General features: G+C 33.3%; 46 protein-coding genes and 1 tRNA gene (2 of these 47 cut by a window edge). 17 read left to right on the top strand and 30 right to left on the bottom strand.

Going from position 1 to position 57,671, the window contains the following annotated elements; genetic code table 11:
- From C3L50_RS16465 to C3L50_RS07080, 4 genes are all read left to right on the top strand, one after another.
- Positions 1-337: the 3' portion of a rod shape-determining protein MreD gene (locus tag C3L50_RS16465; RefSeq protein WP_103805464.1), read on the top strand. 170 nt of this gene lie to the left of the window's left edge; the window shows 337 of its 507 coding nt (coding positions 171-507); the start codon falls outside the window, past its left edge; the stop codon is at positions 335-337.
- Positions 334-2,268, top strand: coding sequence for a penicillin-binding protein 2 (mrdA, locus tag C3L50_RS07090; RefSeq protein ID WP_103805463.1), 1,935 nt, complete (start codon positions 334-336; stop codon positions 2,266-2,268). Before C3L50_RS16465 ends, mrdA begins: the two co-directional genes overlap by 4 nt.
- A gap of 14 nt (positions 2,269-2,282) precedes the next feature.
- Positions 2,283-3,518 (top strand): rod shape-determining protein RodA, encoded by a 1,236-nt coding sequence (gene rodA, locus C3L50_RS07085; RefSeq protein WP_103805462.1) that lies wholly within the window; start codon positions 2,283-2,285, stop codon positions 3,516-3,518.
- Between the two features lie 319 nt (positions 3,519-3,837).
- A complete protein-coding gene (locus C3L50_RS07080) occupies positions 3,838-4,221 on the top strand; it encodes a hypothetical protein (RefSeq protein ID WP_133158858.1) in 384 nt (127 codons plus the stop codon).
- A 123-nt stretch (positions 4,222-4,344) separates the two neighbouring features.
- Here C3L50_RS07080 and C3L50_RS07075 read toward each other — a convergent pair whose 3' ends face one another.
- Both C3L50_RS07075 and C3L50_RS07070 read right to left on the bottom strand, forming a co-directional pair.
- Positions 4,345-5,127, bottom strand: a complete 783-nt coding sequence (locus C3L50_RS07075; protein WP_243400350.1) for a DNA/RNA non-specific endonuclease — start codon at positions 5,125-5,127, stop codon at positions 4,345-4,347.
- Between the two features lie 56 nt (positions 5,128-5,183).
- Entirely contained in the window at positions 5,184-7,445 is a 2,262-nt protein-coding gene (locus C3L50_RS07070) for a carboxy terminal-processing peptidase (protein WP_103805459.1), read from the bottom strand.
- A gap of 196 nt (positions 7,446-7,641) precedes the next feature.
- Here C3L50_RS07070 and surE point away from each other — a divergent pair, with 196 nt between their 5' ends.
- The 3 genes from surE to lpxB are packed head-to-tail and all read left to right on the top strand — an operon-like array spanning position 7,642 to position 9,811.
- Positions 7,642-8,421 carry a 5'/3'-nucleotidase SurE gene (gene surE, locus C3L50_RS07065; RefSeq protein ID WP_103805458.1) on the top strand — a complete coding sequence of 260 codons (780 nt, stop codon included), beginning with the start codon at positions 7,642-7,644 and terminating at the stop codon, positions 8,419-8,421.
- On the top strand, positions 8,414-8,686 hold the full coding sequence (locus tag C3L50_RS07060; protein WP_103805457.1) for a hypothetical protein: 273 nt from the start codon (positions 8,414-8,416) through the stop codon (positions 8,684-8,686). The genes surE and C3L50_RS07060 overlap by 8 nt, the downstream gene beginning before the upstream one ends.
- A gap of 12 nt (positions 8,687-8,698) precedes the next feature.
- Positions 8,699-9,811, top strand: coding sequence for a lipid-A-disaccharide synthase (gene lpxB, locus C3L50_RS07055; RefSeq protein WP_103805456.1), 1,113 nt, complete (start codon positions 8,699-8,701; stop codon positions 9,809-9,811).
- Between the two features lie 40 nt (positions 9,812-9,851).
- On the opposite strand, the gene C3L50_RS07050 is transcribed toward lpxB, so the two are convergent.
- The 4 genes from C3L50_RS07050 to C3L50_RS07035 form a co-directional block, all read right to left on the bottom strand.
- Complete coding sequence (locus C3L50_RS07050) at positions 9,852-12,695, bottom strand: type I restriction endonuclease subunit R (protein ID WP_103805455.1); 2,844 nt, start codon at positions 12,693-12,695, stop codon at positions 9,852-9,854.
- Between the two features lie 41 nt (positions 12,696-12,736).
- Positions 12,737-14,041: a Fic family protein gene (locus tag C3L50_RS07045; RefSeq protein WP_243400349.1), complete on the bottom strand. Its 1,305-nt coding sequence runs from the start codon at positions 14,039-14,041 to the stop codon at positions 12,737-12,739.
- 68 nt (positions 14,042-14,109) lie between these two features.
- Entirely contained in the window at positions 14,110-15,333 is a 1,224-nt protein-coding gene (locus C3L50_RS07040; protein ID WP_103805453.1) for a restriction endonuclease subunit S, read from the bottom strand.
- A 1-nt stretch (position 15,334) separates the two neighbouring features.
- Complete coding sequence (locus C3L50_RS07035) at positions 15,335-16,927, bottom strand: type I restriction-modification system subunit M (RefSeq protein ID WP_103805452.1); 1,593 nt, start codon at positions 16,925-16,927, stop codon at positions 15,335-15,337.
- 98 nt (positions 16,928-17,025) lie between these two features.
- Between C3L50_RS07035 and C3L50_RS07030 the strand changes: the two genes are divergently transcribed.
- Positions 17,026-19,062, top strand: a complete 2,037-nt coding sequence (locus C3L50_RS07030; RefSeq protein WP_103805559.1) for a ComEC/Rec2 family competence protein — start codon at positions 17,026-17,028, stop codon at positions 19,060-19,062.
- A gap of 2 nt (positions 19,063-19,064) precedes the next feature.
- Here the strand turns inward: C3L50_RS07030 and C3L50_RS07025 are convergent, their stop codons facing one another.
- The 4 genes from C3L50_RS07025 to C3L50_RS07010 form a co-directional block, all read right to left on the bottom strand.
- On the bottom strand, positions 19,065-19,529 hold the full coding sequence (locus tag C3L50_RS07025; protein WP_103805451.1) for a thioredoxin family protein: 465 nt from the start codon (positions 19,527-19,529) through the stop codon (positions 19,065-19,067).
- A gap of 43 nt (positions 19,530-19,572) precedes the next feature.
- Positions 19,573-21,378, bottom strand: coding sequence for a peptide MFS transporter (locus C3L50_RS07020; RefSeq protein ID WP_103805450.1), 1,806 nt, complete (start codon positions 21,376-21,378; stop codon positions 19,573-19,575).
- Positions 21,379-21,441: 63 nt separating this feature from the next.
- The gene (locus tag C3L50_RS07015) at positions 21,442-23,118 is read right to left on the bottom strand and encodes a peptide MFS transporter (protein ID WP_103805449.1); all 1,677 of its coding nucleotides are present in this window, start codon (positions 23,116-23,118) and stop codon (positions 21,442-21,444) included.
- 26 nt (positions 23,119-23,144) lie between these two features.
- Positions 23,145-25,319, bottom strand: a complete 2,175-nt coding sequence (locus tag C3L50_RS07010; protein ID WP_103805448.1) for a S9 family peptidase — start codon at positions 25,317-25,319, stop codon at positions 23,145-23,147.
- 123 nt (positions 25,320-25,442) lie between these two features.
- On the opposite strand from C3L50_RS07010, the gene C3L50_RS07005 reads away from it, so the two are divergent.
- The gene (locus C3L50_RS07005; RefSeq protein ID WP_262496683.1) at positions 25,443-26,831 is read left to right on the top strand and encodes a hydroxymethylglutaryl-CoA reductase, degradative; all 1,389 of its coding nucleotides are present in this window, start codon (positions 25,443-25,445) and stop codon (positions 26,829-26,831) included.
- Between the two features lie 54 nt (positions 26,832-26,885).
- Positions 26,886-27,803 carry a GYDIA family GHMP kinase gene (locus C3L50_RS07000; protein ID WP_103805446.1) on the top strand — a complete coding sequence of 306 codons (918 nt, stop codon included), beginning with the start codon at positions 26,886-26,888 and terminating at the stop codon, positions 27,801-27,803.
- A 90-nt stretch (positions 27,804-27,893) separates the two neighbouring features.
- Here C3L50_RS07000 and C3L50_RS06995 read toward each other — a convergent pair whose 3' ends face one another.
- The 6 genes from C3L50_RS06995 to C3L50_RS06970 form a co-directional block, all read right to left on the bottom strand.
- Positions 27,894-29,993 carry a peptidylprolyl isomerase gene (locus tag C3L50_RS06995; protein WP_103805445.1) on the bottom strand — a complete coding sequence of 700 codons (2,100 nt, stop codon included), beginning with the start codon at positions 29,991-29,993 and terminating at the stop codon, positions 27,894-27,896.
- Between the two features lie 109 nt (positions 29,994-30,102).
- The gene (locus C3L50_RS06990; protein WP_103805444.1) at positions 30,103-31,362 is read right to left on the bottom strand and encodes a hemolysin family protein; all 1,260 of its coding nucleotides are present in this window, start codon (positions 31,360-31,362) and stop codon (positions 30,103-30,105) included.
- A gap of 2 nt (positions 31,363-31,364) precedes the next feature.
- On the bottom strand, positions 31,365-31,559 hold the full coding sequence (locus tag C3L50_RS06985; RefSeq protein WP_103805443.1) for a hypothetical protein: 195 nt from the start codon (positions 31,557-31,559) through the stop codon (positions 31,365-31,367).
- An 11-nt stretch (positions 31,560-31,570) separates the two neighbouring features.
- Positions 31,571-32,095 carry an LPS export ABC transporter periplasmic protein LptC gene (gene lptC, locus C3L50_RS06980; protein WP_243400348.1) on the bottom strand — a complete coding sequence of 175 codons (525 nt, stop codon included), beginning with the start codon at positions 32,093-32,095 and terminating at the stop codon, positions 31,571-31,573.
- Between the two features lie 81 nt (positions 32,096-32,176).
- Entirely contained in the window at positions 32,177-33,427 is a 1,251-nt protein-coding gene (locus C3L50_RS06975; protein WP_103805441.1) for a hypothetical protein, read from the bottom strand.
- Positions 33,420-34,154: a type III pantothenate kinase gene (locus C3L50_RS06970; protein WP_103805440.1), complete on the bottom strand. Its 735-nt coding sequence runs from the start codon at positions 34,152-34,154 to the stop codon at positions 33,420-33,422. The genes C3L50_RS06975 and C3L50_RS06970 overlap by 8 nt, the downstream gene beginning before the upstream one ends.
- Positions 34,155-34,251: 97 nt before the next feature.
- On the opposite strand from C3L50_RS06970, the gene C3L50_RS06965 reads away from it, so the two are divergent.
- Positions 34,252-34,324 (top strand) — tRNA-Phe (locus C3L50_RS06965).
- Positions 34,325-34,678: 354 nt separating this feature from the next.
- Here C3L50_RS06965 and C3L50_RS16305 read toward each other — a convergent pair.
- From C3L50_RS16305 to C3L50_RS06945, 6 genes are all read right to left on the bottom strand, one after another.
- Positions 34,679-34,840 carry a hypothetical protein gene (locus tag C3L50_RS16305; protein ID WP_165783984.1) on the bottom strand — a complete coding sequence of 54 codons (162 nt, stop codon included), beginning with the start codon at positions 34,838-34,840 and terminating at the stop codon, positions 34,679-34,681.
- A complete protein-coding gene (locus tag C3L50_RS16300; RefSeq protein ID WP_165783983.1) occupies positions 34,815-34,958 on the bottom strand; it encodes a hypothetical protein in 144 nt (47 codons plus the stop codon). Before C3L50_RS16300 ends, C3L50_RS16305 begins: the two co-directional genes overlap by 26 nt.
- Entirely contained in the window at positions 34,955-35,962 is a 1,008-nt protein-coding gene (locus C3L50_RS06960; RefSeq protein WP_103805439.1) for a CFI-box-CTERM domain-containing protein, read from the bottom strand. Before C3L50_RS06960 ends, C3L50_RS16300 begins: the two co-directional genes overlap by 4 nt.
- Before the next feature lie 123 nt (positions 35,963-36,085).
- Complete coding sequence (locus C3L50_RS06955; protein ID WP_103805438.1) at positions 36,086-36,808, bottom strand: hypothetical protein; 723 nt, start codon at positions 36,806-36,808, stop codon at positions 36,086-36,088.
- 29 nt (positions 36,809-36,837) lie between these two features.
- On the bottom strand, positions 36,838-37,086 hold the full coding sequence (locus tag C3L50_RS06950; RefSeq protein WP_133158857.1) for a hypothetical protein: 249 nt from the start codon (positions 37,084-37,086) through the stop codon (positions 36,838-36,840).
- Between the two features lie 128 nt (positions 37,087-37,214).
- The gene (locus C3L50_RS06945) at positions 37,215-37,628 is read right to left on the bottom strand and encodes a hypothetical protein (protein WP_103805436.1); all 414 of its coding nucleotides are present in this window, start codon (positions 37,626-37,628) and stop codon (positions 37,215-37,217) included.
- 161 nt (positions 37,629-37,789) lie between these two features.
- Between C3L50_RS06945 and C3L50_RS06940 the strand changes: the two genes are divergently transcribed.
- Positions 37,790-38,008, top strand: coding sequence for a helix-turn-helix domain-containing protein (locus C3L50_RS06940; protein ID WP_207764311.1), 219 nt, complete (start codon positions 37,790-37,792; stop codon positions 38,006-38,008).
- A 3-nt stretch (positions 38,009-38,011) separates the two neighbouring features.
- Here C3L50_RS06940 and C3L50_RS06935 read toward each other — a convergent pair whose 3' ends face one another.
- The 3 genes from C3L50_RS06935 to ppdK all read right to left on the bottom strand — a co-directional run bounded on the left by C3L50_RS06935 (position 38,012) and on the right by ppdK (position 42,396).
- A complete protein-coding gene (locus tag C3L50_RS06935; protein WP_103805435.1) occupies positions 38,012-38,323 on the bottom strand; it encodes a hypothetical protein in 312 nt (103 codons plus the stop codon).
- Between the two features lie 119 nt (positions 38,324-38,442).
- Positions 38,443-39,414 carry a tetratricopeptide repeat protein gene (locus tag C3L50_RS06930; RefSeq protein WP_103805434.1) on the bottom strand — a complete coding sequence of 324 codons (972 nt, stop codon included), beginning with the start codon at positions 39,412-39,414 and terminating at the stop codon, positions 38,443-38,445.
- Positions 39,415-39,642: 228 nt separating this feature from the next.
- Positions 39,643-42,396: a pyruvate, phosphate dikinase gene (gene ppdK, locus C3L50_RS06925; RefSeq protein WP_103805433.1), complete on the bottom strand. Its 2,754-nt coding sequence runs from the start codon at positions 42,394-42,396 to the stop codon at positions 39,643-39,645.
- 389 nt (positions 42,397-42,785) lie between these two features.
- On the opposite strand from ppdK, the gene C3L50_RS06920 reads away from it, so the two are divergent.
- Entirely contained in the window at positions 42,786-43,349 is a 564-nt protein-coding gene (locus C3L50_RS06920; protein WP_103805432.1) for an acetate uptake transporter, read from the top strand.
- Positions 43,350-43,470: 121 nt separating this feature from the next.
- The gene (gene acs / locus C3L50_RS06915; RefSeq protein ID WP_103805431.1) at positions 43,471-45,378 is read left to right on the top strand and encodes an acetate--CoA ligase; all 1,908 of its coding nucleotides are present in this window, start codon (positions 43,471-43,473) and stop codon (positions 45,376-45,378) included.
- A 73-nt stretch (positions 45,379-45,451) separates the two neighbouring features.
- Here the strand turns inward: acs and C3L50_RS06910 are convergent, their stop codons facing one another.
- From C3L50_RS06910 to C3L50_RS06890, 5 genes are read right to left on the bottom strand one after another with little or no spacing between them, the layout of a single operon-like run.
- Positions 45,452-48,322: an alpha-amylase family glycosyl hydrolase gene (locus tag C3L50_RS06910; protein WP_103805430.1), complete on the bottom strand. Its 2,871-nt coding sequence runs from the start codon at positions 48,320-48,322 to the stop codon at positions 45,452-45,454.
- Between the two features lie 60 nt (positions 48,323-48,382).
- Positions 48,383-49,132 carry a SusE domain-containing protein gene (locus tag C3L50_RS06905; RefSeq protein WP_103805429.1) on the bottom strand — a complete coding sequence of 250 codons (750 nt, stop codon included), beginning with the start codon at positions 49,130-49,132 and terminating at the stop codon, positions 48,383-48,385.
- A gap of 11 nt (positions 49,133-49,143) precedes the next feature.
- Positions 49,144-50,145: a SusE domain-containing protein gene (locus C3L50_RS06900; RefSeq protein ID WP_103805428.1), complete on the bottom strand. Its 1,002-nt coding sequence runs from the start codon at positions 50,143-50,145 to the stop codon at positions 49,144-49,146.
- A 21-nt stretch (positions 50,146-50,166) separates the two neighbouring features.
- The gene (locus tag C3L50_RS06895) at positions 50,167-51,762 is read right to left on the bottom strand and encodes a RagB/SusD family nutrient uptake outer membrane protein (protein ID WP_103805427.1); all 1,596 of its coding nucleotides are present in this window, start codon (positions 51,760-51,762) and stop codon (positions 50,167-50,169) included.
- Positions 51,763-51,779: 17 nt separating this feature from the next.
- Complete coding sequence (locus tag C3L50_RS06890; RefSeq protein ID WP_103805426.1) at positions 51,780-54,725, bottom strand: SusC/RagA family TonB-linked outer membrane protein; 2,946 nt, start codon at positions 54,723-54,725, stop codon at positions 51,780-51,782.
- A gap of 226 nt (positions 54,726-54,951) precedes the next feature.
- On the opposite strand from C3L50_RS06890, the gene C3L50_RS06885 reads away from it, so the two are divergent.
- From C3L50_RS06885 to pgmB, 3 genes are all read left to right on the top strand, one after another.
- Positions 54,952-55,986 (top strand): LacI family DNA-binding transcriptional regulator, encoded by a 1,035-nt coding sequence (locus tag C3L50_RS06885; protein WP_103805425.1) that lies wholly within the window; start codon positions 54,952-54,954, stop codon positions 55,984-55,986.
- 262 nt (positions 55,987-56,248) lie between these two features.
- Complete coding sequence (locus tag C3L50_RS06880) at positions 56,249-57,580, top strand: MFS transporter (RefSeq protein ID WP_207764310.1); 1,332 nt, start codon at positions 56,249-56,251, stop codon at positions 57,578-57,580.
- Positions 57,581-57,592: 12 nt separating this feature from the next.
- Positions 57,593-57,671 carry the 5' portion of a beta-phosphoglucomutase gene (gene pgmB / locus C3L50_RS06875; protein WP_103805424.1) on the top strand. The gene runs 575 nt beyond the window's last position, so 79 of the gene's 654 nt are visible here — the first part of the coding sequence; the start codon lies at positions 57,593-57,595; its stop codon lies beyond the right edge, outside the window.

Here is a 57,671-nt window from a genome sequence, read left to right as displayed (position 1 = left end):
TTTTCTTCTAGGGTTGATGATGGATTTATTCAGTAATTCGGGAGGATTTAACACCGCAGCTTGTGTCATTTTGGCCTATTACAGACCGTATCTTTTTAAGTTTTCGTTCGGATTAAGCTATGAATACCAAACTATTAAGCTAAATGATGTTCTAACACCCGAAAGATTTTCTTTTCTATTATTATCCGTATTAATTCATCATTTAATTCTCTTTACTCTAGAAGCGTTTAAATTTACTTTACTATTAGATATTTTATTACGAACCGTACTAAGCACAATCTTTACATTATTAATTTGCATCATTATAATCTATCTTACAAAGCCAAATAGACGATGAGAAAAGTATTGCTCCCTTCAATGATTATTATTGCAGCGTCTTTACTGGTATTACGCCTTTTCTATTTGCAAGTTATCAATGATTCCTTTAAATTAAAATCAGACAATAATGCTATCAAAATACAATATGACTATCCCGAAAGAGGTTATATTTATGATAGAAACGGCAAATTGCTAGTAGCCAACCAGCCGTCTTATGACATTATGGTCATTCCAAGAGATATAAAAAATTTAGACACCTTAGAATTTTGCCAATTATTAGCTATTTCAAAAGAAGATTTTTTAGAAAAAATTGCTAAAGCAAAAGTATATAGTCCTCGATTGCCGTCTGTTTTTTTAGCACAACTGAACAAAAGTGAATTTGCAGCTTTTCAAGAAAAAATTAGAAAATTTGAAGGATTCTATTTTCAAAAACGTTCCTTAAGAGACTATCAAGTTAATTTTGGAGCGAATATTTTTGGTTTTATTACACAGGTTAGCGAAAATTTAATAGCAAAAAATCCATACTACAATAGCGGTGATTTAATTGGAAAACAAGGGGTTGAAGAAAGCTATGAAGAAGTTTTGCGCGGAATTAAAGGGGTGAAATACATTCAAAAGGACAAATACAATCGCGAAATTGGTTCGTTCAAAGAAGGAAAATATGACACAATCGCCGTTCAAGGAGAAGACATTAACCTAACCATTGATATGGAACTTCAAAAGTATGGCGAGGAATTAATGATAAACAAGAGAGGTGGAATTGTGGCTATTGAGCCAAAAACAGGTGAAATATTAGCCTTGGTGACCGCACCAAATTATGATCCAGCAATCTTAGTAGGTCGCCAACGATCTAAAAACTATACGATGTTGTATCGTGATTCTATCGCAAATCCACTTTTTGATAGAGGACTACTGGCACAATACCCTCCTGGCTCACCGTTTAAAATATTGACAGGGCTTGTTGGTCTTCAAGAAAATGTGATTGACACCCACTCTACATTTATGTGCAACCACGGTTTTGCTTATGCTCCAGGACGATTCCAAAGGTGCCATTGTGGTGGTGGCTCGAGAGATCTTAATGTTGGCATCTATAAATCTTGTAACGCTTATTTTTCTAATGTGTATTTACGAACCATTGGCAAATACAAAAGTACCCCTTACGCTGTAGATGTTTGGAGTAATCATGTCAAAAGTTTTGGTCTCGGACAATTTATGGGCTATGATTTGCCAACAGGAAAAAAAGGCAAAATACCCAATTCAAAAACATATAAAAGAATATATCCTGGTTGGGGATATAGTGGAAAAACCATCATATCCAATGCCATTGGTCAAGGAGAAGTTTTGTTGACTCCAATTCAATTGGCCAATATGATGTCGGCCGTTGCTAACGAAGGCTATTATTATACACCTCATATCATCAAGAAAATTGAAGGTGAAAAAATCGATAAAAAATTCACCACTAAACACGTTACAACCATTGACAAAAGCCATTTCAAACCTATGATTCAAGGTTTGTTTGATGTATATAATTTTGGTACAGCAGCGGGTTTACGTGTAGAAGGCATTGATATTTGCGGAAAAACAGGAACAGCCGAGAATTTTGCAAAAATAAATGGCAAAAGAACTCAACTAGAAGATCACTCCATTTTTGTTGCTTTTGCTCCGAAAGATAACCCTAAGATTGCTATCGCCATATTGGTAGAAAATGGAGGATTTGGATCAGTAATTGCAGGACCAATTGCCAGTTTAATGATTGAAAAATACCTTAAAGGAAAAATCACAAGAACCGATTTAGAAAAAAGAACATTAGAAAGAAGTTTGCAAGATCAATATGCCAAGTTGGGTGGACTTTCGGAAGTGGTAAAAAAAGAAATGAGAAAAAAGGATTCTATCTTAAAAAGCAAAATTGTTGTCCCAAAAGTAAAAATAGATACTACTAAAAAACCCTAAAAGATTCATACCAAATGAAAAACCAAAGTTTAACCAATAATATCGACTGGATTTGCATTGCTATTTATATAGTTTTGGTTATCCTGGGTTGGTTGAACATCTACTCTTCCTCCTTGTCTTCTATGGAAGGAACAGCCGAAAAACAGTTTATTTTTATCATATTAACTATTCCATTAATTTTTATTATTCTATATGCTGATGGAAAATTCTATGAAAAATATGCTAGTATCATTTATGGAATCGCATTATTATTATTGTTAGGCTTATTTCCCTTAGGAAAAACCATCGCTGGCCAACGCTGTTGGTATGGTATTGGAAGCTTCACAATTCAACCCTCGGAGTTTGCAAAAGCGGCAACAGCACTAGCTTTAGCAAAATATTTAAGCGATTCACAAATTAATTTGAAAGATGTAAATCGACAAATTCAGGCATTAGCAATCGTATTTCTACCTGTAATGCTCATTTTACCTCAACCCGATCCAGGAAGCGCATTAATTTATAGTATCTTTTTTATCGTTTTATTTCGCGAAGGCTTACCTGCTTGGTATTTATTGACAGGATTTTGCTCTATTCTTCTATTTGTATTAACGCTCATTTTAGAACCCCAATATGTAATTCTTTTGGCATTATTAGTCATAGTAATTATCTATTTTAAATCCAGATTAGGAGATAGAAACATTGTATTTAGCAGCATCCTTTTTGTTTTAATTTCTGGATTTGTTCTATCTGTAAATTATGTATTTACCCATGTATTCAAGCAACATCACCGAGATCGTTTCAATATTTTACTTGGCAAATCAGTCGATATGAAAGGTATTGGATACAATACAAACCAATCAGAAATTGCCGTAGGTTCGGGTGGTTGGATTGGAAAAGGGTTTCTTGAAGGAACACAAACAAAAGGTGGATTTGTACCCGAACAACATACGGATTACATTTTCACAACGGTTGGAGAAGAATGGGGATTTATAGGTTCATTGATTGTAGTCGGTTTGTTTGTTGGTTTGTTTCTTAGAATAATTTACCTAGCCGAAAGACAAAAAACAAAATTTAGTCGTGTTTATGGCTATTGCGTAGCAGCTATTTTATTCACACATTTTTTTGTAAATATAGCAATGGTATTAGGTGTTTTTCCAACCATTGGAGTGCCATTGCCTTTCTTTTCTTATGGAGGTTCTGGACTTTGGGGCTTCACTATTTTGCTCTTTATTTTTATAAAAATGGATGCCAATAAGGTGAATGAGTGGTAGTGTTTCTTTAAAAACCCCACTTGTCCGAGCATTATATTAAGTTCATTTTTGATTGTGGGTACGAGCTTGAAGCTCGCACTAGCCTTTAATTTACTAATGCTCGGACTAGCTGGGGCTTCACTATTTTGCTCTTTATTTTTATAAAAATGGATGCCAATAAGGTAAATGAGTGGTAAGGTTTAAAACCTTGTTTATATGGCTCTCTTTGGCGGCTAGTTTATGGATTAACTTTATGGGCACAGATTAGAAATTTGCGCTTTCCAAACAAGGGCTATTTTAGATCTCCGATCGATCGGGATAACAATACAAAAAAGAGATTATGTCAACAAACCTTTTTAAATACAGTAGATTAGCGTGTTTGTTTTTAATGATAAATTGCTCTAATATAAAATTAGAAGAGAATAGATTGGTTGGACATTGGACTGGAAAGATTCCTGAGACTTCGGCCGAATTATATTTTAATAAAGATGGTAGAGGCTCAATATTTTACTCAAATTTTAAAAGCACAATTTACTTTAAGTACATCATAAAGCATGATTCGATTTTATCTTTAGGTCGAGGAATTTCAAAATCTGAACATTATTTTAAAATTAAGGGTGCAGAATTGCAATTAAGACCCATAAAATCAGATGAAGAAACTACAGACATAATAAATGAATTTACATTCTCGAAAGTGCTTTCTAACAGTGCAAGCAATAAGTAACACTAGACTCCCCCAGCTGGTCCGAGCAGAAATAAGTTCAACGGCTAGCGCGATGCCTCAGGCTCGTGCCCACTTCAAAATGGAGATACCAAAAAATAAATGAATTAAATTTTTTCAAAAACTTCAAGCCTTGTAATCGCTATTTTTCTCTAAACTATTTTCGGTTTTATCATCTAGTTTTGGAAAGAAATCAATTCCTGTCATTTTTTCGATGCTATCTACAGAAACCACAAATTCATATAAAGGTTTGTCACTTTTGGAGTTTGGTATCAAAAAAGCAATCATTTTATATTGCCCATTAGAATTGTCCAACAAAATTTTATAAAAATAATTGGGAACCAAAACTTCTTCTTGACCAATAGTTTTTAGATTAGGTTGTAAGACTCCCGCCGTAATGACATAAACTCCATCATATTTAGTAGCCCAATAACGCACTTTTTGTTCTAATCGGTTCCAAACTCCACCATTGAAATCGTGTGTTTGCGGAGAAATATTCGAAGTAAAAAAAGTATCATTATAAGCATTGATAGCAAATTCCATATCACCCGCTGGACAAAGATGGCCTTTGTCATATCCTGATTTTTTATAATTTCGCCAATCAGCCGAACCTGTTTTTACCTTTGGGTCTTCAATGAAATAAGGTCTATTAAAATTACTATTCTTCACATACGCTTTTTTCAATTCATACGCTACCCATTCGGCTTGTTCGTATTTTTCATTATAAGACAACGTAAAATAATTGTGTTTTATGATTTGATTTGTCGTTGATGTTGGCAAATAATCAAACGGATATTTTTGGCTTTTACTAGCTGTTGTTTCTAGACTTTTATAAAAACCGAAAGCTGAAAAAATTCCAAAAACAAATACTACTAAACTACAAAAACGAACAATGCCCCAAAAACTCATATTCTTTTTTTGGAGCATTGATACACTAAACGAATTTAATTTTATCATTTAAATTCTTATGATTTTACTAATTTTTTATTTTTAGCCGTTTCTGAAATTTCTTTTTTAACAACAGGTTTTGATTGCAAATCATCCAAGATATTCAAGGCCTCTTCTACATAAATATCTTTTGATAAACTTTCGTGCCATCTTTCTCTTTTTTCTTTAAGAGAAACATCTGTTTTCATCGCTTCGGCCTCTTTTGGTAAAGAAGTAAACTTCAAATTGTAATTATAATCAGCAATTGATTTGAATTTTTTATTAGTATCCTCAATTAATTTTTGATTCTTTTTAAAGTTTTCTAATTTCAAACTATAATTATTTTCTTTGCTTCTTTCATCAATCCATTTAGCGTTTTCTTCAATTAATTTGAACTGTGGATTCTGAGCAATTCTATTTTTGCTATCAGCAATTACTTTGCTAAATTTAGAATTATTGGTCCAAACATTGTATTGTGCAGGATCAATTTTATCCCACGGCATTGCGTTATCCACATCGCGTTCCCCCATTTTCAAATAGGCATAACGGTCTGGCATAACAACATCACTTGCCACTCCTTCAAGCTGTGTAGAACCTCCATTTATTCTATAAAATTTTTGTGTGGTAGTTTTCAAAGCTCCTAAATCGCCTTTGTCACTACTTCTCACAAACTGATTCAAATCAATTACGTTTTGAACCGTTCCTTTTCCGTAGGTTTGTTTGCTACCAATGATAATTCCTCTCTTATAATCCTGAATAGCTGCTGCCAAAATCTCAGAAGCCGAAGCCGAAAAACTATTCACCATAATTACTAAAGGTCCATCCCATTCTATTTTTTTATCTCTATCAAACAAAACTTCTTTTTGTCTTCCAGCCGATTTTATTTGTACAATTGGCCCTTGCTCGATAAATAATCCTGCAATATCAACCACTGTCGAAAGCGACCCTCCTCCATCATCACGAACATCAAGTACAATTCCGTTGACTCCTGCTTTTTTCAAAGATTCAACTTCAGCAGCAACATCTTTCCCTGCATCACGACCATCTTTATTTTCAAAATCAATATAAAATTTAGGCAAATAAATAACACCGTATTTCACACCATTTCTTTCTACAACACTCGATTTAGCATAGGTTTCTTCAATTTCGACAATATCTCTAATAATTGATATTGTTTTTATCGAACCATCTACTTTCTTTACAGTCAAACGAACTTCAGAACCTTTTGGGCCTTTTATTTTTTTGACAACATCATCCAAACGCATTCCAACGATATCTACTGGCTCGCTTTTTCCTTGGGCAACTTTCATAATAACATCACCTGCTTCTAATAGTTTCCCTCTCCAAGCTGGTCCACCTGAGATAAGTTCAGTGATTTCGGTAAAATCATTTTTCTTTTGAAGACGAGCTCCAATTCCTTCGAATTTTCCACTAATGCTAACATCAAATCTTTCTTTCTCCTCAGCTGGAAAATAATTTGTGTGTGGGTCAAACCTAGCAGTTATCGAATTTATATAAACCGAAAACCAATCGTCACGGGTTAAATCCTTCATAAAACCAAAATATTCATCTAAAGATTTCAATGAACTTTCACGAGTGATTTTCTCTAATTCTTCGAATGTTTTTGGCTTACCATCAGATGCATTATCTTTTTCTGTATTGGCTGAGTTATCAATCATTTCTCCTGATTTTAAATCAGAATCGCTTTTTTCTACTTTTTCTACAATCCCTTTTTCTTTGTTTTCCTGAATTTTCAAACGATCAGTCAATGAAGAAAGTGTAGATAACTTAAGTTGCTTACGCCATTTTTCTTTCAATTCTTGTGAATTTTTGGCATAAGGTGATTTTTCATAATCTGTATTAAAAGTTTCGTCTATAGAATAATCGAAAGGAGTGCTTAAAATACCTTTGTATAACTCTTTGCCTTCATCCATTCTTTTCATCAAACGAGTATAGGTAAGATTGAAGAACGTTAAATCTTTGTTCAACAATTGGTCATCCAAAAGGGTTTCGTATTTAGAAAACTCATCGATATCCGATTGCAAGAAAAACCTTTTGGAAGGATCCAAAGCTTCAATATAATCTTTGTAAATTCCTTTTGAAAAAGCATCATCTATTTTGGCTGGGTTATAATGACCTTTTTCAATTACAAAAGTCAATAATTCCAACAACATTTTGTCTTTTTCTGGATCTGCACTTTTTTCAGAATTAATCTTAAATGCAAATAACGTCGCCGAAAGCAGGACTACGGCTATAAGGATTTTATAATTTCTTTTCATAAAGTTAATAATTGTATCCATAAATATTTAAAAACCAAATTACGGTAAAAACTGTGCCAACAAAAGCAAAACCTTCTATAAATTTTTGTTAAAGATATAAAATTGTTTATTTTTTTTGGGTTTAACTTTCAAACTAGATTAATTTTGTTTCTTTGTTTACAAAAAACACCCTGCTTTTTATTTAAATTTTAGAGCTAATACATAATAAACCTTCATTGTGAATCAAGACAAACCTTTAATTTTAGTTACTAATGACGATGGTATTTCGGCACCTGGAATCCGCACATTGATTGATGTTATGTCCAAGATTGGAACTGTTGTCGTTGTTGCGCCCGACAGTCCACAAAGCGCCACAGGACATTCCATTACCATCAACGACACTTTGTACATCAACAAAATATCAAAAGAAAACGCTCCCATTTTAGAATATAGCTGCTCGGGAACTCCCGTAGATTGTGTAAAATTGGCCGTTAACGAAGTTCTGAAAAGAAAACCAGATTTATGTGTTTCTGGCATCAATCACGGCTCGAATTCTTCGATAAACGTAATTTATTCTGGAACAATGAGTGCCGCAGTCGAAGCAGGAATTGAAGGAATTCCAGCAATAGGTTTCTCTTTATTAGATTACGATTGGAATGCTGATTTTGAGCAAATAAAAACATTCATACACACTATTTCTTTGGAAGTTTTAGAAAAAGGACTACCCGAAAATATTGTTTTGAACGTCAATTTTCCAAAATTAAAGGAAAAAGAAATTAAAGGAATAAAAATTTGTCGTCAGGCCAAAGCGCTTTGGATCGAAAAATTTGACAAGCGCAAAACACCTCAAGGTAAAGATTATTATTGGCTAACCGGTGAATTTGTCAATCAAGACAAAGGCGAAGATACCGATGAATGGGCTCTTGCAAATGGATACATTTCAATAGTTCCCGTTCAATTTGATTTGACAGCTCATCACGCTATTCAACAACTTAATACTTGGAAATGGAATGAATAAAACTGATATTTTAATAGGTTTTGCAATTGGAATTTTAGCTTCTATATTGGGTAGTTTTCTTTTTATCACATTTTTTACCCACTTTGACTTTTTGGCTGGAATCCAAAGTTTAAAATCAGAAGGAAAATTAGGAAAATTAATCACTTTAGGATCCATTCTTGATTTGGCCGCTTTTGGCATTTTACTAAAACTCAAAAAAGACCTTATGGCTCGTGGAGTGGTTTTGGCTGTAATTTGCATTGCGATTTTAACGATATTTGCATAAACTTCTACAAAAATGAAATACTACATTATAGCAGGAGAAGCTTCGGGAGATTTGCACGGTGCCAATTTGATGAAAGCTTTGTACAAAGAAGACCCAAACGCCAATATTCGGTTTTGGGGTGGCGATTTGATGCAAAATGTAGGCGGCACTTTGGTCAAACATTATCGCGATTTGGCTTTTATGGGTTTTGTTGAAGTGCTTTTTCATTTAAGAACTATTTTGAATAACATCAAAATTTGCAAAAAAGACATTGTCGATTTTCAACCCGATGTGCTTATTTTTATTGATTATCCAGGTTTCAATTTGCGAATTGCCAAATGGGCAAAACCTCTTGGCATCAAAACGCATTATTATATTTCGCCTCAAATTTGGGCTTGGAAAGAAAGCCGAATTACTGAAATCAAACATGATGTCGATAAAATGTTTGTGATTCTGCCTTTCGAAAAAGATTTTTATGAAAAGAAGCATCATTTTCCGGTTGAATTTGTAGGCCACCCGTTGATTGATGCCATTCATAATCATCCTGCGATAGATGCCTCTGTTTTTAGAAAAGAAAATCAACTAAACGAAAAACCTATTATTGCCATTTTGCCAGGCAGTCGCAAACAGGAAATTACCAAAATGCTTTCGGTGATGCTAAGTGTAGTCAATGATTTTCCGGATTATCAATTTGTAATTGCAGGCGCGCCCAGTCAGGAGTTTTCTTTTTACAAAGATTTTATTACACAAGAAAATATCAAATTTGTTTCGAATAAAACCTATGATTTATTAAGCAATGCCACGGCAGCATTGGTTACTTCGGGAACCGCAACGCTGGAAACAGCTCTTTTTAAAGTGCCTGAAGTGGTTTGCTATAAAGGCAGCTGGATTTCCTATCAAATAGCCAAACGCATCATTACTCTAAAATACATTTCGCTAGTCAACCTGATTATGGACGAAGAAGTGGTTACCGAATTGATTCAAGATGATTGCAACTCAAAACGCATTCGTGAAGAATTGAAAAAAATTACAGAACCTAATTATCGCCAAAACCTTTTGGGAAAATATGAACTATTAGAACAAAAATTGGGAGGCATTGGCGCTAGCGAAAAAACCGCAAAGTTAATTGTGGGGGATTTGAAGTAATGTAAAACATTCGTTTTGTTTAACCATTTTTCAAACTATTTTAGTCGTTAAAAAACGTATTCACGAAATTCATAAACTTGCTCAAAATCATATCCCCAATCGAAGATCTTTGCATAATTGATGGTTGATTTTCTAATACAGCCACTACTTCTTGCTTGGTTGGGGTTCTTTGTGTGAAAATATAATCTTCAGTTAGTTTTTTCAGCTTATCTGCATTTAGTTTTTCGTCTGCTACAAATTTGTTGAATGCTTTTAATTTTTCAGAATTCATAAAATTAGTGTAATCTTCTTCGATGTTTTCGGATTGAATTAAGGGAAGATTTTCTACAATGAACTTTTCGATTAACTCTCTTTTGCTTCGCAGTTTGGTTTCGCCTGCAACCAAATCTAGTATTTCTTTTTGTTTGCGTGCTCTTTCTTCGGGTGTGCTGTTTTTTAGATTGGCAAGCAATGCTAGAATATAACTCACTGTAATATCATCGCGATGAATTAACTCTAATTCAAAATCTACTTCATCCAGTATGGAAGTTTTTTCTTTTACTTCTCTAGTCTTATCGTATAAATCCAAATACTTTGATTTGTAATTTTCAAATTCTTGTTCATCTAGTTCTATATCTTCAAAACTAAAATCAACGTAGGATGAAATAATGTTTTTTAAACGAATTATATCTCTAAACGCTCTTATAAACTCTAGTTCTTCCTCCTCTGAATATAATTCGTCAACGGCTTCAAAATTAGGTACAATTTCAATTAACTTTTGATAGGCTTCGTTGATATCGTTTACATACTTATCATAGGGTTGCATTATGATAATTTCTTTAGCTTCTTTATTCGAAAATAAAGCAATGGCATCATCAGTAGCTTTTTTAAGATTTCGGAAAACGACAATATTTCCTTGTGATTTCTTCTCGCCTAATATTCTGTTGGTTCTAGAATAGGCTTGTATTAATCCGTGGTGTTTTAAATTTTTATCTACAAATAAGGTGTTTAATGTTTTACTGTCAAAACCCGTAAGAAACATATTTACTACAAACAATATATCAATTTGTTTGTTCCGAACTCGGTTAGCAATGTCTTTGTAATAGTTGTAAAAAGACTCGCTGTCTCGGGTAGAGAAATTCATTTTGAAGGTTTGGTTGTAATCCTGAATGTAACTTTCTAATTTGTCTCGTTTGTGATAGGCATAATAATCCTCTGTTGGTTCGGCTACTTCATTAAAATCTTTGGAATCAAAATCTTCCACATCGGTTATCATATCGTCGTTGGCACCATAACTAAATATGGTGGCTGTCTTCAAATTGTGTTTGCCTTCTTGCTTTAACTTCTGAAATAAATCGTAGTATTTAATCAAAACCTCTACGCTACTCACACAAAACATTGCCGTAAACTCTTTATTATGTGTTTTTATGGGGTGTTGCTGAATGATATAATTAGCAATTTTCTCCAATCGTTCGGGGCTTTCCATCAACTCTTTGGTGTCAATGGCTTCTACATCAATATCAACTTCGTTATGAGAGTTTTCTTTTTCTTTGTATTTGCCCACATATTCTACTGAAAAACGCAAAACATTCTCGTCTTTTATGGCATCTGTAATCACATAACTATGCAGTTGCGTACCAAACAAACTGGCTGTAGTTTGGTTTTCTTTGCTCTTTGATTGTGCATTATCTACAAATATGGGTGTTCCTGTAAAACCAAAAAGTTGGTAATTATTGAAATACTTTGTGATTTTTTTATGAGTATCTCCAAATTGACTTCTGTGACATTCATCAAAAATAAAGACAATCTTTTTGTCTTTCAGATTGTCCATCGTTTTCAGATGATACTCTTTTGAAATCGCATTATACAATTTTTGTATGGTGGTAACAATCAGTTTATTGTTAGTGTCTTTAAATTGTTGCACTAAATTTCTAGTATCATTGGTCGGGTCAATACAATCGGGTTTGAAAGCATTAAATTCTTTGGCGGTTTGATAATCTAAATCTTGTCTGTCAACACAAAAAACCACTTTGTCAACTTTAGGCAATTGCGATAATATTTGACTGGCTTTGAAAGAGGTCAGTGTTTTTCCAGATCCTGTGGTGTGCCAAATATAGCCGTTGCTGTTGCTGTTTTTTACTTTATCAATAATTCGCTCTACGGCAAAAAATTGATACGGTCGCAGCACCATAAGCATTTTATCTGTATCGTGTAAAACGATGTACTTGGTTATCATTTTAGACAAATGACATTTCTCTAGGAAAGTATTAGCGAAATCTTCTAATTTAGAAATACGCTTGTTGTTATCATCTGTCCAATAAAATGTTTGTTTAAAATCGGGTTTTTTGTTGCCAAAATTGCTGAAGTATTTTGTATTTACTCCGTTGCTTATTACAAATAATTGAATAAAATTGAATAAGCCTGTGTTAGAAGAAAATGAATGTTTTTGATACCGATTGATTTGATTGTAGGCCTCTTTTAATTCTATGCCGGTTTTCTTTAATTCGATTTGAACTAAAGGCAAGCCATTGATTAAAATAGTAACATCGTAGCGGTTTTTATAGGTTCCCTCAACTGTAATTTGATTGGTAACCTGATACTGGTTTTGACACCAAAAATCCATATTGATGAACTCTACATACACTAACTCGTTATTGTCATTTTTGAAAGCAAACTTATCACGAAGTAATAAAGCTTTTTCAAATATGTTGTTTGACTTGGAAAGATGGTTTAGAATTTGTTTGAAATCACTATCAGAAAAAACTTTGTTGTTGTGTTTTTCTAATTGCTTTTTTAGATTAACCAATAAATCGGTTTCATCTTTAATAGTTACTTTATCATATCCATTAGCTGCTAATTGACTGATTAAGTTTTGTTCTAATATTAATTCGGATTGTGATGTCATATCTTGTAAATTCTTCGAGATTCTTTATAAATCTCGAAGTTTTATTTGATTTTATATTTAGCTAAAAGTTCTAAGAAATTTACTGAACGCACAAAATTTTGTTTTACTTTATTAACTTGAATCACATCTAAAAAACCAAGATTTACCAGGCCTAACAAATCAGTACGTGCAGTAAAATTGGATATTAAAAATCTATTTTCAGATTCTTTAACGGTAAAAATACTTTCGGGTTCATCATATACTATTTTTAATAATTGGGCCTGACGTTCATTCACTCCAGGAATTTTTACAAAACTGGCAATTTGTAAATTTTCCTTTTGTTTTAACTGTATGTATTCTTTTAAAGCTTCAAAGGCTTTATCCATCACTTTTAAATGATAGGTCATAAAATAAGACAAATCATTAGAATCGGCTTCAGTATATAAATAGGCTTTCTCATATTGATTTTTAGTATCCTGAATGATTTTTGAAATCGATAAATATTCGGTTAACCAATAGCCTTTTTTAAGCAGATACCAATAAAACAAGGCTCGGGCTGTTCTGCCATTACCATCGGTGAAGGGATGAATGTAACCAATCATAAAATGAATAATAGTTGCCTTTAGAATAGGATGAACAAAAGTTTCCGGACTATCTTCATTAAAAAAAACACACAAATCATTAATAAGCACTTCCAATTCTTTATGCGAAGGAGGCGTATGCACTACCTCTCCATCAATATGATTGACAACATATACATCGTCTGAAATTCTAAAGGCACCTTCTTCTTTTTTATCGTCTAAAGTATCACAAGAAATTAGTTTATGAATGTAAAGTAATCTTTCGGGTGTTAAATCGTCATTACGGTTTTGAGTAATGTGCTTAATCGTAAGATAATTGTTTACAATCATCTGTTCCGATTTGGTTTTTGGTTTTACTTCTTTACGAAGCATTTCTTTGGCTTTTTTTCTGGTGGTATTTGCCCCTTCAATCTGGCTGCTCGAAATAGCTTCTTCCATAATGGCACTTACCAAATAACGTGTTTTGTCGGCATCGGGCACCACATTTTTAGCTCCCATATAACCACCGATATTCATATCAAAATAATGCAAGATTTTTTGAATATAATCGGTAGTTACATAATTAAATTGGTATTTGCCAAAAGAAATTGTTTTATAGTTAACCGCTCGTGCCATTTTTACGGCAGACCATAATTGCACCGGATCTAAATCTACTATTTTTTTATATTTAACTTTATCCCAATATAAATATTCGTTATTTATCTCCTTTATTTTAATAACCACTTCAGGTTTATTTGCTAAAGCAAATATTTTCTGATTGAAAATCATTTTTGGTGCTTCTTCCATAATAAGAGTTCTTTTAAACGATTCAAATATAGTAAAAACTTCGAGATTCTTGACAAATCTCGAAGTTTTTATACAAACAGTTGTTGCAACAACCCTTTTTTATATTCTTGGGTATCTTGTATTTGACTGGAAACTAACTCTATTTTTTCATCAATGGCTGAAAAGAAATTAGCAATTTTTCTTTGTTCTTTTAAACTAGGTAAATCAATTATTATAGACGAAAAAGATTTTACAGAAATAGTAAACCTTGTACTTCCTGTGGCTAATCGCGAAATTTGACCTAAGACTTTTGCATTGTTACAAAAATAATGTGAATATAAAATATCAATCTCAATATTTGGTCTAAATCTCATTAAATGATAACTATAAACACAATTCTCTAAGTCTTCAAAAATTACAACTGAATGTCCAATATCATCAGGAGTTTCAGATGATGGAGTAAATAAAATATCCCCTCTTTTTAAATTACAAGAGGTTATTTGACTATCTTTTGCTGTTACAATTTGTAGGTTTGCCTTACTGTAATTATTAATGTTTTCGTGTCTGTAAACATTCATATAGTTTACTAAAAAAACTTCTTCTTCTTCATTTCTGGAAAGTTTATCTATACTACTAGTTTGAAAAGTACCTATTTCACCTAAACTCTTTTCTTGCCATTTCTCAAAATCATTACCATTATCATCTTTAAACCTAATTTCTTGGTTGAAGATTTTTTGCATTATACCTTTTTTATAGTCTTCTAAAAGTGATTTTTTTTCTTTTAAAAGGTTTAGTTTTTCATCTACAGATGATAGGAAGTTTGCTATTTTAGTTTGTTCTTCAATTGATGGATATGTAAAATTTATTTTATAAAAATCAGTATGATTTAAGTCTGGAATAGTTGAAGTTCCAGCTAAACTTTTAATTATATTTTGTGTCTTTACGGTTGTTAAAAAATAGTATAAAAAGCCTTTATCTATTGTTTTGGGATAATCAATTTTGAAAAAATTATTATGAAATGCCCCTTTTACATTTGTAACTACCATTCCTGTATTCCCAGTCCTTGTCATAAGAATATCATCATAATCACATAGAACATTTTGAGTTGGATTTTTAATGAAATACTTTTTATCTGAACCTTCTTTTAAAAATTCATTTGTAATATAAAAATGTGAATCTTTTACTTGAGTCAAGTATCTTTCTGAGATTTGAATTTGCAAACCTTGATTTATTTTTACTAAATCTCTAAAAATATCTTCTTTCCAATTTACCTTAAACTTTGGAAATCTTAATTTTGGTAGTAATGTTTCCATATTAAAAAGGTGTTTTAATATTTAACTCTTTACAAAACGAAGCAATGGTATTATCGACTTCTTTCATTTTATTATCTATACCTTGTAACTTAACTGCAATAGCATCAATATTAATTTCAATAGCATCTTCAAACGTATTTACATAACGAGGGATATTCAAATTATAATCGTTTGCTTTTACTTCTTCAAGTGTTGCAACGTTTGAATATTTTTCAATTATTTCTCTATTTTGATAGGTTTTAATAATTTTATCAATGTCTTGTTCTCTTAATACATTTTGATTTTTTACTTTTTCAAAATCGTTACTTGCATCAATAAATAAAATATTTTCTGGAGTTTCTTTACATTTCTTTAAAACCAAAATACACGTTGGAATACTTGTGCCGTAAAATAAGTTAGAAGGCAAACCAATAATGGCGTCAATGTAGTTTCTATCTTCAATTAAATATTTACGAATGTGACCTTCGGCAGCGCCACGAAATAAAACACCGTGAGGAGCAATACAAGCCATAATTCCGTTATCATCTAACTGGTGTACCATATGTTGAATGAAAGCAAAATCGGCTTTTGTTCCTGGTGCTAATCTACCGTATTGTGAAAATCTATCATCATTAGAAAATAATGGATTTGCAGACCATTTAGCAGAAAATGGTGGATTGGCTACTATAGCATCAAACTTAAAATCTAAATGTTGTGGTTTTTCTAAAGTGTCTTCGTTTTTAATATCGAATTTATGATAATTGACATCGTGCAAAATCATATTCATTCGAGCCAAGTTGTAAGTAGTTCGGTTTTGTTCTTGTCCATAAAAATGCCCTACTTCATCAACTTCTCTAGCTACTCGAAGTAACAGCGAACCACTCCCACACGTTGGGTCATATACTGATTTTAATTTGCTTTTGCGAGTAGTAACAATTTTGGCCAAGATAGAAGATACTTGTTGCGGCGTGTAAAATTCACCTGCTTTTTGTCCTGCTCCTGCTGCAAATTGTCCGATTAAATATTCGTAAGCATCGCCTAGAACATCGCCATCGGTATTGTCTAAATCGAAATCAATTTCATCTAAAGCTGTAAGTATTTTTACAATAACATCGTTTCTATCTTTGGTAGTTCTACCAATTTTAGTTGAGTTTAAATCAATATCATAGAATAAGTTATCAAAGTCGTCTTGGCTCTCTGAACCCATTGTACTTTTTTCGATAGCGTTTAAAACATTGGCTAAATCTTCTAAAATGAATGTGCTTTGAATTTGTTCTTCATCGTCTTCATTGATAACCTTTGCATTACCCTTTTTAGCTAGGTTTGTGAATAGTTCAGATGGTTTTAAGAAATAACCTAATGCGTCAACAGTTGCTTCTTTTAAGGCTTCTAAAATAGCTTTTCCATCGGTGCTGTTTTCATCAATGTCATTAAATAAAATACCATCTGATTTCAGAAATTCATTTGCTTTTTTTTCTAACTTTTCAGAAAGGTATTTATAGAATATAAAACCAAGTATATAATCTTGAAATTGATTAGCTGATATTTTACCTCTTAATATATTTGCTATTGCCCATAATTGGGATTCTAGAAGTTTCTTTTGTTCGTCTGACATTGCTGGGTTTTTATTTAAAGGTCTAAATGTAAGAATAAAACAGGCTATTATGAAGCCTAATTTTATTTTGGATTAATAAATTACGTACTTTTATGAATATGAAAGTATTACAATTTCCTTTAGCGAGAATTACAATAGGTTTTTTGGCTGGAATTCTTGCCACTTCTTATTTTCAACCCAATCCAATAGCTGTTTTTACAGCACTTTTTATTGGCTTTTGCGCTTTTGGAATTTTATTTTTCATTTCTAAAACCAAAATTGTAAATCCACTATTTTTTGAATTCACGACCTATATTATGGCCTTTGGAATTGGAGCTACAACCCAAATCATCCATACTAATTCCTTCCAGAAAAGCAATTATATTTACAACAAAGCCGTTTTCGAAAAACCACATTCGGTGTCGATTACTATTCGAGAAAAACTGCGAAGTTCTATTTACAACGACCGCTATATTGTGATTGTGAATCGAATTGACAATGCAACAAATACGGGGAGACTTTTGTTAAATATTCGAAAAGACAGCTTAAATCGTCCATTCGAGATTGGTACTCATTTGCAAATTACTGGAAATCTCTACAAAAGTGGTCCTGCCAAAAATCCAAACCAATTTGATTATGGCAAATATCTTGAAAGCAAAAAAATCTATGCTCAAATGTATGCCGATATTTCAGATATTAAAATAGGTTCAATAATCAAAAAAGATATTTGGTATTATACCTCAAAATTACGGTCAAAAATTATCAAGAACCTAGAGAAAAACAACTTCAATAAAGCCGAACTCCATGTTGCTATTGCCTTGATTTTAGGACAACAACAGGACATTTCGCCTGATATTATCAAGGATTATCAATATGCCGGTGCGGTACATATTTTGTCGGTTTCGGGCTTGCATATTGGATTTATTTTGCTTTTTGTAACTTTTATTTTAAAGCCTTTTCCTAATACTAAACGAGGTTCTTTCATCAAATTAATTATTATTCTGGCTTCGCTTGCCGCTTTTGGTGTGATTGCTGGTTTGGCTCCATCTGTACTTCGTTCGGTGACTATGTTTTCGTTTGTTGCTATTGGAATGTATCTCAAACGAAGCACCAATATTTTCCACACTTTGTTGGTTTCTATGTTGCTAATTTTGCTTTTTGAACCTTCATTTTTGTTTGATGTGGGTTTCCAATTGAGTTATCTTGCTTTGTTTTTTATACTTTGGTTGCAACCAATATTAGCCCAACTTTGCACTCCAAAATATAAAATCAGCAAATACTTTTGGGAAATTCTAACGGTTTCGTTTGCGGCACAAATTGGTACTTTACCGTTGAGTATTTATTATTTTCATCAATTTCCAGGTTTGTTTTTTATAACTAATTTGGTCATTATTCCGTTTTTGACTGTGATAATGGCTTTGGGCGTTTTGGTAATGGTTTTGGCAGCGGTTGATTGGCTTCCGATGTTTTTGTCTAAATCTTTGGAATGGAGTATTTGGTTTATGGATAAAATCATCAATACTATCGCATCTTTAGAACAGTTTATTTTTAAAGAAATTCCATTCAATTGGCAATTGTTATTGAGTTGTTATCTTTTGATCATTACCACAATAATTTGGTTCAAAAAACCGAATTTCAATAGATTGGTTTTGGCATTGATAGCCGTAATTATTTTCCAAGTTTCCTATTTTGGAAACCATTGGATGATTCGAAACCAAAAAGAATTGGTGGTTTTCAACTCGAAGAAAAATACACTGATTGCAGAACGAAATGGAGAAAATGTGATCTTATATTCTAATGACAGTCTGATGAAAACGGCCTCAAAAAATACAACAGTTTCCACTTATTTGATGGGAAATTTTAGTCATTTAACGAGTACGAAGAGAGTACAAAACCTACTCTATTTTGATGGAAATAAAATTCTGATTGTGGATAGTTTAGGAGTTTATCCAAAAGACATTCATCCTGATATTGTAGTAATGACCCAATCACCAAAAATAAATATGGAACGTTTTCTACAAACTATAAAACCCAAAATAGTAATTGCCGATGCTTCGAATTTTAGGAATATTCAAAAACTGTGGAAAGCGACTTGCTTGAAAGCAAAAATCCCTTTTCACGCAACTGGCGAAAAGGGATTTTATAGAGTTGAATAAAACTATTTTGTTTTCAAAATGCCATCGGCGACTGCCAGCCACGCTTTTGGACCACCAGCGACATAACCCGTGCTTCCTATACCTGTAAAAGCTGGAACTTTTTTTGCATTCACTTTTGCAGTAGCAAAATAAATCGTAGGAAATCCTTGAATTCCAAAAGTTTGCTGCAAAGCATTATTTTGTGCTTTTATCGCATCCGATTGTGGCACAGCTCTAGGAAAATCCAATTCTACTAAAACCACATTTTTCTTTGCCCAAGTTGCAAACTCTGGAGTTTTCAAAACCTCTTTTTGCAAACGAATACACCAACCGCACCAATCGCTACCGGTAAAAAATAGCAACATTGGTTTTTTGGTTTTATTAGATACAGTTATTGCTTTGTTGATATCGGTTTCCCATTTTAGTTCCTGAGCTTGAATGGCAAAAGAGCCCGCAACTAATAGTAATGTTAAAAATATTTTTTTCATTTTTATATAATTTAATTCGTTTTTAGTTTCAAAAATAGTGCCGTTATTTTACTCCGTGCATTAATTTTTTTATGACTGGAGCCATTACAAATGCAAAAAATGCCACCACAACTGAAATAATTGTTAGCATCCAAAAAAAGTAACTTAGCCCGTGTTCATCGGCAATTTTATCGATATTTTCGCCAAACATTCCCGCTCCTTTCATACCAATTGCGACGGCAAGATACCAAACGCCAAACATAAATGCAATCATTCTGGCTGGAACTAATTTGCTCACATTGGATAACCCCACTGGCGAAATGCACAATTCGGCCATGGTATGAAAAAGATACACTAATATTAACCAAATCATGCTCACCGAAGCTGTTTTGGCTCCAGGTTCAATTCCGCTGGCTCCAAAAGCGATACAAGCCATCCCAATGGCAAGTAAAACCATTCCGATTCCGTATTTGTTGTTGGCAGATGGATTGTATTTGCTTTCCCACCATTTCGAAAATAATGGAGCGAGAGAAATGATAAATAAAGAGTTCAAAGTCGAAAACCAGGTTGCAGGAACTTCAGTCAAAGGCTCTGTTACTTTTTCAATTTTCAAAAATGATAAAGTTTCATCGGATAAGGATAAATAGCCTGCACTGTAATAATCTTTAACCAACATCCAAATGGCAATGGTCCAAATAATAACAAAACTGCTACTTAAAATCACCGAAGCCAAAGTATAGGTCTTAAAAGTTTGCTTAAATAATAACAGTAAAACCCAAGTGATAATGGCTAATGGCAAAATAGTAATTAAGGAGTTTATCACTAAAAAAGTCACACTCCAATTGCCTTCCAAAACACGATTGGTATAATCAGAAGCAAAAATGGTTAAACTATTGGGTGACTGTTCGAATATGGCCCAAAAGAAAATAGTTAGAAAAGCAAAAAAAGTAACTGCCATTAATTTTTCTCTTGTAATTTGAGAATAATGAGTAAATCTGTAAACCAGTAAGCCTATAAATAAAATTAAGGCTGTTAGAATTGCTATCGAATTTCCGTTTTCGCCTAGAAAAGCGAAAACATCTATTTTACCACCAGAAATTTTTGAAACTGGAGCGTTCAAAATCCATAGCAATCCTAAAGTGGCCATAATAGCAATTAATCCCAATTGAATTGGCGTGAAGGGATTTCTTTTGTCGCTATCGGCCGCTTGTACTTTTGCTTTACTTTCCGCACTAGGTTTTAAACCAATGGTTCCAAAGATGTTTTGGGATAACCAAAATTGTAGCATTCCAAAAAACATGAAAATTCCAGCCAAACCAAAACCGTAACTCCAACCTACTTTTTCGCCCAAATAGCCACAAAGCAATATTCCGAAGAAAGCACCAGCATTGACACCCATATAAAACAAGGTATAAGCTCCATCTTTTTTCTCTGGACGGTCTTTGTACATTTCAGAAATGATGGAAGTCATATTGGGTTTGAAAAATCCGTTACCAAAAACCAGTAAAACCAATCCAAGATAAATAGAAAATTCGGTTTCTATTGCCATCGAGGCATGTCCTAAAGTCATCAAACAAGCTCCAACGACTACAGCCCAACGAAAACCAATAATTTTATCGGCAAAATAACCGCCTAGCATCGTGGACAAATAAACCAATCCCACATAAGATCCAAAAAGTGAGGATGCTGTCTCTCTAGTCCATCCCCAACCGCCGTCCATTGCCGATGCTGTCAAGAATAAAATAAGTAAAGAACGCATTCCATAGAAAGAAAATCGTTCCCACATTTCAGTAAAAAACAAAATAAACAATCCTGAAGGATGTCCTAAAACGGGATTCTTGAAAAATTGATCGGTGGTGTTTTGAGTCATATAATAGTATTAAAAAACAAACCTACAGGAATCTCTTGTAGGTTTGAAAAAAGAATAAAAAAATTAACGAATGCCGTGCATCATTTTTTTCAATTTTGGTGTTAAGAACGCTAAAATAATAGCTGCTATTCCACATAAAATAACAAAAACCATAAAAAACTCATATAAATTATGGATTTCAAAACCTGCAAAAATTGGGTTATGATCACTAATTTGATTGGCTGCCAATAATTTTAATTGTTCTGCCGTTGGAACAACAGTTTTATCTAAAACACCCTGCAAATCGATTCCTAATTCTTTGGCTTTAATAAATTTATCTCCTGTTGCAGGCATAATTGAGCCTAAAGTTCCTGCAAGGGCATAACCCGAAGCATTGGACAAAAAGAAAACTCCATATAATAAAGAAGAAAAACGCTTTGGTGATAATTTACCTACTAAAGACAAGCCTATTGGCGACAAACACAATTCGGCACAAGTTTGAATTAAATACAAAAGAATCAACCATTTGATAGCCAAAAGTCCATTATTTCCTAAATCTTTTACGTTGTGAGCGATGATAAAGTAACTCAAAGCAATCAAAGCCAAACCAAAAGCTTGTTTCATAGGCGAAATAGGCTCTCTGCCTTTGCTTCTCAAATAATCCCAAAGCATACTAAACGGAATAGCAAAAGCAACTACAAACAATCCGTTAAAAATTTGAACCATAGATGGTGGCATATTCCAACCAAAGAAGTTTCTATCGGTTTGATTATCGGCTATAAAAGTTAAAGAAGAACCTGCTTGTTCGAATGCTGCCCAAAAGAAAATGATAAAGAAAGCAACGATATAGATTACAAATATTCTATCTCTTTCTACTTTGGTTAATGAAGTGTCAGAAACAATTAATCCAGCTAATGTTAAACCGCTCGAATAAATTAAGGTATAAATTAAATTTTGATCAAAAACAAAGTGAATAATTGCACCTAATGCCAAAAATACAACCCCAGCAATAATTAACGCTGTTTGAGAGAAAACGGCTTTTTGAGATTCGCCTTCTTCAAAATCAGAAGCCTCATTTTTGGATGGCAATCCACCAAGAGGTCTTCCTTCGGGTGTAACAACGTATTTGTTTTTCAACATATAAAATATAGCAGTTCCAATTAACATTGCTACTGATGCTGCCAAAAATCCCCATTTGAAAGCATGAATGTCACGGATTCCGGCATTGTCTTTAACATCTCCAACAATTGGACAAATCAACTGCCCTAAAAAAGCACCTAAATTAATCCCCATGTAGAAAATGGTGAACGCAGTATCCAACTTACTTTTCTCCTGTTTTGGATACAAACTTCCCACCATACTGGAAATATTTGGTTTGAAAAACCCATTTCCAAAAATAATAATCCCTAAAGCTGACCACATTAAGGTATTGGCAAGACTTAAATTTGTTCCGAAAATACTAGCGCTAGCAAACAATAAAAATTGCCCAATAGCCATCATCAAACCTCCTAATAAAATACAATTTCTATTTCCAAAAAAACGGTCAGCGACAAAACCACCTAACATTGGAGTTAAATAACATAATCCGAGAAAACCTCCATAAATCAAAGAAGCGTCTTCCTCTTTCATCATTAACGAATTCACGAGGAATAATGTTAGGATTGCTCGCATTCCATAGAAATTGAAACGTTCCCACATTTCTGTTCCAAATAATACCCAAAGTCCTTTTGGATGTCCTGTTTTTACCGCTGCTTCACTCATATTATTTATTTTGGTTAAGGTTTTTATTATAAATTATTTTTGATAAAATTAGTCATTTTATTGAACAATTGAATTCTTGTTTTTCCACCGTAAATTCCGTGGTTTTTATCGGGATATATTTGGGAATCAAATTGCTTATTGGCTTGAATTAAAGCTTCCATCATTTGCATCGAATTTTGCACATGAACATTATCGTCACCCGATCCGTGAATCAACAAATACTTGCCTTTTAGTTTTTCTACAAAATTTATGGGTGAATTATTATCATATCCACTAGGATTTTCCTGCGGTGTTTGCATATATCTTTCAGTATAAACACTGTCATAAAAACGCCAGTTAGTTACAGGAGCCACTGCAATTGCCATCTTGAAAACGTCATTCCCTTTCAGGATACAGTTGCTAGACATAAAACCACCATATGACCAACCCCAAATTCCGATTCGAGATTTATCGACATAAGGATAATTTCCAATTACTTTAGCGGCATCAATTTGATCTTCGACTTCGTATTTTCCTAATTCTTTATAAGTCACTTTTTTAAAGGCAGCTCCTTTATAACCCGTTCCTCGACCATCAACACAAGCTACAATATAGCCTTGTTGTGCGAGCATTGCAAACCAATAATCGTCATAGCTCCCCCACTCATTATTTACTTGCTGTGAACCTGGTCCAGAATATTGATACATAAAAACGGGATATTTTTTAGAAGAATCAAAATCTTTTGGTTTCATTATCCAAGCATTTAATTCATTGCCCTTTTCCGTTTTTAGAACAAAAAATTCTTTTTGCGGCAAATTGTACTCTTTTAATTTTGTCGCCAAAGCTTCGTTGTTTTCTATTACTTGAAGTTGTTTTCCAGTTTTAGATTCGTTCAATGAATAAATAGTTGGCTGTGAAGCGGTCGAAAAAGTATTAATAAAATATTGAAAATTTGGACTAAAAGTAGCAGCGTTAGTGCCTAATATTTGTGATAAACGGGTTTTGTTTTTTCCATCCAAACCCATTCTAAAAACAGCCCTATTGATAGAACCTTCTTCAGTCGATTGATAAAAAACCGATTGGGTTTTCTCATCAAAACCATAATATTCAGTCACTTCCCAATTGCCTTTGGTAATTTGATTGATTAATTTTCCTGATTTATCATACCAATAAATGTGATTGAAACCATCTAGTTCAGAAGTCCAAATAAAACTGTTATCGTTCAGGAAAGTCAAATTATCTTTATCAACAAAATCAATATACGACTTATCTTTTTCGTTCAAAACCACTTTGGTTGCTGCACTTGTTCCATCTACAAATAACAAGTCTAGATTATCTTGATGGCGATTTAATAGTTTTGCAGACAAAACATTAGCATCATTTGTCCATTCAATTCTTGGAATATAAAAATCAGAATAGGTGCTTAAATCAACTTTTTTGGTGGTTTTGGAATCAACATTATATAAATGCAAAGAAACCAATGAATTCTTTTCGCCCGCTTTCGGATATTTGAAAGTTTCTATTTTTGGATACAAATCTTTAGAAAAAATCGACATTGAAAATTCTGGAACTTGGCTTTCGTCAAAACGGATAAAAGCTATTTTTTTGCTGTCTTTGCTCCAATCGAAAGCTCTTACAAACGCAAATTCTTCTTCATAAACCCAATCCGTAATACCATTTATTATGGCATTTTTCTTTCCATCTGTAGTAATTTGGGAATTTGTTTTTGAAGCTATGTCAAAAATATAAATATTATTTTCTTTTACATAACCAATTTTTTTTCCGTCAGGCGAAAAAGTAGGCTCCTGAACTTGTTCAAGAATTTTATTCAATTCTTTCGTTTCGAGATTGTACAGAAAATAATCGGCAGTAAAGGAATGACGGTAAATTCGATTAGAATTATTGGCAATCAACAGCTGTTTTTCGTCTGAACTAAAAATATAACTATCAATTCCGTCGGATAATTTGGGCTGATTTTTGGTCTCAATCAGGGTATTTACTTTTTTTAAAGTAGCAAAATCAAATACATCAATTTGCAAACTTCTACTGGATTGGTCATAATTTAAAACTGTATATTGATTGGTATTTTTCATCGACTGCAATTCATCCATCTGTTTGGCTTGAAATTGCCCGGTATAAATGGCTTCGACGGAGACTTTTTGTTGTGCAAAAACAGAAGTTAACAGCAACAAAAACAGCAGGTTAATCTTATTTGAAATCATTAATTATTTGTTAATTTAAAAGTCCCCAATTTTAATGAAAATTTTACAATTATTTCACGTTTCAACTGTTAAATGTTAAAAAAATATACGATTTAACCTTTTTTGAGTACAAATCGAATCTGAATAAAACTACTAAAACCGTATCTTTGCACTCTATCATCCCATAATCAATTGAGAATGAATAACGCAGTTGCTGGATTTTCTAAATTATCCAAAGAAGAAAAAATAAACTGGATTGCCAAAGAGTACTTTTCTAATCCGCAAGAAGCCCTTGTAACCCTAAAAAAATATTGGAATTCGGACGAAAAATTACAAAAACTACACGATGAATTTATCGAAAATACGATAAGCAATTTCTATATTCCGCTTGGTGTTGCTCCCAATTTTCTGATTAACGGAAAATACAATAGCATTCCGATGGCGATTGAGGAAAGTTCGGTAGTAGCGGCAGCCTCAAAAGCAGCAAAATTTTGGTCCACTCGTGGTGGATTTAAGGCTAGAGTTCTCAATACTGAAAAGATTGGTCAAGTTCACTTTATTTACAAAGGCGACGAATCGAAATTAGAATCTTTTTTTGCTATAATTAAAGCTAAATTTTTCTCCAACACCCAAAACATTACCAAAAACATGCAAAAACGGGGTGGTGGAATTCTGGATATTGAACTAAAAGTCAAAACGCATTTACTACCCAATTACTATCAATTGCACGCCACATTCGACACTAAAGATTCGATGGGCGCCAATTTTATCAATTCGTGTTTAGAGCAATTTGCCAAAACACTCCAAGAAGAAGCGCAACTTTGGGATTTGTTTTCGGAAGAAGAAAAAAACATCGAAGTGGTAATGAGTATTCTTTCTAATTATGTTCCCAATTGCATAGTTCGTGCCGAAGTTTCTTGCCCAGTCGAAGATTTAGTAGAAAAACACATTCCAAATCCAAAAGCATTTGCAGAGCGATTCATTCGAGCGGTTCAAATCGCCGAAGTAGAACCTTTTCGAGCCGTAACCCACAACAAAGGAATTATGAACGGAATTGATGCTGTTGTGCTTGCTACAGGCAATGATTTTCGTGCAGTTGAAGCCGGAATTCACGCTTATGCTTCGAGAAAAGGTAGCTATTCGAGTTTGTCACACGCCAAAATCGAAAATGATATTTTTACTTTTTGGTTAGAAGTCCCTTTGGCTTTAGGAACTGTCGGCGGATTGACTTCCTTGCATCCATTGGTGAAATTTTCTCTTGAAATGCTTGAAAATCCATCGGCCGAAGAATTGATGCAGTTTGTGGCGGTGGCGGGTTTGGCACAAAATTTTGCTGCTTTGCGTTCCTTGACCACAACTGGAATTCAAGACGGACATATGAAAATGCACCTGAATAATATTCTGAACCAATTTGAAGCCACAGAAGACGAACGCCATTTGATTCACAAACATTTCAAACATCAAGTAGTTTCACACAGCTCTGTGGTAGAATACATTGAAACTTTAAGGAATTCTGAACAATTTAGACTTTAACCTGCAACACAATCCTATTTAGTTTTTTGAGAGCTAAATGGATTATTTTACCAAATGAAAAAAGAATTTTACAGCAACGGAAAACTATTAATCACTGGAGAATATCTAGTTCTTGACGGTGCCAAAGCTTTTGCTTTACCCACCAAATTTGGGCAAAAACTGATTGTCGAGAAAGGAAAACATCCAGGAATAAAATGGACTAGTTTTGACGCTGACGGTAGTAAATGGCTTGATTTACAACTTTCATTCGAAGATATTTTAAATAAAAATACGCTCGTTGAATCGGAGTCAGTAAAAAATACCTTGATTGAAATTTTGCATCAAGGTTATTTATTAAACCCAAATTTCATTGAAAATAGTGACGGTTTTGCTATAACTACTCAATTGACTTTTCCTAGAAATTGGGGTTTAGGCACTTCCTCAACTTTAATCAACAATATTGCGCAATGGATAGAAGTAGATGCCTTTGTTTTATTGAATAATAGTTTTGGCGGTAGTGGCTATGATATTGCTTGTGCTCAAAATGACAGTCCTATTTTGTATCATTTGAATAATGGAAAACCCATAATCGAAAAAGTACAATTTGAGCCTAAGTATTCTGAAAATTTATATTTTGTTTATTTGGAGAAAAAGCAAAGTAGCAAAGCTTCTATTGTTTCTTATTACAACAATAAAAATGAAGGATTAGACCAAAAGATTGTCGAAAACAATAAGATAACCTCAGCCGTTTTGAAAGCAAAAACCCTTGCAGATTTTGCAATAGCTCTTGAAGAACACGAAGCTGAAATGAGTACTATTCTAGAAATGCAAACCATAAAAGAATCACTATTCCCAGATTTTGACGGAGTAATAAAAAGTCTTGGTGCTTGGGGTGGCGATTTTGTATTGGTATTATCTGATGAAAATCCTGTAGAATATTTTAATGAAAAAGGATTTAAAACTATTGTTTCTTATAAGGATATGATTCTATAATTATTACCCTTTATTCTTTTTGAAATAAGAATAAAAAAATCCCGTTTAGTATTAACCAAACGGGATTTATTATTTACAAAAACGTCAATTCTAATAATTGAATTGTTTTCTGTTGTCTTTGATTTCAGCTTTGTCTTTTAAGGCTGGCAATACTCTGTTTAAATCTCCAGCACTTTGAGCTTTCAATTTGGCTACATAAGCAGTATGATCTTTTAAAACTGGTGCTTTTGCAGTACTAATGTTTTTCACTACATAAACTCCTGTATTTCCTTCTATTGGAGCAGAAAGTTTACCAGCAGTTAATGCAAATGCATTTCCAACTACTTTTGGTTCTTGACCCACACCACCAGTTAAAACAGGGTTTTCCATTGTAACTGCTGTAGCTTGTTGAACAGAAGTACCTGTAGCTTTAGCAATTGCTTCTAATGAAGTTCCTGCCATTTTCGCTTTGATTAATTCTGCTTTTTTCTTGTTTTTTAGGATTGGTTCTACATAAGAACGTACTAAATCTACTGCCATCAATCCTTCTGGATTTACTTTTTTAAGTTTTGCGATTACGTGACCTAAGTTAGCTACTTCAAATCTTTTGATAGCACCAACATCCGTTCCGTCTTCGAAAGCCCATCTAACAATATTTCTTTGGTTACCCAATGGTCCAAATGATTCGTCCATTAATTTTGCAGTTACTGCTGGCGAAACTGTAAGTTTTAATGCTGCAGCTGCTTTTGCAAAATCTTTAGCGTTAGCATCAATTTCAAATTGAGTCGCTTGAGTAAATACTTTATCAGAAGTAGCTTCAGAAGCTTCTACTTTTTGAGCTACAGTTGCTAAACGAACACCGTCTTGTTTGTCTGTAATTTTAATGATATGATATCCAAAAGGAGTTTCTACTAATCCAACTTTTCCAATTGGATTATTGAAAACAAAGTCATTGAATGGCTTTACCATTTGGTTCGGACCAAAAAAACCTAAATCACCACCTTGTTGTGCAGATGAATCATCAGAAGCTGTAAAAGCTAACATCAAGAAACTATTTGGATTTGCATTTACTTGAGCTAAAATTTCTTCGGCTTTTGCTTTGGCTTGTTCTTTAGTTCTTTTCTCTTTTTGATTTGGAACTTGAGTTCCTTCGTAGCTAATTAAAATGTGACTTGCTTTTGCATTTACTCCTACTTTTCTACCTAAAGATTTAGATAAACAATAGTATTTTCCGAACTTATATGGACCGTAGATTTCACCTGGAGCCAAGTTGTATAATTTATCTGCATCAATAGCTGGTAAATCTTTTTTGGCGACATAAGTAGAATCATAAGGCACATCTGAATTTGAGTTTACAAATTCAACCACGTTTGTTGCTGATCTAAATCCTGGCAAAGTATCATTTTTTCCAGTTTTTGTATTATAAACTACACTTCCTGATAACAAACCGTTGATTTTTGCTTTCACTTCAGCTTCATCTTCTGGCGAAGCTTTGTCTTCAATCAAAACGTATTCGATTTCACGAGTTTCATCTGATTTGTATTTTTTTTCATTCTTTTTCATGAAAGCTACAATATCATCATCAGAAACTTTTACATCACTATCTTTTATGGTAGAATATAATCCAGCAACGTATGCAAAGTTAACTTTATCAGCTTCCATTTGATATTTCAGTTTTCCTTCACTTTCAGTTGTGTAAGAACCCGCTTTTATCATTGTAGCATACATTTGATATTTTGCGTTAAGCTCAGCATCTTTTTCTCTGTCTTTTACATATTGAGCAATTTCAGGATTAGTTTTGGTAGCTTCTTTGAATTTATCTTTATCAAAACGCCCTGCTGAATTCAAAAACATTGGGTTTTTTCCAATATTTTGATCTGACTCTAAAATTTGCATGATATGGTCAGCACCTACTCTCAAACCTAATTTATCGAATTCAGAGGTTAACAAAGCGATTGAAACTTCCTGATCCCAAACTCTGTTGGCAGCAGCAGTTGGTGTAACACCTTGTTGGCTTTTTTCGACATTGCTAACTTTAACTCTAAAATCCTCGAATGGAATATCTTTTCCGTTAACACTACCAACTTCATTTGAACTTTTACCAAAGTTACCTTTAGTAAAAACATCCCCTGCAATAAATGCAAATAAACAAAATCCAATAACTACTATCAATAATGCGGAACGTTGTCTAATTTTTTGTAAAACTGCCATTTCTATTTTTATTAATTTTTATATTCAGTTTGCGAAAATACAATTATCTACTTAATAATTACAATAGTCGCTCTATAATTTACAAGAAAAATTGATTTTCAAAAAAAAATCATTCTTTTATTGTCATTTTAACCAATTCTATCTTCTTGTCGGTGGCTTCTTCAATAATAAAATGATAGATTCCAATAGTGATTACATCGCCTTTTTGAGGAATTTCTTTGGTAGAATCTACTATAAAACCGCCCAATGTTCCATAAGAATCGCTTTCGGGAATTGTAAGTTTGTAGGTTTGATTTAAATATTCGACATCCAATCGAGTCGAAAAAACAAAAACACCATCTTCAAGTTCTTTTTCGGTCAATTCTTCATCAGAATCATGTTCGTCTTCAATTTCTCCAAAAAGTTCTTCGATAATATCTTCAATGGTAATAATGCCTGATGTTCCTCCGTATTCGTCAAGCACAACGGCTACGCTTTTTCTTTTTTTTGTGAGCAAATTCATGGCATCTTTAATAAAAATTGTTTCGGGCACAAATTCTACTGGAATTAAAATTGACTTGATATTTTTAGGCTTTTTGAACAAATCAAAAGAATGCACATAACCCACAATATCATCGAGTGAATTTTGAAATACTAACACTTTTGAATAGCCTGTTTCAATAAATAAATCCTTCAATTCAGTTACTGAATCGAATACATCTGTAGCTACAATTTCGGTTCTGGGTGTCATAATATCTCGAGCTTTTACCCCTGAAAAGTCGAGCGCATTTTGAAACATTTGAATTTCAGAATCCATTTCGTCGTCATTTTCAACAGTGCTCATTTGTTCGGTAATATAATTTCCAAGTTCAGCTTTGCTGAAATATAAAGACACTTGATCGCCTTGTGTTTTGAAGAATCGTATTAAAATAAAATCAGAAATCCTGATAAAAAACGACGAGATATAATAAAATAAAAGGTAAAATCCATAAGCCGGAATTGCAAAAAACTTAATTAAGGAGTTGGCGTAAATGGGAAAGAAAACATTGGATAAAAACTCGGCTGTCGCCAAAATTAAAATTGTTGAGAAAAGTATTTGCAGAAAAATAGTTAGAAAACCCGAAAAATAAAACCCTAGATTTCCTAACCAAGCCAATAATAGATTGCTCATAAGAAACCCGTAAATCACCAATGCAATAGTATTGCCAATAAACATGGCAGCAATGAATTTTGAGGGATTTTCGGTAAGTTTTGAAAGGGTTTTTGAAATAAAGTTATCCTGTTTTTTCTCGAGTTCCAGGTATATTTTATTAGAAGAAATAAAAGCGATTTCCATCCCTGAGAAAAAAGCACATAGTATTAAACACAATATGATAATACTAATTTCCATAATCAGGATTTTTTATTTCTGTCTTCCAATTTTTTTGCAAATCTTCTTCTGAAAAAAAACATAAAAACGGCTAATCCTCCAATAAGCAAACTTATTTTAGGTGTTTCATTAGGCAAATTCCATTTGGTAAAAGCGTCATAAAAAAATGCTGCTGCGAGAATAAGGTATAAAAAAGGAGTGTATTTTATGTATTGCATAATGTTACTATTTAATCGTCAGATTCAATTTCGCCCGAAATTTTTTGGGAATTAATCACCTTAAAATCTTTACTAAAATCGATTCCTTTTCCTTTTGACGAGCCTTTTGGGTCTGTAAATGTAAAGTTATTTTCGGTAAAAAACCATTCATTCTTTTGATCAAAAAACAATTGATCAGTTTCTAATATTTGACCGTCTTGAGAAGATATTTTTACGTGTCCTCTTAAATCAATAATATTTGTTAATTTATAGGAAGTGGCATAATCCGCCAAAATAATCGTTCTTTTTTTGTTTTTGTCATATAAAGTAACATCAATTCCTTTAGGAAAATCGGTAAACGGAAAATCAACTGTAGCATATTCCATCATTTTTGGGCTTACCAAAATAGCCGTAATCCGACCTGAATCAGTGTATTTTAAATTTATTTTTTCGGCTTCACCGCTGGGAACAAATTCAGAAAAATTACTTTTTTGCACTTCTTTAAAATTACTTTCACATCCAACAAACAATGCCACAACAACACATGTGACAAGCATAAAGATAGATTTTTTTTTAAATGAAGTCATTTACTGAACTAACAAATTGTGTGAAATAAATTCGAAATAGAAAATGCTTTTTTAGTTGTATTTGCTTTTTACAAACCATTTATCGTTTAGCGAAAATCCTATGTTAAAAATAAAATAATTTTCTTGAACTAAATTATTTGAGGTAGTTCCTTTTTTTCCAAACTCTAAACCAAGGTTCAAATTAGAAAGTGAACCCGTAATAGGAAATCCTAATCCAAGTGTCATACCAACATCATTTATGGAAGTTGAATTGACTATTAATCCTGTTTTTTCAAAAACAAAACCTCCTCTATAAGTAATTCGTTTTGCATAACTCATAAATGGATTTGCATTAGGAGTAAAATATCCTCCAACGCTATATCTTTGATATTTTCCATAAGTTACATTACTTAAAGTATTGTAGTTATTGTATAATTTGCCTACATCTTGTATAGAAACTTCGCCACCTGCAACCCATTTTTTGGCGTTTCCGATCCCTAAACCTAACGACCATTTTTGAGGCAATTGCAAATCAGTTTTGGTAATTACCGGATCAAAAGTATCAACAGTTGATAAATCATAATTCGAGTTATATGAAACCGTGCCAATAATTCGCTCATTATTGGAAACCAAAGTGCTTTTGGGGGTATAATATAAACTACTAAAAAACTGTAATTTTTCTTTTAATTTGTATTGATACATCATTCCAATATTAAAATTCACTCCCGACAATTCATTAACATTCAACTCACGAGTTCCTATTGGAACATCTGGTATAAACTCTAAACTATTGGTTTGAATTTTTCCAAAATTATAATACACATTGGCACCTATACTCCAATTAGGCAATATTCTATAACCTGTTCCTAAAAAAACTCTATTTGTTCCGCCCCAACCATTAAAGCGTTTGTTGTTTTGAGAACCATCTGGATAAATATTTTCAATTTTATAACCAACAGAAGAATAAGGTATTAATCCGAATCCAGCGCCAAATTTCCCTAAAGGTATCGCAAGAGCTAAATAATCCAAAGTTGTTCTTTGTGTGGTGGCGTTAGACGTTCCTGATTTTTGTTTGTTGTAACTGCTACTGCCTCCTATGGTAAAATTAGTCCACTTTATGTTTGCATATCCTGCAGGATTCTGAAAATTAATTCGGGTACTATCAGGAATCATGGATATTCCGCCCATTGTACGACTTTCGACACTTCCGTTAAACCTTGCTTCACCAATTCCATAAAATGAATAAGGTGATGAAGTACCTTCTTGCGAAAAAGAAACTAGGGACAACAATAAACAAGAACTTATTAAAAATTTTTTAATCATTTTTGATTTTATATTGAAATGTTTGGTTCAAACTTTCGAGAAGGAAATTTGAATTGGCAAATATGGTATTTTTTAATCGTTTAGCCAAAAAATCTGCGTCTCCACCCGTTAAAATTATTATAAATTTTGAATATTGTACCTTAAAATCGTCTATGAAACCGTCTATTTCATATACCAATCCATTTACAACACCTGAATGCATGGATTCTGAAGTTGATTTACCGATAAAATCTTTGGGATTCTCCAAAGTTAGCAGAGGCAATTTTGCAGTAAAATTATGCATAGATTCATATCTTAATCGTAATCCTGGAGAAATGGCTCCACCAAGATAACGGTTATTTTCATCTATAAAATCGAAAGTTACACAAGTTCCTGCATCAATCACCAGCCGGTTCTGATTAGGATATTGAAGCGTTGCTCCTGCGGCAAGCACCATGCGGTCGATTCCTAAAGTTTGAGGCGTTTCATAACAATTGACAAACGGAAATACATCAGAATGTGAAACAAAATGAATTTTTACAACTTTTTCAAAACTCAAAAACGCTTGTTTTTCGACATCTGAAACCGAAGCGACGACTAAATAAGTGGTATTTTTAAATTTATTTAAAATATTTTGAATACTTTTTTCAAGGTCTGTTTTTTGAAAAACAAAAGACTCCAAAAGGGTATTACCCTCAAATACAGCAGATTTAATTCTGGTATTTCCAACATCAACAGCTAAAACCATATTTTTAATTTAACGTTACGAAGGTACGAATAGATTTTTTTTAATAATTGTTTTGGATAAATTAAAAATGGTTCTATATTTGCACCCGCATTAGCACGGTACCTTAGCTCAGATGGTAGAGCAATGGACTGAAAATCCATGTGTCCCTGGTTCGATCCCTGGAGGTACCACTTACAACCCTTAATTTCATTATGATTTTAAGGGTTTTTTGTTTTTAGGGTGCTTGTCAGGGTGTTTTTAAATTACTAATCCATTATTAGTTACTTTAATTAAACTTAGCAAAACCTAACTGAATATTGTTTAGAAGTTTGAAAAATTATTATTCAATATTTTTAAGCGAGGGTATAGAGGCGGGTAATGGTCTTTAATCCCGTACCCATTGCGGGAAGACTATAGAGAGATTGTAACGTTTACTTAATTTTATAGTTAACTTCTCTTTATAACGTAAAAAAACCTAAAATATAAGCGGTAAACTTAAATTCTAGTTTGATATTAAAGGAACGGATTAGATTGCTTAGAGACTCTTATTGTGGGCTGTACTTGTTGATTCTACCCTCTTTGATTCTTTTTGCTTGTTCTTTAACTTGTTCTATTGGTCTATGCTCTTTTCTTTGCAATTCAATTTCTATTATTGCCTCTTTTGATTTTTGAATGTGATAATTATTTAGTGTTGGTTTTTCTACCATTTTTAATTCTTTTGAACTGTTCTGTAACTTCTTCGATGCTTAAAGTATTTTTAGGTTGTTTTTTAGCATTTTTAATGATTTCTTCGTTTCTTTTTTTGTGATATTGGTTGATTTTCATAATTTAGATTTTGGGATGAAACAATTTAAAATATCAAGACCAAAACGGATTAGTTTATTAATTGTTTTATGATGTTCTAAAACTTTAACCCATTTTGGAGAATGTTTATAATAGTACTTGATAAAATGATTTCCTAAAACCGTTTTTGATAAATAATTATCCCTAAAATCTCTAAAGTTTTGAACTTTAGGGTGGTTAATGTCTTTATAAGCCATTGTGGCGATGTAGCAAGATTCATTGGATTTGATATTTATCTTGTTATTTGCATTCAAAATTTTAATTATTTCTTGTTGAACAACCAACCTTTTTCCTATATCTTGTTCTTCAAATTTGTTTAATAAAAATTGATTTAATTGATACGGAACATTTATAAATTCGTCGTATTTAAACCATATTTCAATATGTTTAAATGTTTCATTTAATATTTCTTTTAAAATATTTTTATCATTATTTATCATTGCATAATAAAAAGGATAAATGAACAAACTAAGGAAAGTAAACTCAGGTTTTTCAGTTTTCTCCAATTCGGCACTTATTGAAATATTTTTCAATTTGTAATCAAAATAATCTTCAAATTTTGACAATTCTGATATGTATGAATTATACGATATTAGCAATAGTTTATTAAAATTATAATCAGTATTTAAGAAAAACTCGTTACTCTTAGTATAGTACTCATTGATTTTGACATTGTCTAAAATATTTGATTTTCTATTTTTACAAATATCAATTATTTCATCTTTATGATTTTTTCTACAATGAAGGTAAAAATTCTTAGTGTATTTTTCAAAATGTTCAATTAATATAGTTGTTTCATAAAAACTATTTATGATTTTTTTTGTATATAGTATTTCGGTGTAATATGCTGTTGATAAAAGCCACAAATGAAATTTACCAGCAGGACTTAATTTTAAATCATTTGATTCAAAAAAGGCTAAAGCATCTTCATAATTGAAAAATAATAAAAGTTCAACTTGAGATTCAAAACGAGGATAATTACTCATTATATTATATTTACAAAAATTAATCTAACATTATTTCACTCAATATTATATTTCTTTTGTTCGGGTTTCTTGGTATGGATTTTTATTAATTCCATTTTATGAAAGCTCTTCTTAGTCTTAAATTTATTGAATTGATATTTTTAAAAAGTCAATAAATCTTTTGTCTTTATTTATTAGGTCAAGAATTTCATTATAAATTTTAAAAGGTGACGTTATGAAATCTTCTAGTATATAACTTAAAAAAGATTCGTTTTGAATATCAAAATAAATTTTAGAAATCAACTTCTCCTTTTCATCATTAGGAACGAGAATATTAAAAAATGGGAAAACATACAAATTTGTAAAAATATTTAGGGGTCTAATTAGTCCCTTTTTAGTTTTTTGAAATGTAATAAAAGAGTTAAATAATTCGTCTAATTCCACATAAAAGTGGCTAATACTAACTTCAACTGCCTCTTTATAAAAATTATCATTCTTTACACAATCTGCTATACTATCAATTTTATCTATATTTAATGCTTTATTGCCTTCCATTAATAAATTATCTAAAAAATCACTTCCGATGGATTTTATTTTATAACTCTTAGATTCATTCATTAGTCTAAAATATTTGACGGCGCTAATTTCCCTAATATGACGAGTATATGTCATAATGTTTTGATTATTTATTATGTCATATTTTCTTAAAATATAAATAAAGATTGTTGATGTAAGAATCCAAGCTTGAAATTTTCCTGCTGGAGATAGAATAAAAACATTATCTTCTAAATGTTTAATCACTACATTATATTGCTCATTAATAGTTTTGTTTATAACAAACTGTATTTTATCATCTATATTTTCCATTTAAATTCTTCTTAATTTTGATTTAAATATTAATAGTCTTTTGTATCTAGTCCATAAGTCATTCTAACAGTATTACAAGCAGTATTAATGACTTTTTTAGCTAATGCAACTGATATATTTTCCTGATTTGCAATTTCATTAATACTATTTAAAAATGAAGTTTCTCTTTGGTTTATAATAGATGTAATCGCCACAATTTTAGTGTAGTCGTCAGCGAATTTATTTAATACATCTTGTTTAATTGAGGCTTCTAATCCATTGATAATTTCTATTAACATTTTATCGACATTGGACAGGTTTTTAAATTCAGGAGAATATTTATAATCTAAATTTCTATCCCTATTATTAAATTTATAAATATAGACTATGACAACTAACAGAATTATTATAAATATTACCATACTATTTAATTTAATTTTTCTAATTCAATATTGCCACTTAAAGCATCAACCAAAATAATCTTTGTTGCAGAAACTTTTTTAAAGTTGTAAGTTACAGTTACAGCTCCATTGCTTTGAATAAGATTTACTTCATAAGTACTATCGGTATGACTATCCGAGCCAGACATAATTTGTGGAGTTTGTTGAATAACTTCCTTCCAACATTGTGATATACCACCAGCGATTAGACAAAAATTATCTGAGGTAAATTTAAAAAAAGGTTGGTCATTTTGATATATACTACCATCCGCTTTGATTCCCCAAGTACCTTGAATCCAAGTTGGAGGATTATAAGAAGAACTACTTCCCGAATCGCCACCATCAGACGAACAACCAAACAAAAAAACTGTACTAATAAGCACTAATAATAACTTTTTCATAATGTATTGATTTAAAATTTCTACAAGTTTAGGACGGTTTATTTTGTATTCCTTACGGGAAACCGTAAAAGCCCAATTATTTTTAACAAATATTAGAAAAAATAATTGAAAGACACAAATATGTGTCAGGTTAATTGCTTCTGAATGTGCAATTTTAAATTGTGGTAAAAAATGAAGAAATAGAATTAATAAAAGGCGTTGGAGAGAAAATAAGATTGAGAAGATTGGAACTAAATCTATCTCAAGAAATTTTATCTTATGATGCAAATATCCCTAGAAACCAAATAGGCAGAATTGAAAGAGGGGAAATAAGCACTACAATTTCAACTCTTTATAAAATTTGTAAAGCTCTTAAAATTGAAATTAGAGAACTGTTTTAAGTTTTAAACTAATTTTTCTTGAAAATACAACTTCAAATTCGCCATATACTCAATCAAGAAATTTATTTTAATAAAATCTTCGTCATCAATAATTTCGGGGTCTAATCCATTAATTTCGTCACAAAATTCAAAAGAATATAATGTTCTAATTTCTGTTAATTCTTGTGTAATTTCCTCAATAGTTCTGTTTTCGTAATCTACATTAATACTTTTAAGTTCTGCCGAAATAAGCTTATAATCGCTGTTTATGGTTAATAAAATACCATCAGGATTATGATAATTATACAGATTAGTAGCGTCTCTTTTTCGTAGCATAAATTAGGAATTAAAACCGAACTAAATATTATAAAAATTTATTGAATTTCGCAAGAAAAACCTGCCAATAAATTAAAGTTGATGTTATTGCAATATGCCCTAAAACCTATACTGGACAATTAGTTTTGTGAAATATTATTGTCTTTTAATATTTGATTGAATTTTTCTTCTTTCCCTTGTTCTTTCATTTCTTTATGAATTATACTAATCATTTTTTCGGCATCGGTTCTATAAGGCGATTTTAAATACACGTACAAATTATAGGCTTTACACATATTATCTAATCCTTTTTCATAATCTTTCAAATTAGTGGCATACACATTTCCAATTCCATAATATACTTCTGGGTTGTTTTTATCAATTTCTGCCAATTTCCCATAAGCTTCAATTGATTTGTCATATTGTCCTTTATACTGATATACTAATGCAATGTTTTGCAAAGGCATTAACCCTTTTGGGTCAATTTTCAAAGACTTTTCATAACATTCGATGGCTTTGTCATAATTGTTTAACCTTCTATAATTGACACCCAAATTATCCCAAGCAAAGGCAAATTCGGGGTCTTCTTTGACTGCTTTTCCAAAGTATTCAACTGCTTTTTGTGAATTATCTTTTTCGACTTCATCCAATCCTTTATTATAGTATTCTATGGCTTTTTTATTCTTAGAAAATGATTTAGCACTTTGCTTTTCGTTAGATGCCATTTTCTCTTTTACAGAAGAGCAATTTGCCATCATATAGCGTTCGATTTCGTAATAATATTTTTTGTATTCTTCTGAATTTTCATTAGTGTTAAAGGAAATATCAATTTGCTTTTTTCCATCAACTACTGGAGCTTTTTCTTTCGAAACATCAATCCCTATAAGCTTTGAACCCAATTGATAGGGACCAACTTGTTTGTCAATACATTCGCCAATATCCATTGCAATTTCATTATCCGGTCTATTGTAAGTAGAAATAGAATCGACACATTTGCAACCCTTTTCGGAAAGTTCTTTTAAAAGTTTTTCTGAACTTGGTTTTTTATTTTCTTGAGAAATTCCATTTGAATAAACTGCAAGTGCAAGTATTGGAAGCAATATTTTTTTCATTTAAATTTTAATTATTAAAAAGTTATACATCAATTCATTTTATCTTGGTAAAAAATAGCGAAAAATCAATTAGAAATTGACTCATTCGGAAAATCAAATTTAACCAATTAATTTTTACTAAAATTGAAAATTTCAATAAACAAATCTTTTTTTTTTGGCTTGAAAATAGAAAAAACGGCAACCTAATTTTGGATGCCGTTTCCCACTATTATAAATGCGTATTCTAAATTATTCTCTTGGATATTCTAAAGCCGCCTGAGCTGCTGCTAATCTTGCAATTGGCACACGAAATGGAGAACAACTTACATAATTCATCCCCATTCGATGGCAGAAAACCACACTATCAGGATCGCCACCGTGTTCGCCACAAATACCTACTTTTAGATTTGGTTTTGTCTTACGACCTCTTTCTACTCCAAGTCGAATTAACTCGCCAACACCGTCTTGGTCGATAGTTTGAAATGGATCGGAAGGAAGAATTCCTAAATCAAGGTATTTTGGAAGGAATCCTCCAATATCATCCCGACTGAAACCGAAACTCATTTGAGTTAAATCGTTGGTTCCAAAACTAAAGAAATCGGCTTCTTCTGCCATCACATCGGCTTTGAGAGCAGCGCGAGGTATTTCGATCATTGTTCCATACAAATAGGGGATTTTTTTGATTCCCATTTTTTCGCAAGTTTCTTTATACACTTCGTTTACAATCTCTTTTTGATGTTTTAATTCATTTTTGGAACAAGTTACCGGCACCATAATTTCAGGCAATGCTTTTTTGCCTTCTTGAATCAATTCGGCAGTAGCTTCAAAAATGGCTCGGATTTGCATTTCGGTAATTTCAGGATAACTCACTCCTAAACGTACACCACGATGTCCTAGCATTGGATTATTTTCATGCAAAGCCAAAACTCTTCTGTTCAAAACGCTCATACTGATTCCTAATTCTTTGCTCAGCTGAATTAATTTTTGTTTGTCGTGAGGCACAAATTCGTGCAAAGGAGGATCTAATAATCGAATGGTTACGGGATGACCACTCATCACTTCCAATGTTTTTTTAATATCTTTTTTCACATAAACAGACAAACCATTCAAAGCATCTCTTCTTTCATTTTCGGTTTTACTCACAATCATTTTGCGCAATAAAAACAAAGGTTGGTCGCTTCCTTCGCCATAAAACATGTGTTCGGTTCGGAATAAACCAATTCCTTCGGCTCCAAATTTCACGCCTTGTTCGGCATCGCCAGGTGTTTCGGCATTGGTACGAACTCCTAATACTTTGGTTTTATCTACCAATTTCATTAAGTTTTTATAGGATTGATTTTTGTCTAAATCTACATCAACCAATTCCATACTTCCGAGATAAACAAGCCCTTTTGTACCGTCTAAACTTAACCAATCGCCTTCTTTGATACTTGTACCATCGTTGGCTTTGAACGACTTTGTTTCGCTGTTAATTTGAATATCATTACAACCCACAATACAACATTTTCCCCAGCCTCTTGCTACTAATGCAGCGTGAGAAGTCATTCCGCCTTTTGTAGTAAGAATAGCTTGTGATTTGTGCATTCCATCCACATCTTCTGGAGAAGTTTCTTCTCTGACTAAGATTACTTTTTCGCCTCGACTAGCCCATTCAACAGCATCATTAGACGAGAAAACCACACGCCCTTTTGCTCCACCTGGACCAGCTGGCAACCCTTTTGCAATAGGTCGTGTTATTTTTTGAATATCGGGATTTAGCATAGGCAGTAATAATTCTACTAATTGATTTGGCGCCACACGCATTACGGCCGTTTTAGCATCAATTAATTTTGAATTATACATATCGCTAGCAATTTTTACAGCAGCAACTCCATTGCGTTTTCCGATTCGGCATTGCAACATAAATAGTTTTCCTTTTTCGATCGTAAACTCAATATCTTGCATGTCTTTATAATGTTGTTCCAACCTATTTTGAATATCGAATAATTGTTTATAAGCCTCTGGCATTATTTCTTCGAGAGTTGGCAAATGTTTGCTTTGATCGTTTTTAGATTTTTCGTTTACAGGAGCTGGGGTTCTGATTCCTGCCACAACATCTTCGCCTTGAGCGTTTACCAAATATTCTCCATAAAAATAATCTTCACCATTTCCGGGATTTCTAGTAAAAGCCACACCTGTTGCACTAGAATCTCCCATATTTCCAAAAACCATCGCCTGAACATTTACGGCAGTTCCCCATTCGTGTGGAATATTTTCGATGCGGCGGTATTCGATGGCTCTTTTACCCATCCAACTGCTGAAAACCGCTCCAATACTTCCCCATAATTGCTCGTTTGGATCTTCGGGAAATGAAACGCCTAAAACTTTAACAATGGTAGCTTTAAAGTCTTTTACCAAATCTTTCAACTCTGCAACCGTTAAATCGGTATCGTATTGATAGCCTTGTTTGTGTTTTATATGTTCTAATTTTTCATCTAATACTTTTCGGATTCCTTTACCGCCTTTAGGTTCAATTCCGCCTGCTTTTTCCATTACCACATCGGCATACATCATAATCAAACGACGGTAAGCGTCATAAGCAAAACGAGCATCTCCGGATTGCTTGATTACTCCTTCGATAGTTTTTTCGTTAAGTCCAATATCTAAAACCGTCTCCATCATTCCAGGCATCGATTTTCTGGCACCAGAACGAACTGAAAGCAGTAAAGGGTTATTTACATCGCCAAATTTTTTGCCCATTTCTTTTTCTACAGCAGCTAATGCTTTATCGGTTTGGGCTTTTAGTTCGGCTGGATATTTCTTTTTATTTTCATAATAGGCCGTACAAACTTCAGTAGTGAGTGTGTACCCAGGGGGGACTGGCAATAAAAGATTTGGATGACCAGCCATTTCAGCCAGATTTGCCCCTTTTCCACCCAATAAATTTTTCATAGATTCGTTACCATCTGCTTTACCGCCACCAAAATAATACACATATTTAGGAGCCTTTTTTTCCTGTGCCATATTGTTATATTTTTATTATGATTACTATAATATTGTTATATTTATCTCAAAGATAAAAGCAAAAATTTTTGTAAAAGATGATAAATATCATTTTAAAATTGAGATAAAACGCTCATAATTAATAACTCTATGGCTAAAATTCAAAACATTGCTGAAGCAGGTTTAAATCGTGTTAATAAATAAATTTGGGGGTAAATTATTAGAAGCCAAAACAACTCTAAACCATATACTTTAATGTAATTTTAATGTTTGGCAAGACTATTTAAAAAAAAGTTAGGAAAATCGAACAGGTTTGATATATTTGTGAATTCAATCTTAATAAAAGATACTTTTTTATATAAAATTCAGATTCAATAACCCACATAAACAACTTAATTATTTTTTAAATTATGGAACAAATTATCAAAGACACCACCGCTAATCCAGCACCATTAGGCCTTTTTGGTTTCGGAATGACAACCATCTTATTAAATATTCACAACGCCGGTTTCTTCGAACTCAATTCGATGATAATGGGAATGGGCATCTTTTTTGGTGGAACGCAACAAGTAATTGCTGGGGTTATGGAATGGAAAAAAGGAAATGGATTTGGGATGGCTGCATTTACTTCATATGGTTTCTTTTGGTTGTCACTTGTGGCTTTATGGGTCATGCCAGCATTAAACCTCACTGCAAAACCTGATGGGGCTTCAATGGGATGTTATTTAGCCATGTGGGGATTATTTACTTTAGCCTTCTTTATCGGAACATTAAATGGCAATACTATTGGGAAACTTATTTTTGGATCGTTAGTTGTTTTATTTGCGCTACTTTCGGCAGCAAGTTTCACTGGTAGCGAATCTATTCATACCTTTGCAGGCTATGAAGGTATCTTGTGTGGTTTTTTTGCTTTTTATGAAGGAGCCGCTATAGTGATTAATGAAAAAACAGGGAGAAAAGTTCTTCCGTTATAAAAAACAGCATAATTTAATGTTAAAACAAGACCTTTACTTACTAAAATAAGAAATAGGTTTTAAATTTGTTGCCTTCATACTATTAATTTTAAGGCGTTTATAATCAGAAATAAATATAATAATGAGTTACTACAAAATTGAAAATTTAGAACAATACTTCAAACACTATAATAAATCTGTTCGAGAACCAAGAAAATTTTGGAGTAAAATTGCTTCAGAAAACTTTACTTGGTATCAAGAATCTGAAAAAATAGTTGAGTTTGATATGGCAGAAGCCAAAATTAAATGGTTTGTTGATGCAAAAGTCAATATCGTAAAAAACTGTTTGGACAGACATCTTTCTAAAAGAGGCGAAAAAACCGCTATCATTTTTGAACCAAACAATCCAACCGAAGAAGCACAACATATCTCGTATAACGATTTATACACTAGAGTTTCGAAAATGGCAAATGTGCTACGCGAACAAGGAGTCGAAAAAGGAGATAGAGTTTGTATTTATTTGCCAATGATTCCAGAAATAGCCATTTCGGCCTTGGCTTGTGCTAGAATTGGTGCAATTCATTCAGTAGTTTTTGCTGGATTTTCAGCATCGGCGGTAGCTGCAAGAATCAACGATAGCGAATGTAAAATGGTTATCACATCAGATGGTGGATTTAGAGGGGAAAAAACTATCGATTTAAAAGGAATCATCGATGAGGCTCTAAACAATTGTCCTTGTGTAGAAAAAGTTTTGGTTGTTAAAAGAACCAACTCTGAAATAACTTTGAAAGAAGGTCGTGACCAATGGCTACAACCGCTTTTAGACAAAGCATCGGATAATAATATAGCCGAAATAATGGATGCCGAAGATCCTTTATTTATTCTTTATACTTCTGGCTCAACCGGAAAACCTAAAGGAATGGTTCACACCACTGCAGGTTATATGGTTTACACCGCTTATTCCTTCAAGAATGTATTCAATTACGAAGAAAATGATGTTTTCTGGTGTACTGCTGATATAGGTTGGATTACCGGACATTCTTATATTTTATATGGTCCATTATTAAACGGGGCAACAACAGTAATGTTCGAAGGAGTTCCTACTTATCCTGATTATAGCCGTTTTTGGGAAATTATCGAAAAACACAAAGTCACTCAATTTTATACTGCTCCAACAGCCATTCGTTCTTTGGCGAAAGAGAATTTGTCTTACGTACAAAAATACCCATTAAAATCACTAAAAGTTATTGGATCAGTTGGAGAACCTATCAACGAAGAAGCTTGGCACTGGTATAACGACCACGTTGGCGGAAAACGTTGCCCATTAGTTGATACTTGGTGGCAAACCGAAACTGGAGGAATCTTGATTTCGGCTTTAGCCTTTATAACACCAACAAAACCAACCTATGCTTCATTGCCTTTACCAGGAATTCAAGCAGTTTTGATGGATGAAAAACGCAACGAGATTGAAGACAACCAAGTTACTGGAAGTCTTTGTATCAAATTCCCTTGGCCAGGTATTGCAAGAACCATTTGGGGCGATCATCAACGTTATAAAGACACTTATTTTAGTACTTTCCCTGGAAAATATTTCACAGGAGACGGAGCTTTGCGTGATGAAGTAGGTTACTACAGAATTACAGGTCGTGTAGATGATGTTATTATCGTTTCAGGACACAACCTTGGAACTGCGCCTATAGAAGATGCGATAAACGAACATCCAGCTGTTGCAGAAAGTGCTGTTGTAGGTTTCCCTCACGATGTTAAAGGTAACGCTTTGTATGGATTTGTAATTTTGAAAGAATCAGGAGAATACAGAGATAGAGCCAACTTGACTAAAGAGATCAACCAACACATTTCAGATCACATTGGACCAATTGCTAAATTAGATAAGATTCAGTTTGTTTCTGGTTTGCCAAAAACACGTTCAGGCAAAATTATGCGTCGCATTCTTCGTAAAATTGCCGAAGGAGATTTCTCTAACTTTGGAGACACCACTACTTTATTGAATCCAGAAATTGTGGATGAAATTAAGAACGGAAAATTGTAATACTAATTGTGATATAAACAAAAAAGGCTGTCCGAAAAGACAGCCTTTTTATATTTAATAATCAAAGGTAACTTTATTGCTTGACAAACTTCAGCACTTTGACTTCGTTGTTTTCATTTAATGCTTTTACAAAATAAACTCCTTTATTTAAATCACTAATGGCAAATTGATACTCCTTAGATTGATTTGGTTTGAAACTTTTTACTAATTGACCAGTAACTGAATAAACCTCCACTTTTGAAGTATTTGCATTTATAGTAAAATATGTCGAAGAAGGATTTGGATACAAAAATATATCTTGTGAAAGACCAAAACTTACAACTCCTAAAGTAGAAGGTTGATTGCCATAAATTTTAAATCCACCTGCAGCAATAAGTAGTGTTGCATTCACATCTGTAACATTTATTGAAGTATTATCCATCAGGTTGTACCAAGTTCCTGTGTAAGGGAAACTAGGGTTAACACTTTGATCTGTAACATCAAAATTTGAAAGAATTACAACATTTTTTAATTGTGACAAAGGTATATTGTTGTCCCAAATATAAACTTTTGGTGTTAAAGCGGAATACCCAGAAGTGATGGAATAACTTCCGTTGAAAACTGGCAATGACAATTTTAAATTAATCATTTTAGACCAATCGGCATATATTTTACTTCTATCAGCATCGGCTAACCAATTACTAGTCCATTGTGGTTGCGGTTTAGTGTCTAGTTTAGCATCACCTGGAGTAGCATCAGAATCAGTATTTACGACTCCATTACTAGCTGTAAAAATAGAATTATTCATTCCTAAATCGGCAAAATGCCAAATCATTTTTGGCCCCGGAACCAATAAAGAAATAGCGCCAAGTGCAGACATTCTAGAAAGTGCTGTAGTCAGTGTTTTTACATTATGTGATGGATTTGTACTGTTTCCGTAAGTAACCGCTTTATACATCACTCGCTCCTCATCGTGACTTTCTGGATACCCCATAACTCTTTTTCCTTGAAAACCAATGTGTGCATTACTTCCAATTCTTGAAATATCATTATCTGAATTCCATCCCATTAATAATTGAGAATAGGCAGTAGTCATTTTTCCCCACATCATAACCCCTTTGCTTGGCGTTTCGGTTATTCTATAATTTGCCCATAGTTGCTCTTCGTTGTCATTGCCAAGATGTTCGAAAATAACGTAATGAGTTGGATCTAAACTCCAAGAATAATCGGCATATTCTTTTAGGACATCTACTCTATCCTGCTGAAGAGTATTTGTACAATTATCTTGACCTCCAGCAACAGCCGAGGGACAATTTTGCGTAAATCCTTTGGTTAAATCCCAACGAAATCCATCAATTTTGTATTCTTCAATCCATTGTTTCACCACTCTTTTTACGTAAGTTTTTGTTCTAGGTAATTGATGATTAAAATCATTTCCTACATTATAACTGTGCATTGCCGATACATTAAAATATGGATTGTCGGCAGCTGGACCTCCCCAACCGTCTCCATCAGGATCATTCATCCACATTCTATCCATTGGGTTTCTCGCAAAAGCGTGATTCAAAGCCACATCTAGGATTACTGCAATTCCGTTTTGATGACACAGATCAATAAACTCTTTTAGCTTGGAACTTGGCCCATATGCTTTGTCTAAAGCCATGTGAAATGAGGTATTGTAACCCCAGCTTTCGTTGCCATCAAATTCCATTACTGGCATTAATTCGATAGCGTTGATTTTTAAATTTTTAAAATAATCGATTTTGTTTATCAAATTCTGATAACTCCTGTTGGAATCAAAATCTCTAACCAAAACTTCATAAACTACTAGTTTATCTTTTTCTGGTTTTACAAAATTGGTTGTAGCTGTACTCCAAGCATAAGGCGTTTGCCCTGTTTGCAAAACGGTAACTTCTCTGTCCTGACCAGCTGGATAAACTGGAAGATTTGGATAATTTCCTGCTGGAATAGTGGGATCGTCTTCTTTATTTAAAACTAAAGTAGAATAAGGATCTGCGGTTTTAACTAATGTTGGAGAACCTGCTATGGGAGTTTCATCAATTACCCAATATTGGTAGGTATAATTTGTCCCTGAAACCAATCCTGTGAGTTCTAACCAAAATTTAGTTGAACCTGCTGTTGCATCTTTTTTCATTGCATAGCCAGTTCCCGGTTGCCAGTTATTGAAACTTCCAGCTACATAAACAAAGTCTTTTCCTGGTGCATCTAACACAAGTGTAGCTTTCGTGAGGTCACCAGAATTATAATTTATACCATCGACTAAACCTGCTGGTATTGTTTCAGAAACAACTACGGGTCTTACAATTACTGAGAATTTCTTAGAAAAAACTGTAGCTCCTTGTGTAATTTGCAAATCATAGTTTTTGTTAGCAACAATATTGGTATCCGTAAAAGAATAAGAAGAGCCTGTAAAAGTGTTGATACTCGTTCCGTTTGCGAATAAATTATAATTAGCAGTTCCACTTGTATTGTTAGCAGTAATGTTTAAACTGCTTCCAGAACTAATGATATTTGTGCTGTTCAAACCCGGAGCCGTAAGGGTGGCCTGAAAAACTCCAACATTAATAAAAATATCAGGTGAGGTCTGCACACTTCCTGTAGCGTTTCTGAATACCACACAAATTTCTGTAATTGAACTTGTAACTGGAACACCAAAATAAGTGTACAAATCGGGTCCGAGATCTAGTTTATAAGTAGTTCCCGAAACTAAAGTCAATAGAGGCGCATTTGTGGTTCCCCAATTGCCCTTAGTGTTTTGCCATCTTGTGCCATTGACAGTTACCCCAATATGAGCATAAATATCTGTTGTGCTTGCTAATGGAGTTCCACCTTTATTGAAATTAATAGTAACCGCTCCTTCTGCAAGTGCTGGTGATGGAGTTGTTGTAGTTTGTGAAAAACCTACAGAAGCAATTAAAAAAAATAAAAAAATAATTTTTTTCATAAAATATCTATTTAATATTAAAAAGGGCCATTCCTAAAAACAGCCCTTTTTTTTTAACGTTTATAGTTTTTTGACCGTATAAGCCTTAGCATTAAAGTCTGCAGTTATCTTATAACTACCAGCGACAGTTATTGGAATATCAGATCCGTTTAAGACTAAGGCTCCACCAGTCGCACTACTGCTTCCATAGTTAGTTCCCCAACCATCATCTAATCTGAATTTATAAGCACCAACCACCATATCCATAGTAATTGAATATGTTTTAGTGGCTAAATCATAATCCATGTTCGTATCAGAGTTCCAACCTGTTGGAGTTGCACTTCCAATAATACCCCAATCAGGCCAAGCTGGATAAGGCGTTAGTTTAATAGTATAAGAATTAGAGGTTTGCACAACACTTCCTGTCGTCCCTACAGTTGATTTGATTCGAACATCAATAGAACTTACTACAAACGGAGGAAATCCTGAGTTTAATGCTGCTGAATTTAGCTCATCTACAGTGAAATTTTTAAATCGGTCTGTAGAAGTTGCAACAACTGTAGGTGATGCAAAATTTGTTCCTGCTGCTGCAAACTCTATACTATAATTTACAATAGTAGGAGTTCCTTCATAAGCTGCATAGTTCCATACTACGGTTGTTGCCAAATCATTTGGTTTGGTTTTATCCAAAACAATAGTAAGATTGTTTACTGGCGCCACTAATACTGGCGCAGTTCCAATTGCAACAGCTTCTCTATCTTCTACAGAATCAGTACAAGATACCGCCGCTATGCTTATTAAAGCAATTAGAAATTTAATTATATTTTTCATATTCTTCTTAATTATAATTGTTTGATAGTATATTTCAATCCGGTAAAATCGGCCGTGATATAATAAGTTCCAGCTGTTGTTATAGCAATATTAGCCCCTCCAGCATCTAATGTTAGATTATTTCCATCATCACCATAATTAGAAGCCCAACCATGATCTAGTCTGAATTTGAAAGCTCCTACTTTCATCTTCATGATTATAGAGTACGTTTTGGTGGTAGGATTGTAATCCATCAATGTATCATTATCCCATCCTGTTGGAGTTGCATCTCCTATAACCCCCCAAGCATTTACAATTGGAGTTATGGTATAAGTAAGGGTTTTGAAATTTGCAACGATAGTATAATTTCCTGCTGTTACAGGAATATTATCTCCGCCAGCTTCTAATGAAAGATTATTTCCAGTATCTCCATAATTTGTAGTCCAAGCATTATCTAATCTAAATTTGAATGCACCCGTTTTTAAACCAAGTGAAATAGAATAAGTATCGGTTGCAGCATTATAAATCATATCAGTACTAAGATCCCATCCCGCTGAAGTGGCATCGCCAATAATACCCCAATTGGGTTGATATGGAGTGACTTTCAAGGTATAAAAATTAGAAGTTCCCGCAGCTGATTTTACACGAACATCCATAAGTCCTTCTACAAGAGCTGGCATTCCAAGTGCTTTTGCAGCAGCATCTAAATTACCAACTGTAATATCTTTAAAAAGACTAGTGGTTGCTGAACCTAAGACTACGGTTTTTGCAAAGTTAGTACCTGATTTAGCTGCTTCGATAGTATAACTTACCGAAGTACCCGCAGCACTATTTTCTGTATCATTCCAAACGAAAGTCGTGGCCAATTCGTTTAATTTAGCTCCATCTAAAACCAAGTTAAAACTGGAAGTTGGTGTCAGTAAATTAATTCCTGTACTTTTAGCTGCCGCAGTTTTATGTTCCACGTCTTCAGTACACGACAAAAGTGTAAGAAAACTAATGAAAGCAATTAATAATTTAAGTGTGTTTTTCATTTTTATATCTTTTTAAATTCTCTAATAACCATTGTTCTGAGTCAAATTTGGATTTGCTTTGAGTGAGTTAGCAGGAATTGGAAATAATTTCATGTTATCTGAAATAGATGTTCCATTCAAGCTGTTTCCTTTCCAAGCCCAATTGTAACCTGTAGTATATTTACCAAAACGAATTAAGTCTTGTCTTCTAAATGCTTCCCAATGTAATTCTCTTGCTCTTTCGTCTATAATGAAGTCAAGATTTACAGCAGTAGCCCCAACACTAACCCCTTTGGCACGAGTGCGCAAAGCATTAATGTATCCTAAAGAAGTGGCATCGGCATTGGCCAAAGTTCCTCCGTTTATAGCTCCACCTTTACGCATTTGAGCTTCGGCATACATCAGATAAGCATCGGCTAAACGAAATACCGGAAAATCAGTATCTACAAAATTTGAACTGCTTCCTGCAACACCTGCAACAGTTTTGTTCGACCATTTAGCCAAAACATACCCTTGACCATTAGTACTAATATTAGTAATATCAATAGGTCTAGAACCGCTAATTATAGTATTTCTAACATCAGCTGCATAATCAGAACCATCAAATTTTTGAACAAATTGTTTTCTTAATCTAAAGGCTCCGCCCCAACCTCCTACTCCAAAATCAGCTCCATTACTTTCTACAGAACCTACTTGACCATTGATGATTACGGTTGTAGCACCATAGTTTTGTGTTACACGCCCGTCAGATTGTAAGGCAAAAATAATCTCGGATGAAGTATTGTTATCAGCCTTAAAATTATTTAAATAATTAGTATTCAAAGCATAACCACTTGTGATAATTGTTGAACATTTTGTCATACACTCAGTATATTTTGGTGTTCCAATGTAAACCTCAGCATTCAAGTATATTTTTGCCAAAATCATATTGGCAACACCTTGATCTACTCGTCCATATTCGTTTGTTCTAGCTGCTTTTAAATTTGGCAAAACCGCATTCAATTCACTTTCTATGAAAGTGAAAAGTTGTTGTCTGTTGTATTCTGGACCTTGCGAGTTGATAGCCGAACTTTCATCATAAAAAGGCGCTTTACCAAACATATCCATTAAGTTATAATAAGCATAAGCTCTTAAAACTCTCACTTCGTTGCGGTACATATTTATGTTTGCAACATCGGTAGCATTTGTAATACCACGAGAGGTTAATTTTTCAGGAGCCGATTGACGTAAAAAGTCATTGGCAATAGCCACTTCGGCCATTGTTCTACTAAAAAATCCTAACAAAATTGGATTACTAGAACCCCAAGTATTTCTGTTTAATTCTGCTGTTCCTTCGTCATTTTCATAACTCCAAACCACTTCATCAGTGGTCATTTCTTGTAAATACCACAAGCAACGTCCAAACTGGCTGGTACCTGCATCTATCCCTTCTAAAAAGGAAGAACCAGCATCACCTGTTCCTGTCAAGGAAAGGTTTCCATAAACTCCTGCAAGTGCTTGCTTGTACCCTTCTGGGGTAGAGAAGAGTGCTTCTGGAGTTTTTACTGTACTGTCAGTAGAAATTACATCTAAATCTTGCGTACAAGATAATAATGTCACTAATGAAAATATAGATACTATTAAATTTATTTTTTTCATGTCTTTAGATTATTTTATTAAAATTTTATATTAGTACCAAATAAAAAGGAACGTTGTCTTGGATAAATAGCACCATCAACACCATTATTTATCTCTGGGTCTAAACCTGAATATTTAGTAATAACAAACACGTTTTGGCATCCTGCAGTTAATCTTAAAGATATTTTGTCATTGAACCATTTTGGGAAGGTATAACCTAAGGAAATGTTGTCCATTCTCAAGAAAGAAGCATTTTCAACATAAATATCAGATAAAACTACAGTTGATGTATTGTTAAATCCTGTATTCACTACAGAGGTAGGCAAATTAGTTATATCTGCACCTGTATTAAGCCTACCATATTGAGCTCGGCTAGCATTTACAGCATTAAATACGCTGTTGCCAATGTTGGAACGCAAGGCGAATGATAAATCAAATTTGTTATAATTCAAATTGGTTGTAAATCCTAAAACAAGTTTTGCATCTTGATTTTTGTAAATGTATTTATCATCGGCATTGATAACGCCATCACCGTTTGAGTCAGCATAAGCTCCTTCAATAGGCTTGCCACTTACATCATATAATTGTTTGTAAACCCAAAAAGAATCTGGAGCAAAACCTTCTTGATACACTTTTGCTTGAGTACCTGTTCCTGCAATATTATCGCCAGTTCTAATAATGGTGTGATAAATCAATTCGTCAATTTTTCTATCAAAATGGGTGGCATTGAAGTTAACATTCCAATTAAAATTATCTGATTTAATAATATCAGCATTTATCGTAAACTCAACACCTTTAGTAGTAAATTGACCTACGTTTTGAAATATAGCATTAGAAAAATTACTACCATCTGCTAATGGTCCTTTTACTAACAAATCTGAAGAAACTTTATAGAAAACATCTACACTACCATTTATTCTATTTTTGAATAGACCGTAATCTACCCCAGCATTATAAGTTGTGGTTTCTTCCCATTTAATTTGCTCGTTGTAAGCCGATGAAATGGCAATAGGAAGAGCTGTAGTTCCAAAAGTATATTGTGAAGAACCACTACCTGTAACATATTTTTGTAAATAAATATTAGCAGCATCACCTATATCTTGTTGTCCTGTAATACCCCAACCTACCCTTACTTTTAAATCAGATACAGTTTCGCTGTCTTTAAAGAAATCATTGCTCGCTTTCCAAGCAAAAGAGGCAGCCGGGAAATTACCAAAACGATTCTCTTTAGCAAAACGTGAAGAACCATCACGTCTGTAAGACAAAGTCAATAAATACTTGTCATTATAGTTTAAATTAGTTCTAGCAAAATAACCTAACAATACTACTGGAGTTGCCACTTTATATTGTGGAAATCCTCCAACTCCTGTAGTTGGTAAATTAGGATCATTAAGATTCCCTTGTATATAAGTATTGTTTTCGAATTTTTGATAAGAATAACCACCTGTTAAATCGAAAACTAATTTATCGAAAGTTTTGTTATAGGCTAAAAAAGCGTCAAATAATGTGTTTTTTCTATGACCTCTTGATATTTCATTAGTCCCGTAAGGGATATTATTATTAGAACCTGAAGAGGCTACATCTAGTCCTGCATATCTAGAAGTTTGACCATGAGTTTCATCAAAACCAACATTTACAACAGCTCTTAATTCTGGCAAAAAGTGCATTTTGTAATCTGCTTCAAAATTTCCAAAAAGACGATTACTATATCCTGTATTGTCCGTTTGAAGCAATTGAGCTACAGGATTTCGAGTAGTTTGAGGAGTTAAAGCTCCTGTTGCATGATTGTAATTTTCATAAAAATTAGCAAATTTTGAAGTATTGTCATACACTGGTTGTGTTGGGTCAAAATTTATTGCACTACTCTCTACTGCATCTGCAAAAGAGTTGTTTTCGTTACTATAATTGGCATTCAAACGCAATTTTAAGTGGTCTTGAAACAAAGTAGGATTCAAAGCTAAACCAACCGTATTTCTATTAAAAACATTAGTCAAACGCAAACCTTCTTGATAGGTCTTTCCAACTGTAAGACGAGTTGGTAATACGCCTAGCAAACTTCCTCTTACAGATACATTGGCATCTGTGTAGGTTGTTTGTCTATAAATTTCTTTTTGCCAATCGGTATTTGCATTCCCTAATCTAGAAAGCAAACTTGGATTTTGTTCTGTTACAACTTTTCTCAAAGTAGCGGCATCAAAAACATCAACTGTTTTAATTAAATTTCCTATTCCAAGCATAGAATTAAATTCTACCGAAAGGTTTTTACCTCCCTTTTTGGTCGTAATCAAAATAACCCCGTTAGACGCTCTAGAACCATAAATGGCAGTAGCAGAGGCATCCTTTAATATAGAAAAAGATTCTATCGTACTTGGATTTAATGAAGCCAAAAACGAAGTAGATCCAGTACCTGTAGAATTTTCAATTGGCAAACCATCAATTACAATCAATGGATCGTTTGAAGCATTTAAAGAAGCTCCTCCTCTAATTCGAATAGTTGATCCAGAACCTGGAGCACCACCTCCAGCATTTACAGTCACTCCAGCAACACGACCGTTAAATAAATTATCCGCATTCACGGTAACTCCTTTATTAAAGTCTTTGGCTCCTAATACAGCTACTGCTCCTGTTGCATCTTTTTTCTTAACAGTTCCATAACCAACCTGAATAACAACTTCTTTCAACTGACTTGAATCTTCCTCAAGTTGTACCGAAATCGATTGCTGACTACTAAATACTATAGTTTCACTTTTGTAACCAACGAAAGAAAAAACGACTTTATCGCCTTTTTTAACATTTGATAATCTAAATTTTCCGTCTAGATCTGTCGAAGCACCAGTAGTGCTTCCTTGTACATTTACATTTACTCCTGGAATGGGCTGCCCTGTAATTTTATCAAGAACAGTTCCTCCTATTGTGTTCTGAGCTAGAACGCAAAAAGGCAGGAATAACAATAAAAATAACAACTTTTTGTAAATTGTTTTCATACTTTTAGTTTAAATTAATTTGGTTTTTGTTTAATATTACCTTTACTTCGAATGGTAAAATTAGATAATTATTAACACGCACAACAAAGGCAAAGCTTAAAACAGTTACGAAAACGTGATAGTGTTGAAAAGTTTTTTATTTTCTATAATTTTACAGCCCTAAAATTGTCATAATCTAAATAATATTTTATCTTTATTACGAAAATGATTTTTATCAAATTTTAATATGAAAAAAAAGGTAACCCTAAAGCAAATTGCAAAAGAACTAGATGTATCCATTTCGACCGTTTCAAAATCACTAAGAAACAGCCTTGAAATAGGAGAAGAAACTAGATTAAAAGTTCAGGCTTTTGCCAAATTTTATCACTACAAACCCAATAATATTGCACTAAGTTTAAAAAACAGAAAAACAAAAACCATCGGGATTATCATTCCAGAAATTGTTCATTATTTCTTCTCGACCGTTATCAACGGAATCGAACATGTGGCCAACGAAAATGGATATAGCGTAATTATCTGCCTGTCAGACGATTCTTTCGACAAAGAAGTCCTTAATATGGAAATGCTTGCCAATGGTAGCATCGACGGATTTATTATGTCACTCTCCAAAGAAACCCAATTCAAAGGCGATTTTCATCACATTACCGAAGTGATCAATCAAGGAATGCCGGTAGTAATGTTTGACCGAGTTACCAATGATATTCTTTGTGACAAAGTGATTATAAATGATGAATTAGCCGCGTATGAAGCCGTTCAAAATTTGATCGACAAAGGACGTAAAAAAATCGCCCTCGTAACCACAGTAGATTATGTGAGTGTAGGAAAATTTAGGACCGATGGCTACACAAAAGCCCTGATAGATAACGGTTTACATTTTGATGAAAATTTAATTATCAAAATAGAAAATGTGGACAATTGCGAAATTACAATCGCTCAATTACTTCAAGAAAAAGCGTTTGATGCCGTATTTGCTGTAAACGAACTTTTTGCAGTAACCATCATCAAAATAGCCCATAAAATGGGAATAAAAGTTCCAGAAGATTTAGCTGTTATTGCATTTACCGATGGAATTATTTCGAAATATTCGACTCCAACCATCACAACAGTAAGCCAAAACGGAGCAGAAATGGGAGCTGTTGCAGCAAAAATTTTAATCGAAAGATTAGAAGCCGAAGATGAAGAATCAGAAGAAGAATTAGAAGAAATATACAAAACAGTGGTAATCGAAACCCATTTGATAGAAAGAGAATCCACTCTTTAAAATTCAATTTCAATGGCAATTTCAAAATTCAGTTTTTTCAATATTGCCATTGAAATAGACATTCCCACTAGCCTTCTAACTAAAACTTATTCACACTATTACGTTGTAGTTTTTGAAATAAATACTTTTCCAACTCCCGACTTCTAACTTCTAACTTCTTTTAATATATTTACACCTTTCAAAACTTTTACTTTTACTTCGAAAAATGAGTTAAGTTTTGATAAGCAAGGTGCTTATCGTACATTTAAAACAATATACGATAATGAAAAAACCCAAATTAAGTTTTTGGCAAATCTGGAATCTAAGCTTTGGATTCCTAGGAGTACAAATCGGATATTCTCTCCAAAATGGCAATACCAGCCGGATTTTAGAAGCGCTCGGAGCCGATGTTCACAGTATTGGATATTTTTGGCTCGCAGCACCACTTGCTGGTTTGATTGTTCAGCCAATTATTGGTCTTTCTAGTGATAAAACCTGGACTCGTCTTGGACGCAGAATTCCATTTATATTTTTTGGAGCCATTGTTTCGGCTTTGGCAATGTTCTTTATGCCCAATGCAGAATACTTTACTTATTTGTTACCGCCTTTAATTTTTGGCGCTGTAATGCTACTGTTAATGGACACTTCTTTTAATGTAACCATGCAACCTTTTAGAGCTCTCGTTGGCGATATGGTCAACGACGAACAGAAAAATCTGGGCTATTCTTTGCAAAGTGCTTTAATCAATTTTGGAGCTGTTTTTGGTTCCTTATTACCTTGGATTCTGGCCAAAGCAGGAATTGCAAACGTGCCCGCAGCTGGCGAAAAAGTAGCAGCATCTGTAATCTGGTCTTTTTATATTGGTGGAACAATTCTATTGATAACTGTGCTTTGGACGGTTTTTAGAACCAAAGAATACGGACCTAAAGAACATGCTCAATACAACGACATCGACTTAGAAGCTGAGCATGTAACCGAAAAAACAAGCATTCTCAAATTAATTTCAAACGCCCCAAAAATATTTTGGCAATTAGGAATCGTACAATTCTTTTCTTGGTTTGCTTTATTTTTAATGTGGGTCTATACCACCAGAGCCATTGCTAACCAAGTTTGGGGACCAGAAGCTTTAGACCCAAAATCCATTGGTTTCAACGAAGCAGGAGATTGGACAGGAGTATTATTTGCCTTTTACAGTGCGGTTGCAGCTTTATTCTCATTACTAATCCCAACAATTGCCAAATCAATAGGAAGAAAGAAAACCTATAGCTTTTCACTTTTAATGGGCGGAATCGGCTTGGCTTCGATGTATTTTGTACACGACAAAACCATTTTATTACTTTCGATTTCTGGAGTAGGATTGGCTTGGGCAGCTATTTTAGCCATGCCTTACGCTATGCTTTCAGGTTCGCTACCAGCCGACAAAATGGGAGTTTATATGGGATTATTCAATGCCACCATTACCATTCCACAAATTGCTGCAGGACTATTAGGAAGCACAATTATTGCTTTGTTTGGAGGTTTTCCAATGGCAATTATTGTTATTGCAGGAGTTTCAATGTTGATTGCTGGTCTAGCCGTATTTTTTGTCAAAGAAAGCGTTTCAACAGCTAAATAAATAATTATAATAATGAACACAAAAGCATTTATATTCGACCTTGACGGCGTAATTGTGGACACCGCAAAATATCATTTTCTAGCATGGAAAA

The sequence above is a fragment of the Flavobacterium alvei genome (assembly GCF_002920895.1).
Lineage (GTDB): Bacteria > Bacteroidota > Bacteroidia > Flavobacteriales > Flavobacteriaceae > Flavobacterium > Flavobacterium alvei.
This window is presented reverse-complemented; position numbering and strand designations above follow the sequence as displayed.

Bases quoted from the DNA above. Each gene is read 5' to 3' on its own strand.
- C3L50_RS07070 (WP_103805459.1), bottom strand. From the start codon at position 7,445: ATGGATACAATTATTAACTTTATGAAAAGAAATTATAAAATCCTTATA.
- C3L50_RS06990 (WP_103805444.1), bottom strand. From the start codon at position 31,362: ATGGAAATTAGTATTATCATATTGTGTTTAATACTATGTGCTTTTTTC.
- C3L50_RS06890 (WP_103805426.1), bottom strand. From the start codon at position 54,725: ATGAAAACAATTTACAAAAAGTTGTTATTTTTATTGTTATTCCTGCCT.
- C3L50_RS06930 (WP_103805434.1), bottom strand. From the start codon at position 39,414: ATGAAAAAAATATTGCTTCCAATACTTGCACTTGCAGTTTATTCAAAT.
- C3L50_RS16300 (WP_165783983.1), bottom strand. From the start codon at position 34,958: ATGAAAATCAACCAATATCACAAAAAAAGAAACGAAGAAATCATTAAA.
- rodA (WP_103805462.1), top strand. From the start codon at position 2,283: ATGAAAAACCAAAGTTTAACCAATAATATCGACTGGATTTGCATTGCT.
- C3L50_RS06975 (WP_103805441.1), bottom strand. From the start codon at position 33,427: ATGATTAAAAAATTTTTAATAAGTTCTTGTTTATTGTTGTCCCTAGTT.
- C3L50_RS07030 (WP_103805559.1), top strand. From the start codon at position 17,026: ATGAAAGTATTACAATTTCCTTTAGCGAGAATTACAATAGGTTTTTTG.
- C3L50_RS06950 (WP_133158857.1), bottom strand. From the start codon at position 37,086: ATGTTAATAGAAATTATCAATGGATTAGAAGCCTCAATTAAACAAGAT.
- C3L50_RS06955 (WP_103805438.1), bottom strand. From the start codon at position 36,808: ATGGAAAATATAGATGATAAAATACAGTTTGTTATAAACAAAACTATT.
- C3L50_RS07045 (WP_243400349.1), bottom strand. From the start codon at position 14,041: ATGGAAGAAGCACCAAAAATGATTTTCAATCAGAAAATATTTGCTTTA.
- C3L50_RS07020 (WP_103805450.1), bottom strand. From the start codon at position 21,378: ATGACTCAAAACACCACCGATCAATTTTTCAAGAATCCCGTTTTAGGA.
- C3L50_RS16305 (WP_165783984.1), bottom strand. From the start codon at position 34,840: ATGGTAGAAAAACCAACACTAAATAATTATCACATTCAAAAATCAAAA.
- C3L50_RS07000 (WP_103805446.1), top strand. From the start codon at position 26,886: ATGAAAAAAGAATTTTACAGCAACGGAAAACTATTAATCACTGGAGAA.
- C3L50_RS06920 (WP_103805432.1), top strand. From the start codon at position 42,786: ATGGAACAAATTATCAAAGACACCACCGCTAATCCAGCACCATTAGGC.
- C3L50_RS07015 (WP_103805449.1), bottom strand. From the start codon at position 23,118: ATGAGTGAAGCAGCGGTAAAAACAGGACATCCAAAAGGACTTTGGGTA.
- C3L50_RS06895 (WP_103805427.1), bottom strand. From the start codon at position 51,762: ATGAAAAAAATAAATTTAATAGTATCTATATTTTCATTAGTGACATTA.
- C3L50_RS06995 (WP_103805445.1), bottom strand. From the start codon at position 29,993: ATGGCAGTTTTACAAAAAATTAGACAACGTTCCGCATTATTGATAGTA.
- C3L50_RS06910 (WP_103805430.1), bottom strand. From the start codon at position 48,322: ATGAAAAAAATTATTTTTTTATTTTTTTTAATTGCTTCTGTAGGTTTT.
- C3L50_RS06985 (WP_103805443.1), bottom strand. From the start codon at position 31,559: ATGCAATACATAAAATACACTCCTTTTTTATACCTTATTCTCGCAGCA.
- C3L50_RS07050 (WP_103805455.1), bottom strand. From the start codon at position 12,695: ATGACATCACAATCCGAATTAATATTAGAACAAAACTTAATCAGTCAA.
- C3L50_RS07035 (WP_103805452.1), bottom strand. From the start codon at position 16,927: ATGTCAGACGAACAAAAGAAACTTCTAGAATCCCAATTATGGGCAATA.
- C3L50_RS07075 (WP_243400350.1), bottom strand. From the start codon at position 5,127: ATGAGTTTTTGGGGCATTGTTCGTTTTTGTAGTTTAGTAGTATTTGTT.
- C3L50_RS07025 (WP_103805451.1), bottom strand. From the start codon at position 19,529: ATGAAAAAAATATTTTTAACATTACTATTAGTTGCGGGCTCTTTTGCC.
- C3L50_RS06900 (WP_103805428.1), bottom strand. From the start codon at position 50,145: ATGAAAAACACACTTAAATTATTAATTGCTTTCATTAGTTTTCTTACA.
- C3L50_RS07080 (WP_133158858.1), top strand. From the start codon at position 3,838: ATGTCAACAAACCTTTTTAAATACAGTAGATTAGCGTGTTTGTTTTTA.
- C3L50_RS07010 (WP_103805448.1), bottom strand. From the start codon at position 25,319: ATGATTTCAAATAAGATTAACCTGCTGTTTTTGTTGCTGTTAACTTCT.
- acs (WP_103805431.1), top strand. From the start codon at position 43,471: ATGAGTTACTACAAAATTGAAAATTTAGAACAATACTTCAAACACTAT.
- C3L50_RS06880 (WP_207764310.1), top strand. From the start codon at position 56,249: ATGAAAAAACCCAAATTAAGTTTTTGGCAAATCTGGAATCTAAGCTTT.
- lpxB (WP_103805456.1), top strand. From the start codon at position 8,699: ATGAAATACTACATTATAGCAGGAGAAGCTTCGGGAGATTTGCACGGT.
- C3L50_RS06885 (WP_103805425.1), top strand. From the start codon at position 54,952: ATGAAAAAAAAGGTAACCCTAAAGCAAATTGCAAAAGAACTAGATGTA.
- C3L50_RS06960 (WP_103805439.1), bottom strand. From the start codon at position 35,962: ATGAGTAATTATCCTCGTTTTGAATCTCAAGTTGAACTTTTATTATTT.
- mrdA (WP_103805463.1), top strand. From the start codon at position 334: ATGAGAAAAGTATTGCTCCCTTCAATGATTATTATTGCAGCGTCTTTA.
- lptC (WP_243400348.1), bottom strand. From the start codon at position 32,095: ATGCTTGTCACATGTGTTGTTGTGGCATTGTTTGTTGGATGTGAAAGT.
- C3L50_RS07060 (WP_103805457.1), top strand. From the start codon at position 8,414: ATGAATAAAACTGATATTTTAATAGGTTTTGCAATTGGAATTTTAGCT.
- ppdK (WP_103805433.1), bottom strand. From the start codon at position 42,396: ATGGCACAGGAAAAAAAGGCTCCTAAATATGTGTATTATTTTGGTGGC.
- C3L50_RS06945 (WP_103805436.1), bottom strand. From the start codon at position 37,628: ATGAAAAAGTTATTATTAGTGCTTATTAGTACAGTTTTTTTGTTTGGT.
- C3L50_RS07040 (WP_103805453.1), bottom strand. From the start codon at position 15,333: ATGGAAACATTACTACCAAAATTAAGATTTCCAAAGTTTAAGGTAAAT.
- C3L50_RS06970 (WP_103805440.1), bottom strand. From the start codon at position 34,154: ATGGTTTTAGCTGTTGATGTTGGAAATACCAGAATTAAATCTGCTGTA.
- C3L50_RS06905 (WP_103805429.1), bottom strand. From the start codon at position 49,132: ATGAAAAATATAATTAAATTTCTAATTGCTTTAATAAGCATAGCGGCG.
- C3L50_RS06935 (WP_103805435.1), bottom strand. From the start codon at position 38,323: ATGCTACGAAAAAGAGACGCTACTAATCTGTATAATTATCATAATCCT.